A 56,049-nucleotide genomic window follows, 5' to 3' on the forward strand; every position below is an offset into this window, starting at 1 on the left:
TACAATCGGATCAGGCTGCACAGCCACAACGGATATCGGACTCCGGTAGCAATGGAAGCCTTGGCAGTATGAGAAATGACCTAAACCCTATAACCGTGTCCAGTATCGTTTGACCAGATCAACCGAGGTGTCTTGCGTCTTACATCGACCTGAAATACCGAGTCGATTATGGATTCAGCAAAGTACGTTCAGGTCGGCGTACTTCTACAGCATCCCCAATCAGTCCCCTCTCCCTCCGGGAGAGGGTTAGGGTGAGGGGCTTTTGATCTTGATCAGGCTCAACGAAAAAACGGCACATCCCCCAACACCGTCGCCCGCTGCATCACCCGCCGCGCCGGTCGGTAATCGTCCACCGCGTAATGCTGGGTCACGCGGTTATCCCAGAAGGCGATGTCGTCCTTCTGCCAACGCCAACGAATGGTAAATTCCGGTCGCGTCGCATGGGCGAACAGAAACTTCAGGAGCGCTTCGCTTTCGGTTTCCGACAGTTCGTTGATCTTCGCGGTAAACCCTTCATTGACGAACAGCGAGCGCCGTCCGCTCACCGGGTGCGTACGGATCACCGGGTGCGACAGCGGTGGATTCTTGCGCCGTGCTTCTTCCCACTGCGCCAGCGCTTCAGGCGTGTTGCCGTAGCGCTCGAGCGGAAACGATCGGGTGAAATCGTGGGTCGCTGTCAGCCCTTCAAGCAGGTTTTTCATCGGCGCCGACAACGCTTCATACGCCGCGATGCCGCTGGCCCACAGCGTGTCGCCACCAAACTCCGGTAGCAACTTGGCGCTGAGCACCGCGCCCATCGCCGGCGTCGGCAGAAAGGTTACGTCGGTGTGCCAGATCGCGTTGTCGCGCACGTCGGTGACGGCGGTATCGAGGATCAGCACTTCCGGTTGTTCCGGCACGTTCGGGTAGATCGGGTGAATGTGCAGGTCGCCGAAATAATGCGCGAAGCGTGCCTGCTGCGCCGGCTCGATCGGCTGGTTGCGGAAGAACAGCACTTGGTATTTAAGCAGCGACTGCTCGATCGCGTCGCGGTGTTCCAGGCTCAGCGGCTGGCTGATGTCGACGCCGCTGATCTGCGCGCCGAGGGCGGAGCTTAACGGGGTGATGTTGAGGGTGCTCATGGTCGTTCTCGTCGAATTCGGAGTGTCATGCTTTTGTGGGAGCGAGCCTGCTCGCGAATGCAGAGTGTCAGGCGACAGTGCAGTGACTGATCTGACGCTTTCGCGAGCAGGCTCGCTCCCACAGGGGAATTTTCACAAGGCGATTTAGTGCGCCTGGCCGTGCCACGGCACCAGTCTGCGCTGCAATGCGCGCAGGCCCATTTCCATGGCGAAGGCGATCAGGGCGATGACCAGAATCCCCAGCACCACCACATCGGTGACCAGAAACTGCGCGGCCGACTGCACCATGAAACCCAGGCCACTGGTGGCCGCGATCAGTTCAGCGGCGACCAGGGTCGACCAGCCGACGCCCAGACCAATGCGCACGCCGGTGAGAATGTCCGGCAGAGCGCTCGGCAAAACCACATGGCGAATCAACTGCGCGCGCGTCGCGCCCAATGACTGAGCGGCGCGCAGTTTTGCTGGATCAACCGTGCGCACGCCCGTCGCGGTGGCAATTGCAATCGGCGCGAAAATCGCCAGATAGATCAGTAGCACTTTCGACAACTCGCCGATCCCGCACCAGATCACGATCAGCGGCAGATACGCCAGCGGCGGGATCGGGCGGTAGAACTCGATCAGCGGATCGAGCACACCGCGGGCGATGCGGTTGGCACCGATGGCAATGCCCACCGGCACGGCGGTCAGGATGGCAAAAGCGAGACCCAGACCGATGCGGCCGAGACTGGCACCGAGGTGCTGCCACAAAGTCGAATCCATGTATCCGGAAGTCGCCAGCAACCAGCCCTTTTGCAGCACGGCGGAGGGGGGCGGCAGGAACAGCGGTTCGATCAGGCCGGTCGCGGTCACCGCCCACCAGATCGTCAACAGGCCGAACAGGGTCAGCAGGCTGATCCAGCGAGTGCTGAGGCTGCGGCGCACCGGGATTTTCACCGAAGGCGTTTTCACCGCCGCAGCGGAAACGTCGTAACTGCTCATGCGCGCTCCTGCCGGGGTACGGCGCTGCGTTGCGAGAAGACTTTGCTCAGCACGTGTTCGCGGGTTTCGATAAAGCGCGGATCGGATTTGATCGCGCGGGCCGATTCACCTGCGGCGTAACGCTGACCGAAATCCAATTGCAGGCGCTCAACGATCTGCCCTGGATTCGGCGCCAGCAGAATCAGGTCCGTGGCGAGGAACACCGCTTCTTCAATGTCGTGGGTAATCAGGAAAACCGGCTTGGCCGTGCGTTGCCAGACTTGCAGCAACAGCTCCTGCATCTGCTCGCGAGTGAATGCATCAAGCGCACCGAACGGCTCGTCCATCAGCAACACGCGCGGATCAGCGGCGAGGGCGCGAGCGAGGCCGACGCGTTGTTTCTGGCCACCGGACAATTGCCAGATGCGCCGGTCTTCGAAGCCGGCGAGATCGACCAGCGCGAGCATTTCACGGGCGATTTTTTCCCGCTGGTCCTTGCCGACACCGGCCAGTTCAAGGCCGAAGGCGACGTTGGCCAATACGTCCTGCCAAGGCAGCAAGGCGTCGTCCTGAAACACCACGCCACGTTCGGCGCTCGGGCCTTTGACCGGCACGCCGTCGAGGGTGATGCGCCCGGCACTCGGTTCGACGAAACCGGCAATCAGGTTCAACAGCGAAGTCTTGCCACTGCCGGACGGGCCGAGGGCGACCAGCAACTGCTGCGGCCCGAGGGTCAGAGAAATATCCGCCAGCACCGGCTCCGGGCTGCCCGGGTACTGTGCGCTGATGCGCTCCAGCTGTAGCAAGGCCATCGCTGTATCTCCCGATCAGTTAGTGATGTATTTGGCACTGACGTAAGGCGCGTAGTCCGGCAGCACGGCTTCGACCTTGCCTTGCTCCTTGAGGAACGCGGCGGTGTCGGTGATGGCTTTGGTGGTCGGCGCGCCGAGGTCACTGACCTGATCCGCCGCCAGCGGGTAGACGTTGCCCTGCAGCAGCAGCGGAATGTCGCTGGCCTTGGCACCGGAGAGCTTCACCAGTTTGTCGACGTTGGCTTGATCGGCGAGCCAGGCTTTCGGGTCTTTGCGGTAATCGGCGTAGGCGTCGAGGGTGACCTTGGCGAACGCGGTGACGATTTCCGGGTGCTTCTCGGCGAAGTCTTTGCGCACGATCCACGCATCGAAGGTCGGCGCGCCGAACTTGGCCAGTTCGCCGGAGGTGATCAGCACTTTGCCGTTTTCCTTGGCCACGCCCAGCGCCGGGTCCCACACGTAAGTGGCGTCGATGTCACCGCGTTTCCACGCGGCAATGATCGCTGGCGGCGCGAGGTTGAGCACGGTGACTTTCGACGGATCAATGTTCCAGTGCTTGAGCGCGGCGAGCAGGCTGTAGTGCCCGGTGGACACAAACGGCACGGCGATTTTCTTGCCGATCAGATCCTGCGGGGTCTTGATGCCGGAGCCGTCACGGGCGACCAGTGCTTCGGCGGCGCCGATCTGAGTGGCGATGAGGAAAGTTTCGACCGGGACTTTGCGGGTGATCGCGGCGGTCAGCGGACTTGAACCGAGGTAGCCGATCTGCACATCGCCGGAAGCGATAGCGGCAATGATGTCGGCACCGTTATCGAATTTGCGCCAGCTGATGTCGGCCTTGGTGGCTTTCTCGTAGGCGCCGTCGGCCTGAGCGACTTTGGCCGGGTCGACGGTGGTCTGGTAGGCGACGGTGAGATCGGCCGCCTGGGCCAGAAAGCTTGCAGCGGCCAGTGAGGCGGCGGCGAGCAGGCGAAGCGGGAAATTCAGTTTCAATTGAAAGCTCCAGATCAGGCGACCGAATGTCGGCATGAGTGGAGACTAAATGATCTAAGAATCCCGAAATAAATAACTTTTTCGAATGAGCTTATGAGCGGAAAAATCTAAGGATAGGAGAGGGTGTGGGGATTTCGGATGATTCGGTCGACGTCAGAACTTTGCCCGCTCACCCCAGCCCTCTCCCCCAAGGGGGCGAGGGGGAAAGGGAGCTGATCTTCATGCTTTTCAAGGCCTGAGTTCGGCCCGGTATTTCAGGTCGGTGTAGCTCGCAAGAACAACGCGGTCAGTCCCCTCTCCCTTTGGGAGAGGGTTAGGGTGAGGGGCTTTTAATTGCTGATGGCGAGAATACTCGCCTGATACGCGCCGACAAACACATCGAAATCGCCGACTTCGTTCTGCTCAAGCTCGGTCTGCTGCGCCAGCGATGCGCGCGCCAGTTGTTCAAACTTCGCTTGCTCGTCAGCCGCCAACGGCTCGCTGCGGAAGAACTCGGCGTGGGTCTGACTCTGGCGCAGGGAGAACTGCGCAAAGCTTTCCTTGTGCTCGGCCATGGCGGCCAGCACCTGCGCCGATGGCGTCAGCGACGGGTCGTTGACCTTGGCCAGTTGCGCATCCAGCGCCTTGCTGTGGGCATCGCCGCCAACGCTCTGATCGAGCATCGCCGCCAGCGGAGCAATCTGCTCGAGCAGTTCGGCCGCCCACTGCTTCATCTCGACCGGCTCACCGTCACGCTGCAATTGCAGGCCCGGACGGCGACCTTCCTTGACCACGCTGAGGAAGTTCGAGGTGGCGTTGCCGCACGAAGTGTTGGTGAGCAGCGGGCTGTCGTTCAGCGCGCAGTACAGCAGGAAGGCGTCGATGAAGCGCGATTCGGTGAGGTCGATGCCCATTGGCAGGAACGGGTTGATGTCCAGGCAGCGCACTTCGACGTACTGGATGCCGCGCGCCATCAGCGCCTGGATCGGCCGCTCGCCGGTGTAGGTCACGCGTTTCGGGCGGATGTTGGAGTAGTACTCGTTTTCGATCTGCAGGATGTTGGTGTTGAGCTGCACCCACTCACCATCCTTGTGCGTACCGACTTCAACATACGGCGCATAGGGCGTGGCCACGGCTTCGCGCAGGCTGTCGGTGTAGCTCGCCAGATCGTTGTAGCACGGTGTCAGGCCGGCCTGGGCGTTGCTCTGATAACCGAGATCGCTCATGCGCAGGCTGGTCGCGTATGGCAGATACAGCGTGTCCGGGTCGAGCTGCTCGAGCTGATGCGAACGCCCGCGCAGGAAGCCGGCGTCCAGCGCTGGCGAGGCACCGAACAGGTACATCAGCAGCCAGCTGTAGCGACGGAAGTTGCGGATCAGCGCGATGTAGGACACCGACTGGAAATCGCGATCGGTGCCGACGAAACCTTCGACCTCGCGCAGCAATGGCCAGAGCTGTTCCGGCAGGGAAAAGTTGTAGTGAATACCGGCAATGCACTGCATGGTCTTGCCGTAACGCAGGGCCAGGCCCTTGCGATAGACGTATTTGAGCTGACCGATGTTGGAGGTGCCGTAATAGGCAATCGGGATGTCTTCCTCGGCCGGCAACGGGCACGGCATCGATGGACTCCACAGGTACTCGTTGCCGAGTTTGCTGTAGGCAAAACGATGAATCTTGTCCAGGCTTGCCAGCGTGTCGGCAGGATCCGGCAGGGCGGGGGTGATGAATTCCAGCAGCGACTCGGAGTAGTCGGTGGTGATCTGTTCGTTGGTCAGCGCGGAACCCAGGGCTTCGGGGTGCGGCGTTTGCGCCAGACGACCTTCACTGGTCACGCGCAGGCATTCACGTTCGATACCGTGCAGGCACTGCTTGAGCAGAGAGAGGTTAGCGCGCTCGCCAAGCAGAGCCAGGCGGCGGTTGAGAAGTTCGCTCAATTTGGATTCCTTCACGCGTCAGTCGCCCCAATATGGGGGTGGGCAGGACGGTCTACAAGGGTGAAGTTGAAACTGGCGTTATCGCCTGGTTTTTCGGGCCTGTCAGCCCCCGTTGAATCGCCAACTTCATTCCCTGAATCTGGCGGATGCACGCGAACTGTGGGAGCGAGCTTGCTCGCGAAGGCGGAGTGTCAGGCGACTTGAGGCTGACTGAAATGCCCTCTTCGCGAGCAAGCTCGCTCCCACAGAAAAGCTCGACGCTGCGGTCACAGCGCCGAAATTAACTCAAAATGATGAGCAACATCTACAGGACAGCGAAGGTGCCTTGCGCTTTTGCGACCAGTTTGTCGCCCTGCATCACCTCGGCTTCGACCACCAGCGTGCGCCGGCCCGGGTGGATCACCCGCGCCGTGCACAGCACCTCGCCGTCGGAAACGGCGCGGATGTAGTTGATCTTGCATTCGATGGTCGCACTCTGCTGATCGAAGCCATGGCTGCTGGAGCAGGCCAGGCCCATGGCAATGTCGACCAGACTGAACAGCGCGCCGCCGTGCAGTTTGCCGCCGCGGTTGCGCAGCTCGGGCTCAAGCGCCAGGGCGACTTGCGCCACCCCGGTTTCGAGGCTGTGCAGGCGGCAGCCCAACAGCTTGAAAAACGCGCTCTCGACGAGCCCGGCCGGCATGTCCATCAGCGTTTCTTCAACTGTTTGGCGTTGGCGAACAGCGAGGCCATCGCGTTGTTCACCGGCGCGGCGGTAGCGGTTTCCTTGCGCGGCGCGTTGCCCGAAGACTGGCGCGGTGCCGAGCCCGGACGCGAGCCACGGGCGCCGTCGATTTTCTCGCCCGGGGTGTCGCCCATGCGCATCGACAGGCCGACGCGTTTGCGCGGAATGTCGACTTCCATGACCTTCACTTTCACCACGTCACCGGCCTTGACCGCTTCGCGTGGGTCCTTGATGAACTTCTCCGACAGCGCCGAAATGTGCACCAGACCGTCCTGATGCACGCCGATGTCGACGAACGCACCGAACGCCGTAACGTTGGTGACGACGCCTTCAAGGATCATCCCCAGTTGCAGGTCCTTGAGGTCCTCGACGCCTTCCTGGAATTCGGCAGTCTTGAACTCCGGACGTGGATCGCGACCGGGTTTTTCCAGTTCTTGCAGGATGTCGGTGACGGTCGGCAGACCGAAGGTTTCGTCGGTGAACTTCTTCGGATCCAAGCGCTTGAGGAACGCGGCATCGCCGATCAGCGAGCGGATGTCGCGGTCGGTTTCAGCGGCAATGCGCTGCACCAGCGGATAGGCTTCCGGGTGCACCGCCGAGGAATCCAGCGGGTTGTCGCCGTTCATCACGCGCAAGAAGCCGGCGGCCTGTTCGAAGGTTTTCTCGCCCAGTCGCGCAACTTTCTTCAGTGCTGCACGAGTCTTGAACGCGCCGTGTTCGTCACGGTGAGCGACGATGTTTTGCGCCAGCGTTGCGTTGAGGCCGGAGATCCGCGCCAGCAAGGCCACGGAGGCAGTGTTCACATCCACGCCCACGGCGTTCACGCAGTCCTCGACCACGGCATCCAGACCGCGCGCCAGTTTCAGCTGCGAGACGTCGTGCTGGTACTGGCCGACGCCGATGGATTTCGGATCGATCTTCACCAGCTCGGCCAGCGGATCCTGCAGGCGACGGGCGATCGATACGGCGCCACGGATCGACACGTCCAGATCCGGGAATTCCTTGGCCGCCAGTTCCGAGGCCGAGTACACCGAGGCGCCGGCTTCGGACACCATGACCTTGGTCATTTTCATCGCTGGATATTTTTTGATCAGTTCGATCGCCAGCTTGTCGGTCTCACGGCTGGCAGTACCGTTGCCGATGGCGATCAGGTCCACCGAATGCTTGGCGCATAGAGCGGCGAGGATGGCGATGGTCTGATCCCATTTGTTGTGCGGCACGTGCGGGTAAACCGTGGCGTGGTCGAGCAGCTTGCCGGTGGAGTCGACCACGGCCACCTTGCAGCCAGTACGCAGGCCCGGGTCGAGGCCCAGGGTCGCGCGCGGGCCGGCCGGAGCGGCCAGCAGCAGGTCGTGCAGGTTGTGCGCGAACACGTTGATTGCTTCGGTTTCGGCGCCATCGCGCAACTCGCCGAGCAGGTCGGTTTCCAGGTGGGTGTAGAGCTTGACCTTCCAGGTCCAGCGCACCACTTCACCGAGCCATTTGTCCGCCGGGCGGTTCTGGTTCTGGATGCCGAACTGCTGAGCGATCATGCCTTCGCACGGGTGCATGGTGCCGGGCAGCTCATCGCCGACTTTCAGCGCGGAGCTGAGAATGCCTTCGTTGCGGCCACGGAAAATGGCGAGGGCGCGGTGCGACGGCATGCTTTTCAGCGGCTCATCGTGTTCGAAGTAATCGCGGAACTTGGCGCCTTCCTCTTCCTTGCCAGCGATGACGCGGGCACTGAGGATCGCTTCCTGTTTGAGGAAATTACGCAGCTTTTCCAGCAGGCTGGCGTCTTCGGCGAAGCGCTCCATGAGGATGTACTTGGAGCCTTCCAACGCAGCCTTCACATCGGCCACGCCTTTTTCGGCGTCGACGAAGCGCGCGGCTTCGGTCTCCGGCGACAGGTTCGGGTCGTTGAACAAGCCGTCGGCCAGTTCGCCAAGGCCGGCTTCGAGGGCGATCTGGCCCTTGGTCCGGCGCTTCTGCTTGTACGGCAGGTACAAGTCTTCGAGACGGGTTTTGGTGTCGGCGAGCTTGATGTCGCGCTCGAGGGCAGGGGTGAGTTTGCCTTGCTCCTCGATGCTGGCGAGGATGCTGATGCGCCGTTCGTCGAGTTCTCGCAGGTAGCGCAGGCGCTCTTCCAGATGACGCAACTGGGTGTCATCGAGGCTGCCGGTGACTTCTTTCCGGTAACGGGCGATGAAGGGGACGGTAGAACCTTCATCGAGTAGCGCGACGGCCGCTTCGACCTGTTGTGGGCGTACGCCGAGTTCCTCGGCAATGCGGCTGTTGATGCTGTCCATAAAACCACCTGACATAGTTTGAAAGCAGGCTCACAGGCGCGCAGATAAAGGCCTGGAGGCTGATTGAGCGGCTGGAAAATTGCCGCTGCCTGGATCAAGAGGCTGCCCATTGACCCGTGAAATCGAACAGTTGCTGCACAGGGCCGGAAAAAATACCGGCCACTTACGGTAACGATTCAGACGTTGCCTGGCGCAAAACGCCGCGCATTATAACCAGCGTTCTGTCATTCGGGGGCGTCGCAGCCTGTAGGCATAAACCCCGGTTTTCTGGCAGTGAAGGAAAAATCTGCTAACAATGCACACGGTGCGTATAACGGCAGCTACGCCATAATGCGCGCCGAGCTAAAAGGAGCATCCAATGAGCAGCACTGCACAAACGGCTGAAGGCGAAAAAATTCTAATCGTTGATGACGATCCGGGGCTGAGCAGCCTGCTGGAGCGTTTCTTCGTCAGCAAGGGCTACCGTGCCCGTACCGTTCCGAACACCGAGCAGATGGACCGTCTGCTGGCGCGTGAAGTGTTCAATCTGGTCGTCCTCGACCTGATGCTGCCGGGCGAAGACGGCCTGACCGCTTGCCGCCGCCTGCGTGGCGCGAACAACCAGATTCCGATCATCATGCTCACCGCCAAGGGCGATGAGCTGAGCCGTATCAAGGGCCTTGAACTGGGCGCCGACGATTACCTGGCCAAGCCGTTCAACCCGGACGAGCTGATGGCGCGGGTCAAAGCGGTATTGCGCCGTCAGGCCGCACCGGTACCGGGCGCACCGGGCAGCGAAGACGAAAACGTCACGTTCGGAGATTACGTGTTGTCGCTGGCGACCCGCGAGCTCAAGCGCGGCGACGAAGTGCACATGCTCACCACCGGTGAGTTCGCGGTACTCAAGGCGTTGGTGATGAACGCGCGTCAGCCACTGACCCGCGACAAACTGATGAACCTGGCCCGTGGTCGCGAATGGGATGCGCTGGAGCGCTCCATCGACGTGCAGATCTCGCGTCTGCGCCGGATGATCGAACCCGATCCGTCGAAACCGCGCTACATCCAGACCGTCTGGGGCGTGGGTTACGTGTTCGTACCGGATGGCACCGCCACCAAGTGATCGGTGATTTGTAGGAGCGGGTCTGCAAGGCTCTGGTCGCACGGCCATTGCCACAGACTCGCAATCCGCAATATGCGAGCATTGCTCGCTCCTGCAAGTGTGTAGCGGTTAAAGATGAAAACCCCCGTCTGGTTCCCCCAAAGTTTTTTCTCCCGCACCCTCTGGCTGGTGCTGATCGTCGTGCTGTTTTCCAAGGCGCTGACCCTGGTTTATCTGTTGATGAACGAGGACGTGCTGGTGGATCGCCAATACAGCCATGGTGTCGCTCTGACGCTACGTGCCTATTGGGCCGCCGATGAAGAAAACCGCGCAAAAATTGCCGATGCTGCGACCCTGATTCGTGTGGTCGGCGCCGGTGTGCCGGAAGGCGAGCAGCACTGGCCGTACAGCGAAATCTACCAACGTCAGATGCAGGCGGAACTGGGTGCCGACACCGAGGTGCGTTTGCGCATGCATTCGCCGCCGGCACTGTGGGTGAGGGCACCGAGCCTGGGCGATGGCTGGCTCAAAGTGCCGTTGTATCCACATCCGTTGCGCGGGCAGAAGATCTGGAACGTGCTCGGCTGGTTCCTCGCCATCGGCCTGTTGTCCACAGCGTCGGCATGGATTTTCGTCAGCCAGCTCAACCAGCCGTTGAAGCGCCTGGTCTATGCCGCGCGGCAACTTGGCCAAGGCCGCAGCGTGCGCCTGCCGATCAGCGACACACCCAGCGAAATGACCGAGGTTTATCGCGCCTTCAACCAGATGGCCGAGGACGTTGAACAGGCCGGACGCGAGCGCGAGCTGATGCTGGCCGGGGTTTCCCACGACTTGCGCACACCGCTGACGCGCTTGCGCCTGTCGCTGGAACTGATGGGCGATCACACCGACCTTACCGACGACATGGTCCGCGACATCGAGGACATGGACGCGATTCTCGACCAGTTCCTCGCGTTCATCCGTGACGGTCGCGACGAGTCGGTGGAAGAAGTCGACCTCAGCGATCTGGTGCGCGAAGTCGCCGCGCCGTACAACCAGAACGAAGAGAAAGTGCGCCTGCGCCTGGAACCGATCCAGCCGTTTCCGCTGCGTCGAGTGTCGATGAAACGCCTGCTCAACAACCTGATCGGCAACGCCTTGAACCATGCCGGCACCGGTGTTGAAGTGGCGGCTTATGTGTCCGGCGATACCAGCGCGCCGTATGTGGTCCTGAGCGTGATGGACCGTGGCGCGGGGATTGATCCGTCCGAGCTTGAGGCAATCTTCAACCCGTTTACCCGAGGTGATCGGGCACGGGGCGGCAAAGGCACCGGGCTGGGGCTGGCGATCGTCAAACGGATTGCGGCGATGCATGGCGGCAATGTCGAATTGCGTAACCGGTCCGGGGGTGGACTTGAGGCCCGCGTGAGATTGCCGCTGGGGTTGATGTTGCCCCGAGATGCGGTTTAGAAGCAGCTGCAAGCTGCAAGCTGCAAGCTGCAAGCTGCAAGCTGCAAGCTACAAGCAAGAGCGCTTTTCACTTGCCGCTTGAAGCTTGCCGCTAGCAGCTGCTTCTCTACCCCTTGCCCTTGGTGCGGGTCATATTTGGCCCGCCATTCTTTTCAAGATGCTCGATGATGATCCCGGCGACATTCTTGCCAGTGGTGGTCTCGATGCCTTCCAGTCCCGGCGACGAGTTCACTTCCATCACCAGCGGCCCGTGATTGGAACGCAGGATATCCACACCCGCCACTGCCAGCCCCATGACCTTGGCAGCGCGTAACGCGGTCATGCGTTCTTCCGGGGTGATCTTGATCAGGCTGGCGCTGCCGCCGCGATGCAGGTTGGAACGAAATTCTCCCGGTTTGGCCTGGCGCTTCATTGCCGCGATCACCTTGTCGCCGACCACGAAGCAGCGGATATCCGCGCCGCCGGCTTCCTTGATGTATTCCTGGACCATGATGTTCTGCTTCAAGCCCATGAACGCTTCGATCACCGACTCTGCCGCCGTCGCGGTTTCGCACAGCACCACGCCAATGCCCTGGGTGCCTTCGAGCACTTTGATCACCAGCGGTGCGCCGTTGACCATGGCGATCAGGTCGGGAATGTCGTCCGGCGAGTGGGCAAAACCGGTGACCGGCAGACCGATTCCGCGTCGCGACAGCAGCTGCAGCGAACGCAATTTGTCCCGCGAGCGGGCAATGGCCACCGACTCGTTGAGCGGGAACACGCCCATCATTTCGAACTGACGCAACACCGCGCAGCCGTAGAACGTCACCGACGCGCCGATCCGCGGGATCACCGCGTCGAAACCTTCCAGCGGTTTGCCGCGGTAGTGGATCTGCGGCTTGTGGCTGGCGATGTTCATGTAGGCGCGCAAGGTGTCGATCACTACCATTTCATGCCCGCGCTCGATTCCGGCTTCGACCAGACGGCGGGTGGAATACAGACGCGGATTACGCGACAGCACAGCGATCTTCATGCAACACCTGTGGAGGAGGTAGATACCGGGAACACCGGCTTGTCTTGTACATACTTGATGCCCGGATTGACCACCAACTGGCCATCGATCAGGGCTTTGGAACCGAGCAACAGGCGATAGCGCATGGACTTGCGGCAGGCCAGGGTGAACTCCACCGGCCAGACCCGATCACCCAGGGCCAGCGTGGTGCTGATCACGTAGCGCACCTGCGCATGGCCGTTGGAGCTTTTGATGGTTTTGCGTGTGACCAGCGGGGCTTCGCAGCGCCGGTGACGCAACTGCACCACCGTGCCGAGATGCGCAGTAAAGCGCACCCATTTCTCGCCGTCGCGTTCGAACGGTTCGATATCTGTGGCGTGCAAACTGGAGGTGCTGGCGCCGGTGTCGATTTTGGCGCGCAGGCCCGCGACTCCCAGGCCCGGGAGCGCCACCCACTCGCGCAGACCGACAACGGTCAAATGATCAAATGTCTTCAAGGAAAAAAACCAAGGGTTAACGCTTCCAGGCCTCGTCCGGCACCTGGGCCAACGCTTTGAATGCAGGTCTGGCGAACCAGTAGCCCTGCATCAGAAATATTCCACAGTCCGCGAGGAAATCCCGTTCCCCGGCGCTTTCTATGCCTTCGGCAATGACTGTAACGTCCAACTCCGCACACATTGTGACAATCCCCCGCACGATCACCTGACGGACACGGTCCTGGTCAACATCGCGGATCAGCGCCATGTCGAGTTTGATCAGGTCCGGTTGGAAATCAGCCAGCAGATTGAGCCCCGAATAGCCGGCACCGAAATCGTCGATGGCGGTCTTGAAGCCGAATTCGCGGTATTCACGCAGAATATTGGTCAAATGGCGATAATTATCTACGTGCTCGATTTCCAGGGTTTCGAAAATCAGTCGGTCGATCGGAAAGTTGTGTTTTCGTGCGGCCTCCAGTGTGCTGCGGATGCATAGCTCTGGACGGTAGACGGCGTTGGGCAAAAAGTTGATCGACAAGTGTGTCTGCATATTAAGACTGGCCGCACCTTCGATGGCGCGAGTCCGGCAGAGCTGGTCGAAGCGGTAGCGGTTGTCTTCTGTAACCTGATTTAACACGGACAGCGCACCCTCACCGGCCACGCCGCGCACCAGCGCTTCGTGGGCGAATACCGATTGGTCGCGCAGGTCGACAATTGGCTGATAGGCGAAGGCAAAATCGAAGTCCAGCGGCTCGCTCTGCTGACAGCCCTGGCAACCGCCCTTGGGTGAGGTCAATGAAGTCGGAAATTTTGTCACTCGGTCACTCCAGGCCGGTCAGGCGGCGAAGATCACAGTCTATCTGGTGGGCCGGGTTCTTGCGCCCGACAGAAACGGTAGTACAGTTCCGACTACTGGCTGAGCGAGGAATTCATATGGGACAGAAGCAGGAGGAGGACGACAAGGTCCGTCTCGATAAGTGGTTATGGGCGGCGCGTTTCTATAAGACCCGGGCCTTGGCCAAAGCGGCGATTGAAAGTGGCAAGGTGCACTGTCGCGGCGAACGCTGCAAACCGGGCAAGGAGCCGCGCATTGGCGATGAGTTCGAGATTCGCACCGGCTTCGAAGTGCGTACGGTGAGGGTGGAAGCTTTGTCGATCGTGCGTCGTGGCGCGCCCGAGGCGCAGACCTTGTATGCGGAGACCGAAGCGAGTATCGCCAAGCGTGAAGCGGCTGCGGCAATGCGCAAGGCGGGGTCGTTGGGCGTGAGCACCGATGGCAAGCCGAGCAAGAAGCAGCGGCGCGATTTGTTCAAATTTCGCGGTAGCAACGACGAGTAAAAAGATCGCAGCCTGCGGCAGGTCCTACAGTTGGAATGCGATCCCTGTAGGAGCTGCCGAAGGCTGCGATCTTTTCGAGGCTCCACCATTTACCGGGCGGAAATTACACTCATCCGCGACACCATCGGCAGCTTGCCCAGCAACGCGAAAATCGGCGCGGTCAGCTTCAACCAGAGGTTCGACGCGTGATAGGCAAACGGCGTGTAGTAACCCCAGCCCAACGCCCACACCGCCAGCAGCAAGCCGCCGATGTAGTCGTCCTGACCCCAATGCGCGCCAGCCACCAGGCGCGGCATCATGAACAGCACTGCCAGACCCCAGACCGTCAAGAACTGCCCGATCGTGCGACTGAAGACGCCCATGAACAGAGCCCAGATCAACAGCACCGAAGCATGATCACCGGGGAAGCTCTGGCCCGAACGGTCCTTCAGCTCCCAGGTTTTTTCCAGGTGCGGAAAGTAATCGCTGATGTGCACGGCGCCCTCAAGCACCATTGACGGGCTGCTGTGCTGCCAGCCCATGTGATCGGCAAATTTGGAAAACAGCGCGCGGATCAACACCATCAGTAACAGTATCGAGAAAAAACCGAAGAACGCGCGACGCACGTCGATCGCCCTGAAGACCCAGTCGCCCTTGATCAGCAGCGTCAACAGAATCAGTCCGACGACGATGTCGAACGGGCGCAGACTTGCAATTGCCCAGATGTGGAGCCATATCGGGTTGCTGGCCAGCGGTGCATTCAGCGAGCGGAACAGCCACTCGTCGAAAATCACACACAGCATCTGACCCGTAGGCCATAACCAGAAAGCCAGTAGCGCCAACGGCATTACGTTACACAGAACCAGCCGGCCGAGGTTCCACCTTGATTGGAACAAACCCGGATTGTTCATAAAATGCCTCCCATGGCGAAAAAGCGCCGGCCACAAAAAAAGTGCCAGCAAGCGCAAATTTTCACGTTTTGTAACCATTTTGTCATCACATTCAGATACCCAGACCTATGACCGACTTAGCGGATACCGATTTCACTCAACGCTTCATCTTCGATGACAGCGACACTCGCGGCGAACTGGTAGCGCTGGAGCGCAGCTACGCCGAAGTCCTCGCCAAACACCCGTACCCGGAGCCGGTCGCGCAGTTGCTCGGCGAGTTGATGGCGGCTGCCTCGTTGCTGGTTGGCACCCTGAAGTTCGATGGCTTGCTGATCTTGCAGGCACGCTCGGAAGGGCCGATCCCATTGCTGATGATCGAATGCTCCAGCGAGCGTGAGATCCGTGGCTTGGCGCGTTACGACGCCGAGCAGATCGCCGCAGACGCCACCCTCAGCGATCTGATGCCGAACGGCGTTCTGGCCCTCACCGTCGATCCGACCGTTGGCCAGCGCTATCAGGGCATTGTCGATCTCGACGGCGAAACACTGTCCGATTGCTTCACCAACTATTTCGTCATGTCGCAGCAAGTCGGCACGCGCTTCAAGCTGTTCGCCGACGGCCGTCGCGCACGTGGCATGTTGCTGCAACAACTCCCCGCCGATCGCCTGAAAGATGAAGAAGATCGCGCCGCCAGCTGGCAGCACATCACCGCGCTGGCCGGCACTCTGGGCGCCGATGAGCTGCTGAGCCTGGACAACGAAACCGTGCTGCACCGCCTCTATCACGAGGAGCAGGTGCGCCTGTTCGATGTGCAGCATCTGCGCTTCAGTTGCAGCTGCTCTCGGGAACGCTCCGGCAATGCGCTGGTCAGTCTTGGGCTGGAAGATGCGCTGGCGCTGGCAGCCGAGCAGGGCGGAAAAGTCGAGATTGATTGCCAGTTCTGCAATCAGCAGTACCTGTTCGACGCGGCTGATATCGCTCAACTGTTCGCTGGCGCGGGCGTCGATACGCCGTCAGATACCCGTCACTAAAACGGTTCAGCGCAGGTAAATTCACTGCGCAATGACGGAATATCGCCGTTACGACGGGAGGACCCTACTCTTTTTGGGCTTTTCTGGCATAATCCGGCCCACTTTTTTCGCGGTAGTAGTGCACGACTTTCTACTACAAAACGTTTGGAGCACACTCGGCCACTGGCCGACGGGGAACCTCATGACGCAAGCCAATAACGCCGTGTACACCGATCTGAGTGTTGATGATCTGGTAAAAGAAGCCCTGAATCGCGGTGAAGGCGAGCTTGCCGATACCGGCGCTCTGGTTGTTCGCACCGGTCACCGCACCGGCCGTTCGCCAGTCGACCGTTTCATCGTTGAAGAGCCTTCCACCCAGGCCGCTATTGCCTGGGGCCCGATCAACCGCAAGTTCCCGGCCGACAAGTTCGATGCCCTATGGGCTCGCGTCGAGGCCTTCAACAACGCGCAAGAGCACTTCGTTTCCCACGTGCATGTAGGTGCGGCGGAAGATCACTACCTGGCCGTGAAAATGACCACGCAGACTGCCTGGCAGAACCTGTTCGGTCGTTGCCTGTTCATCAACCCGGCCCAGTACAACCCGGCTGGCCGTGAAGAATGGCAAGTGCTCAACGTCGCCAACTTCGAGTGCGTGCCTGAGCGTGACGGCACCAACTCCGACGGTTGCGTGATCATCAACTTCGCGCAGAAGAAAGTGCTGATCGCCGGCATGCGTTACGCCGGTGAGATGAAGAAAGCCATGTTCTCGGTGCAGAACTTCCTGCTGCCAGCCGCTGACGTGCTGCCAATGCACTGCGCTGCCAACATCGGCGAAGACGGCGACGTGACCCTGTTCTTCGGTCTGTCGGGCACCGGTAAAACCACCCTGTCGGCCGACGAAAGCCGTTACCTGATCGGTGACGACGAACACGGCTGGGGCGAGGGTGTGGTGTTCAACATCGAAGGCGGTTGCTACGCCAAGTGCATCGACCTCTCCGAGAAGAACGAGCCGGTCATCTGGAAAGCCATCAAGCACGGCGCGGTGCTGGAAAACGTGGTTATCGACGACGCCAAGCACGCCGACTACGCCGATGTCAGCCTGACCCAGAACAGCCGCGCCGCCTACCCGCTGGAGCACGTTGCCAAGCGTTCCGAGAAGAACCTGGGTGGCGAGCCAAACGCAGTGATCTTCCTGACCTGCGACCTGACCGGCGTACTGCCGCCAGTGTCGATCCTCAACGAAGAACAAGCGGCCTACCACTTCCTGTCCGGCTACACCGCGCTGGTGGGCTCGACTGAAATGGGTTCGGGCAGCGGCATCAAGTCGACCTTCTCCACCTGCTTCGGCGCACCGTTCTTCCCGCGTCCGGCTGGCGAATACGCCGAACTGCTGATCAAGCGCATCCGCGGCTTCGGCTCCAAGGTCTATCTGGTCAACACCGGCTGGACCGGCGGCGGCTACGGCGTCGGCCAACGCTTCAACATCCCGACCACCCGCGCAGTGATCGCCGCGATCCAGAGCGGCGCACTGATCGGTGCCGCCACCGAGCACCTCGACACCATCAACCTCGACGTGCCACTGGCCGTTCCGGGCGTCGACACCAACCTGCTCAACCCACGCAACACCTGGGCTGACAAGGCAGCGTACGACGAGGCAGCGAAAGCACTGGCCGGTCTTTTCATCGAGAACTTCAAGAAGTTCGAAGTGAGCGACGCGATCAAGGCGGCTGGGCCGAAGTTGTAAGTAGCGGTTTTGCAGTGAATAAAAAACCGCCCTTTGGGGCGGTTTTTTATTTCCGATCTGAAATGCAGCTTGGTTGGACTCAAAGACGTGGCTTGCCCTGGCTATGTGTCAATCAGCCAGTGCACTCAGCACATGGACAGGATCGTTATGAATGGCCTTGAGTAGTGCTTTGGCCGGGCCAGTCGGCTGACGACGACCTTGCTCCCAATTGCGTAACGTTCCCAATTGGACATCGATCAAGGCTGCGAACTTTGCCTGCGTCATTCCCGTCGCTTTGCGAATCTGTTTAACCTGTAATGCATCCACATGGAATTCGCGGGACGGCTTTTTTTCACCCCGAAGAATCTCATCCATTTCCTGCACGCTTTCCATCAGCTCATCAAAAAACTTGCTCATGGTTACCTCCAGTTTCCAATCATGGCCTTCAGTGCTTTCCGTTCGTCATGGGTAAGTTTCTGCTGCTCGTTTTTTGGATAAATCATCAACAACGCGATCTGTGATGCTGAAACGAAGTGGTAGTAGATAACCCGTGCGCCACCCCGTTTTCCATGGCCTTTGGAGGCGACTCGTGCTTTACGCACCCCGCCGGTTCCTTCGATTACATCGCCAATAGACGGGTTTGCGACCAACTGCTTTTGAAAGGTGGCGTAGGCATCGTCGTCCAGTACCTCTCTTACTCGGCGGGTGAAGACTGAAGTCTCAATAAAAATCATGGTCAATGTACGCCAGTGACTTACTTTCAGGCAATGCTGAAGTGTTGATAACGATGACTGGTGCCTGGTCGCCGACAGATGATGGCGGCGATCAGGCTGCTCGCCTTAGGCAGGGGCTTTCCAGTTGAGCATCTGTGTCTGCGCGACTTGCAGCAGCTCGCAGCCGTCCTGTCAGCAGGTACAGAGCGTGGGTGATGTGGGTGTCGCTGATCAAAGCAGCGACACCCACGACTATAGGTTCGCACCACCACCTCGCGATAGCCGACAAGGCATCGCGTGAAGTAGGAACGGGACGAACAAAGCGCCAGACGTTGCTACCGATTGTTCAACGCCTTTCAACGCAGATGCTGGTAACCGGAAATATCCAGCAGGCTTGTGGTCAGTCCGGTTGCCGGGCGGTAGATCGTGCCTTTGACTGCTGAAAACGGCACGCCTTTGCTGCCCAGCGAGACAGAGCGCTCGCCTTTGTCCAGCTCGGTGAAATAGGTGTAGGACTGGCTGTGCATCTTCTTGTAGCGGGCCTCGTCGCTGACGATGGCGCCAGTGAGGGGCAGCAGATCGGCATCGGTCAGATTGAGGGTTTTGCTCAGTGGCACGCCCCAGCGCTTGAGGCAGGTCTCGGCGAGATGGCGAACGATGCGGCCGGGTTCGATCAGCGCGTTGAGGTCGCTGCTGTTGATGGGCTCGCCGCCGAGCGCCGTGGCGTTGCCAGCGAGGGTGGCGTGGCGGCCGGCCATTGGATAGATCGAGGTTTTGGTGCCAGTGGCGGTTTGCGGGATCACGCAGCTGAAGCCTTTTGAGCGCTCGTCGCGGGCATAGAACGCGATGTATTCCTTGACGTTGGATTGGAGTTTGACGCGGTTTTCCTGAAAGTTGCCGATGCCCGGAACTGGATCAATGGCAAAGATGTTCACCGGAATATGTTTGAGTGCAGGATCCTTGTACATTGCATTGGCGAGCATATGGCAACTGATGCCGCCCCGGCTCCAGCCGACAAGATTGACTGTGGTTGGAATAATACCGTCCTTGCGGAAAGTCTTGATGATCTGTTCCTGTAACTTTTGTTGGGTGATACTGCGGTCGCCATAGTTGTATTTGCGCCAGAGCCACGAGCCCTCGACTTTTACATCGTCAATGGGAATGCCGGCGCTTTTGAGTCGGTTATATTCCTTCTCGGTCAGTTGTTGCCGTTGCCAGTCGCACTTGCCTTTGATGATATTCACAGCGTGCTGGACGTTTTCCTCCCAGCCTTTACCAAACAGCGTTCCGGATAGCCCGTATTCCTTGGTTTTGGTGAACAGATCATCGGCCTGCAGGTTGCCGCTGCCAGGCCCGTCGACCACGATCCATTCAGCGAACTCACGGCCGGTGTGGTGTGCAGCGAGTGTGGATACAACTTCGCCGTCCCAAAAACTTTTATGATTGATATCGAATTTGTTTGAGCCGGTACCGCAAAAGAAAATGGTTAAAGTTGTCATGCTTTTGCTCTTTCGAGTGAATAAGAGCAGTCACGTTAGTTCCAGTTGGTTGTATTGATAAACGGTTTGGTTGTTTCTGCGTTTGTAAGTTCTCAGAATTGCCTTGATTGTATGGGGCGGTGTTTTTGCAGAGCGCCTGTAGTGCAATTAATATCTGCAACGCGTCAAGTCGCTGATCCGATGTATCATTTCGAATTGATTGGATCCCGACCTTTTCTCGACTCGCTGAAATCGCCCGCTAGGCTTTGGGCATGGCAGCAGTCAAAGGAGTGACAGTAAATGCACCATACCCTGGAACAGGTTTTTGGTTATCCACAGTTTCGCCCCGGTCAGGAGGCCGCTGTCAGCGCGGTGCTGGCGGGGCGATCCGCGGCGGCGATCTTTCCCACCGGCTCCGGCAAATCGCTTTGCTATCAGCTGCCGGCGCTTTTACTGCCACACCTGACATTGGTGGTTTCGCCGTTGCTGGCGTTGATGCAGGATCAACTGGCGTTTCTCAAGCGCCACGGTATCTCCGCGGGCAGCATCGATTCGGCACAAAGCCGTGAGGATGCCAACGACGTCATGGCCCGTGCGCGTTCGGGTGAATTGAAGATTCTGATGATTTCCGTCGAGCGTCTGAAAAACGAGCGATTCCGCAACTTCTTGCAGCAGGTGCCGATCTCGTTGCTGGTAGTCGACGAAGCTCACTGTATCTCGGAATGGGGCCACAACTTTCGGCCGGACTACCTGAAATTGCCGAACTACCAGCGCCAGTTCAACATCCCGCAGGCCTTGCTGCTGACCGCCACGGCGACACCAAAAGTCATCGCCGACATGCAGGCCAAATTCGCCATTGCTCCGGACGATGTAGTGACCACCGGTTTCTATCGGCCCAACCTCAACCTGCTGGTCGAGCCTGTACGCGGTCAGGACAAACGTCGGCGTCTGGTCGAATGGATGAGCGAACGCCCAGGGCAACCGAGCATTGTCTATGTCACGTTGCAGAAGACCGCCGAACACATTGCCGAGCATCTCGAGCGCAACGGTATCCCGGCCGAGGCTTACCACGCAGGTTTACCCCACGATCAGCGTGAAGACATTCAACGCCGCTTCATGGCCGGGCAGTCCAATTGCATTGTCGCCACCATTGCCTTCGGCATGGGCATCGACAAGAGCGACATCCGCAACGTGGTGCATTTCGATCTGCCCAAATCCATCGAAAACTACAGCCAGGAAATCGGCCGCGCCGGGCGTGACGGGCAGCCTTCGGATTGCCTGGTACTGGCGAATCGCGACAGTCTCAATGTGCTGGAAAACTTCGTCTACGGCGATACGCCCGAGCGTGATGGAATTCGTTATGTGCTCGAAGAGCTCAATGCCTCAGTTCCGGAAGGACAATGGGAGTTTCTGCTTGGGCCACTCTCGGATCAGAGCAATATTCGCTCGTTGCCGTTGAAGACTTTGCTGGTGCAGTTGGAGCTGCGAGGTCTGATTGCGCCGCGTTACGCCTATTACGCCGAGTATCGCTTCAAATATCTGCTTGAGCCTGAAGCATTGCTCCAGCGCTTCGAAGGCGAGCGCAGCGATTTCGTCGCGGCGCTCATCCGGACGTCTACGCGAGCACGCACCTGGGCCACGGTAGATTTCGAGGCGATGTACTCGCAGTATTCCGCCGAGCGCAATCGCGTGGTGACAGCGCTGGATTACTTCCAGGAAAAGGGCTGGGTCGAGCTTGAGAGCAAGCAGATGACCGAGGTCTACAATCTGCTGCAAAGTGATTTTGACAGCGACGCCCTCAGCGCTGAGCTCCACGAGTATTTCACTCGCCATGAACGGACTGAGGTGGCGCGAATTCACGCCATGCTTGACGTGTTCGCCACCGAACGCTGTCTGGGTTATCGCTTGGCCGAGTATTTCGGAGATCACAATGCCCCTCAGCGATGCGGACATTGTTCGGTATGTCATGGCCGGGTTGCGCGGTTGCCTGAGCCGCCAGTGTTGCCGCCGCTTGTGGATCAAAATTTCGCGCAATTGTGCGGTGAACTTATCCACAGGCATGAGCAGCACACAGGCATGCTTCCGACGGCCGAGCGCCTGACGCGGTTCCTCTGCGGAATCAGCGTGCCGTTGTTCACCAAACTCAAGGCGCGGGCGATACCGGGTTTTGCTGCGTTGGAAGAGTACCCTTACGCGCAGGTACGCGATTGGGCGCAAGAGCACCTCTGACCCCTGTAGGAGCTGCCGAAGGCTGCGATCTTTTGATGTTGATTTTTCATGATCAAAAGATCGCAGCCTTCGTCAGCTCCTACGTCAAGTGTCATCAAGCGGGGACTCTATCCATCCGCTGAATGTCGATCATCACGCTAATAAACTTCAAAAAGCGCTGCTGCCTGACTAAGGTTGGATTCTGTCTTCGGGCCACCCACAAGAGAACAACATGAGCCAGACATCCTTCGATATTCAGCAGGCGGCGGTAATCGGTGCGGGCACCATGGGCCGCGGCATCGTCATGTGTCTGGCCAGTGCCGGCGTGAGCGTGCAGTGGGTGGACAACAATCCACAGATGCTCGAGCAAGCGCTGACAACGGTCGCCGAGACTTATGCCCACAACGTGCGTCAGGGTCGCATCGATCAGGCCGAGGCGGATGCGCGAATTGCTCGTGTGTCTGCGGCGGCGGATTACGCGGCGATCCGCAACGTCGATCTGGTGATCGAAGCGGTGTACGAAAACCTCGAGCTGAAGCAGAAGATCTTTCGCGAACTCGATGGCCTGCTCAAACGTGAGGCTCTGCTGGCGAGCAATACCTCGGCGCTGGATATCGACGCGATTGCCGCCGCAACCCGGCGCCCGGCACAGATACTGGGCCTGCATTTCTTCAGCCCGGCGCACATCATGAAACTGCTGGAGATCGTGCGAGGTGCGCAAACGTCACCAGCGGCGCTGGAAGCAGCGCTGGCGCTCGGCAAACGCATGGGCAAGGTAAGCGTAGTGTCGGGCAACTGCCATGGTTTCATCGGCAATCGCATGCTGCATCCGTATGTACTTGAAGCGCGCAAGATGCTCCTCGAGGGCGCTTATCCACACCAGATTGACGCCGCGCTGCAAGGCTTCGGCTTCGCCATGGGGCCGTTTCGCATGTACGACGTGGTCGGCATCGATCTGGAGTGGCGTGCTCGGGAGCTCGCTGGTAAAGGGCAGGATGCACCGCAGGTTCAGATCGATAACCGTCTGTGCGAAATGGGCCGGTTCGGGCAGAAGTCTGGTAACGGCTACTACCACTATGAGCCGGGCAGTCGCCAGGCCGAGCATGATCCCGAGGTCGATGCATTGGTGCTGCGGGTCAGCGAAGAGCTGGGTTTCCAGCGTCGCGACATCGGCGCCGAAGAAATTCTTGAGCGCTGTTTGCTGGCACTGGTCAACGAAGGCGCGAAGATCCTGCAGGAAGGCATCGCCGGCTCGGCCCATGACATTGATCTGGTGTATTTGAACGGTTATGGTTTTCCAGCAGAGAAGGGCGGGCCAATGGCCTGGGCAGATCAGCAAGGGCTGGCGGATATTCATCAGCGCTTGCTGGCGCTGGAGACGCGCCAGGGCGACCAGTGGAAGCCGGCGCGGTTGATTGGCGAGCTGGCGGCACAGGGGAAGGGGTTTGCTGATCGCTGACACTTGTCGGCCGTGCTGACGTCTTCGCGAGCAGGCTCGCTCCCACAGACTATCGCGTTTCAATGTGGGAGCGAGCCTGCTCGCGAAAGCTGTGCCGATATTTTGAATTAGCAAATAGCCTTGGGAATCCCTGATCAATGTCCAACCCGACACCACAGCGCACCGACTACCCCCACTTCCAGCCCATCACCACACGCTGGCACGACAACGACGCCTACGGTCATGTCAACAACGTCACCTACTACAGCTTCTTCGACACGGCGGTGAACACCTACCTGATTCAGGTCGGTGGCCTGGATATTCATGACGGCGAAGTGGTGGGATTCGTGGTCAGTTCGGCCTGCGATTACTTTGCCTCGATCGCTTTTCCGGATTTGATCGAGATCGGGCTGCGGGTCGGCAAGCTGGGCAACAGTTCGGTGCAATACGAACTGGCTGTGTTCAAGGTTGGCGAAAGCGAGGCGTGTGCGGCGGGACGGTTCGTGCATGTGTTTGTCGATCGGGCTACCAATCAGCCGGTGCCGATTCCGGCAGGTTTGCGTGGGACGCTGGAGCGGCTGGTGATCTAGACGCGCAAAAAAAATCGCAGCCACAAGGGCTGCGATTTTCGTTCAAGCCTTCGCCTTAACGGTGGCGATAGTACTTGTGATGCTTGCGGTGGCCGTAGGCGTGACCGCGACCCGGATGACCACGGTCACGGTAGTAGCGACGGTCATCGTAACGGCGATCGTAGTGACGACCATCGTCGTCATCGCGGCCCATGTAGTTACCCAGCGCACCACCAGCACCGCCACCTGCGGCGGAGCCGATCAGGCTGCCGGTGGTGCCGCCGAGACTGCGGCCAACCACGTTACCGCCAGCAGCACCCAGTGCGCCGCCGATGGCCGCTTCGCCACGGCTGTGACGGTCAGCGCCGACCGCACTACCACCCGCGCCGCCCAGGGCCGCGCCGATGGTTGAACCTGTATTGCCGCCTATAGACTGACCGACGACCGAGCCAAGAACCCCGCCCAATGCGCCGCCCACGCCGGCTTCGGCGGTGCCTCCGGCAGAAGCGAAGCCACTGACCAGGCCAAGGGACAACAAGAGAATCGAGGAGAACTTCATAGAGGATGAGCCTCAAAGGGATGACGGCGCCGATCCTGAGGCTCTGCATTGGGCGTGACAATCAAAATCCGACGAATAACACGACTTGTATACAAGATTGCAAGTTACTGTTTTTTCACCGGAACTTAACCGATTTTCGCCGGTCTTTAGCTACTTCGGACAGGCCGTTTTTATGCAAAAACGGCCTTTTTTGTGGGCGGTCGAAAATCTTCGCCACGGCAGATCTGTTGCTAGGTCGATCGCTTTCGCGAGCAGGCTCGCTCCCACATTTGAAACGTATTCCAATTGTGGGAGCGAGCCTGCTCGCGAAGGGGCCGGATCTGGCTCCGCGGTTAAGCGGATTTAGCCATGATCAACCCGCTCTCACCCGCCGCTTCCAGCCGGATCGCAATGAACTTCGACGTCGGCGTGTGGCTGCCATCCCCCGTACTTTCCAGCGGCACCAGCGGGTTGACTTCCGGATAGTACGCCGCCGCCTGCCCCGCAGGAATATCGAACGCCAACAATGTAAAACCTTTCACCCGGCGCTCGCGACCGTCGTCCCAGATCGACACGATGTCGGCCTTCTGTCCCGGACGGAAGCCCAGACGAATGATGTCGGCCTCGTTGGCGAACAACACGTCACGCTGGCCCTTCACACCACGATAGCGGTCATCGAGACCATAGATCGTCGTGTTGTACTGATCGTGGGAACGCATCGATTGCAGGATCAGATCCGGCACCTGGCCGGTGGCGCGGGTGCGCTCGTGGACCAGATCTTTCGGCAACTGATTGGCGCGGAAGTTGGCGCGGCCTGACGGCGTGTTCCACTTGCGGGCGCCCGCCGAGTTACCCAGATAAAAACCGCCCGGGTTCTTGATCTTGTCGTTGAAGTCCTTGAAGTTCGGGATGGTGTCAGCGATCAGTTCGCGAATGCGCCCGTAATCGGCTACCAGCCAGTTCCAGTCCACCGGTTGGCTGCCCAGCGTCGCAGCAGCAATGCCGGCGATGATCGACGGCTCCGAGCGCATCTGGTTCGACAGCGGCTGCAACTGGCCGTTGGAGGCGTGGACCATGCTGAACGAGTCTTCCACGGTCACCGCTTGCGGGCCTTCGGTCTGGATATCGATGTCGGTGCGGCCCAGGCACGGCAGGATCAGCGCGTCTTTGCCGTGGGCGAGGTGGCTGCGGTTGAGCTTGGTGCTGATCTGCACGGTCAGGTCGCAGTTGCGCAGCGCTTCGAAGGTGCGCGAGCTGTCCGGCGTGGCCTGGGCAAAGTTGCCGCCCAGCCCGATGAACACCTTGGCGCGACCTTCGGCCATCGCATGGATTGCCTCGACCACGTTGTGACCGTTATGCCGCGGCACCTTGAACTGGAAGCGACGTTCCAGGGAATCGAGGAACGCCACCGGTGGACGCTCGTTGATGCCCATGGTGCGGTCGCCCTGTACGTTGCTGTGGCCGCGCACCGGGCACAGACCGGCGCCCGGTTTGCCGATATTGCCGCGCAGCAGCATCAGGTTGGCGATTTCCTGAATGGTCGGCACCGAATGACGGTGCTGGGTGATGCCCATGGCCCAGCACATGATTACGTTCTTGCCTTTGGCGTACATGCGCGCGGCTTGCTCGATCTCGACCAGGGTCAGGCCGGACTGCTCGACGATCTGCTCCCACGAGGTGTCATCGACGATGGCCAGATACTCCAGCACGTTAGCGCTGTGGGCATTGAGGAAATCATGGTCGAACACCGCCGGCTCGCCAGCCTTCTGTGCTTCACGTTCCCATTGCAGAAGGAACTTGGCCATGCCGCGCAGCACCGCCATGTCGCCGCCGAGTGCCGGGCGGAAATACGCGGTGTTGGTCGGCTTGTCGCCGTTGGTGAGCATTTCGATCGGGTGCTGTGGATGCTGGAAACGCTCCAGACCGCGCTCTTTCAGCGGATTGATGCACACCACCTGGGCGCCGCGTTTCACCGCTTCACGCAACGGTTCGAGCATGCGCGGATGGTTGGTGCCGGGGTTCTGGCCCCAGACGAAAATCGCGTCGGCGTGTTCGAAGTCGTCGAAGGTTACCGTGCCTTTGCCGACCCCGACACTCTGCGCCAACGCCACGCCGCTGGCCTCGTGGCACATGTTCGAGCAGTCAGGGAAATTGTTGGTGCCGTAAGCCCGCACGAACAGCTGATACAGATAAGCTGCTTCGTTGCTGGCGCGGCCCGAGGTGTAGAACTCGGCCTGATCCGGGCTTGGCAGATTGCGCAGGTGCTTGCCGATCAGGGCGAAGGCATCTTCCCAAGAGATCGGCTTGTAGCGATCGGATTCGGCGTCGTAGACCATCGGCTCAGTCAGGCGACCCTGATATTCCAGCCAGTAATCGCTTTGTTCCAGCAGGGAAGTGACGCTGTGCTTGGCGAAGAATTTCGCATCGACGCGACGCTTGGTCGCTTCCCAGTTCACCGCTTTGGCGCCGTTCTCGCAGAACTTGACCATGCCGCTCTCCGGCGAATCACCCCAGGCGCAACCCGGGCAGTCGAAGCCGCCGTTCTGGTTGGTCTTGAGCATCATGCGCAGGTTTTTCAGGGCGTTGTCGCTGGTCAGCCACGCCTGGGCAACACTGATCAGGGCGCCCCAGCCGCCAGCGGCACCTTTGTAAGGCTTGTAGCGCGGGACAGGTTTCTGGTCGGCTTGATGATGTTGGCTCACGCTTGATTCTCCATCGCGGGGCTGTACACCCGCGGCGCACTTTTCTGCGGCAGGTGGATGAGATTGAGGTTGTGGCGCCGGGCCCATTGCACGGCCAGGCCGGTGGGTGCCGACAGGCTGACCAGGGTCTGGATGCCGGCACGCAAGACTTTCTGGATCAATTCGAGGCTGCAACGGCTGGTGACAATCGCCAGGCCGCCTTCGGTGGAAATCTTCTGGCGGATCAACCCGCCGATCAGCTTGTCGAGGGCGTTATGGCGGCCGATGTCTTCGCGGCCGAGCAGCAATTCACCGCTGGCATTCATGAACACCGCCGCATGCACCGCGCCGCAGTGCTGACCGAGCGGCTGGTACGCGCCGATGCGCTGGCGCAAACCGTCGAGCCATTCGATCGGTGGCAAGGCAGCGCCCGGCAATACCTTGAGATCGGGCAACGCCTGTTCAACCGCTTCGACGCCGCACAATCCGCAACCGCTGGTGCCGGCCAACTGCCGACGCTGTTGCTTGAGGTTCCAGAACGCACGGTTAGCGATGGTCACCTGCGCGTATTGCGCCGAGCCTGAGCCTGTCAGTTGCAGATCGTAGATATCGCTGGCGTCCTCGATGATGCCGCTGCCGAGGCTGAAACCGACGATGAAGTCTTCAAGGTCGGTGGGCGTCACCAGCATCACTGCCTGACTGATGCCGTTGTAGGCGATCGCCAACGCGACTTCCTCGGCCAGCGCGGTGCTGGCCGATGCCTCAAGGGGTAAATCGCTGTAGCTGTAGGTCTGGCTGGCGGCAGGCGCGGGCGTTTCAATTGCTGGCGCCGCGCAGGCTGGGCGCTTGGCGTTCATGGCATCACCGACGGTTTGATCTAGGTCAAGACTAGGCGCGGCAAGTTGTCGCGTCTAATCGCTATTACCGATCTACCGATAGATGCCGTCGATCAAGCGTCTTTTGGCGATTTCTGATAAAGCGCGAAACAAGCTTCCGCCAGCGCTGAACGCGGCGCGCCCCGGCGCATGATCAGCCCCAGCGGCGCGAGGGTGTGGGCGTTCTCGATCGGTTGCAGGCGCAGGTGATCGGCGAGGGTTTCCGCGCCGCCGTCGAGGGGCATGATTGCGCAGCAAAAACCGCCGTGGACTGCTTGCAGCAGTTGATGCACGGCGTCGGTTTGCAGCAGCGGTTGCGGGGTCAGGCCACGGCTGTGGAAGTTGTGGTCGATGGACTGGCGAAAGTGCATGCCGCTGGTGAGCATGCACAGCGGCAATTCGATCAGCGATTCCCAGCTCAGGGGTTCTTCGCCGAAGTTGAACGAGCGCTCGTCATAGAGCAGGCCCATGCGCGTCTCGTTAAAGGCCAGCGAATCGAAGCGCTCGCTGTCCAGGCGCTCCAGATACGACACGCCAATGTCGATGCGGTTGTTCGCCAAGTGTTCGAGCACCTGCTCGGAGCTCAGCGACGACAGTTCGAAGCGCAGGTCCGGGTGCGCCGCATGCAGACGTTGCATCAGCGGCAAGGGATCGAAGCTCGACAGCGGCACCACGCCCAGGCGCAGCGTACCGATCAGGTTGCCGCGACAGGCCGCCGCTTCCGCCTGCAAGCCGTCGTAAGCCGCCAGCACCGTACGCGCCCACGCCAGCACGCGTTCGCCCGGTGCGGTGAAGCCTTCAAAGCGCTGGCCGCGATTGACCAATGGCAGGTCGAGTTCTTCTTCGAGGCTGCGCAAGCGCATCGACAGGGTCGGCTGGGTGATGTGGCAGCGCGCGGCGGCCTGGCCGAAATGGCGGGTTTCGTCGAGGGCGATGAGGAATTTCAGTTGCTTGATGTCCATCTTCGCTCCGGGCGGTTGGCGGGGTGTGGCGATTCTACCGTCTGCGGCGCGGCAGCGTCATTGGTCGGACTGGAACCGGGTTTGGCCAGGGTGGTCTAGGCTTGGACGACTGACCCTTTATTACATGGAGTGAATGCAATGAGCCTTTTGAGTTTTGTCAAAGAAGCCGGTGAGAAACTGCTTGATCTGTTGACTCCCGGAAACGCCAATGCCAGCGAGCAGTTGAAGGAACATATCAGCAAGGTCGGACTGGGCAATCCCAATGTGCAGGCGACCGTGGATGGGGACAAAGTGACAATCACCGGTGAGGTGGCGAGTCAGGAAGAGAAGGAAAAGATTGTGCTCGCGGTGGGCAACATTGCTGGCGTGGGCAGTGTGGATGATCAGATCACCGTGACCGGGCCGGTGGTGGTTGCGGCAGAGTTTGTCGAGGTCAAAGCAGGTGACACGCTCAGTGCGATTTCCCTGCGTGTCTATGGCAATGCCAACCAGTACGAGAAGATTTTCGAAGCCAACAAACCGATGCTCAAGGATGTGAACAAGATTTATCCGGGGCAAAAGCTGCGCATTCCAAAATAACGCGCTGCCCATGTAGGAGCTGCCGCAGGCTGCGATCTTTTGACTTTGACTTAAAAAAACGCAAATCAAAAGATCGCAGCCTTCGGCAGCTCCTGCAGGGATCAGAGTCCGGCAATGAGATCGCGGTAGTCTTCGACTGCGGCAAATTCTGCCGTGTCCTTCGGCCCTTTGCGGCTGTCCGGTTCCTTAACCGCGAGCAGATGCGCCACGCCAAAATCCCGTGCACTGCGCAGGATCGGCAAGGTGTCGTCGATAAACAGGCTGCGCCCCGGATCAAAACCGATGTCCGCCTGCAAGGCATCCCAGAACTGGGGGTTCTCCTTGGGATAACCATAGTCGTGCGAGCTGATCAGCCGCTCGAAGTATGGTGCCAGTTCGATCCGTTCCAGTTTCAACGACAGCGAATCGCGGTGCGCGTTGGTGATCATGATCACCCGTTTGCCGGCGCGTTTGATTGCGTCGAGAAAGGTATCGGCATCCGCGCGCAGGGCGATCAAGTGGGCGGTTTCCTGTTTCAGTTCACGCACCGACAATTTCAGTTCCGCGCTCCAGAAATCCAGGCAGTACCACTGCAACTGGCCGGCATGGCGCTCGAACAATGGCTGCAATTCCAGCTCGGCCATGGCCCGGCTGATGCCGTGCAGTTCGGCGTAGCGCTGGGGCAGGTGCTCGAGCCAGAAATGGTTGTCGAAGTGCAGATCCAGCAGCGTGCCGTCCATGTCGAGCAGAACGGTATCGATGTCGGACCACGGTAAAGAAGGCATGGCAACGTCTCGAACGGTGAAAAGATATCCGACGCAAACAATCGGGAAAGCCGCGTTATAGTAGCGCGTTCACGCCAAGGAGCTTTGCATGCGCCAGAAACCCACCGTACTCGCCCGCGAGATTGTCGCCACCAGTCGCCTGTTTCGCGTCGAAGAACTCAAGCTGCGATTTTCCAATGGCGTGGAGCGCACTTACGAGCGTCTGGTTGGCAAGGGCGCTGGCTACGGCGCGGTGATGATCGTCGCGATGCTTGATGCCGAACACGCGGTGTTGATCGAGGAATACTGCGGTGGCACCGACGAATACGAACTGTCTCTGCCCAAAGGCCTGATCGAGCCGGGCGAGGACGTGCTGGCGGCGGCCGAGCGGGAACTCAAGGAAGAGGCCGGTTATGGCGCGCGTCAACTGGAACATCTGACCGAGCTGTCGCTGTCGCCCGGTTACATGAGCCAGAAGATCCAAGTGGTACTGGCCACCGATCTCTACGAAGAACGGCTGGAAGGCGATGAGCCGGAGCCGATGCGGGTCGACAAGGTCAACCTGCGCGAACTGTCGGCGCTGGCGCTCAATCCGCAATTCACCGAAGGCCGCGCATTGGCGGCACTATATTTGACCCGTGATCTGCTGAGCCAGCGCGGGGTGTTCAGCTATGAGTGAGACGTCGATGAGTTTTCCCCATCCGCTGATGGCGCCAGTGGTTGAGCTGGCATTGCAGGCTGGCGAGACGATTTTGCCATTCTGGCGTGCAGGCGTTGAAGTCACGGCCAAGTCCGATGATTCGCCGGTGACAGCCGCCGACCTGGCTGCGCATCACCTTATCGTTGCGGGGCTGACGGCCCTTGATCCGAGCATTCCAGTGCTGTCCGAAGAGGACGCCGATATCCCGCAGAGCGTGCGCGCCGGTTGGCAGCGCTGGTGGCTGGTTGATCCGCTGGACGGTACCAAGGAGTTCATCAGCGGTAGCGAGGAATTCACCGTCAACATCGCGCTGATCGAAAATGGCCGGGTGGTATTTGGTGTGGTGACGATGCCGACCAACGGTCGTTTTTACGTCGGCGGTGCCGGATTTGGAGCCTGGCGTGGCGACGAAGGTGGTACGCCGACGGCGATTCAGGTGCGTGATGTGCCTGCACCGGGCGAGGCGTTTACTGTGGTGGCCAGCCGTCGCCATTCAAGTCCCGAGCAAGAGCGTTTGCTGGCCGGGTTGAGCGCCAGTCTTGGTGAGTTGCAACTGGCCAATATCGGCAGTTCCTTGAAGTTCTGTCTGTTGGCCGAAGGTGCTGCCGACTGCTATCCGCGCCTGGCGCCGACTTCGCAGTGGGACACGGCGGCAGCTCAGGGCGTGCTGGAAGGTGCGGGGGGCGAGGTACTGGATTTAAAGGGTGAAACGTTCAGTTACCCTGCGCGGGAATCGCTGTTGAATGAGTTCTTTCTGGCACTGCCGGCGAAGGCTGCATGGCGAGCTCGGTTGTTGGAGCTGGCCCGAGGTTAACTGCTGATCCGGAATTCCCCCTCACCCCAGCCCTCTCCCCCAGGAGAGGGAGCCGACCGAGTTGTCTGGCGCTATGCATGGACCTGGAGAATCGAGTCGATTGTGTATTCCGCGAAGCAGTTTCAGGTCGACGTAAATCTGTAGCATCCCCGTATCGGTTCCCTCTCCCCCAGGAGAGGGAGCCGACCGAGTTGTCTGGCGCTATGCATGGACCTGGAGAATCGAGTCGATTGTGGATTCGGCGAAGCAGTTTCAGGTCGACTTAAATCTGTAGCATCCCCGTATCGGTTCCCTCTCCCTCGGGAGAGGGCTAGGGTGAGGGGCTGTTGATCTTCAACGGTGCAAAACGTACTGCCCGGTAAATCTAACCGCCTCGTCCTCACTTCCCGCATTCAGTATCCGCGTATCCAGCGTCAGCCGCGCCCGCCCATATCGCCGATACATCGTCACAAAGCGCTTCCACACCGCCGCCTCCGGCGCCGGGCAGATGGCCACGGCGTCACCGGTTACCGGCAGCGGATAGCTGATCTGTCCTTCCTGAATGACGATATGTCCGTCGGCAATCCCTTCTTCCTTCAAACGTAAATGCAACCAGCCCCAACCGGCCAGCACCGCGCCGCAGTAGAGGCTGCCGCCAAACATGGTGCTCTTGTGATTGACGTTGGGCGCAAGCGGCAGGTGCAGGCTCAATTGCTGCTCACGCCACTCAAGCACTTCGAGGCCCATCTCGGCGGTCAGCGGAATGTCGTGATGCAGCACCGTTTGCAGGTATTCGCTTTCGCTGCTCATTCGTTGTCTTCCCCGTGGCTGCTGTCGCCGAAATTCAGGCCATGTTTGCGCAACTTGTCATGCAGAGTTTTGCGCGGAATACCCAAGGCTTCGGCGAGGCTGCGCACCGAGCTGTGCGAGCGCGCCAGTTCGGCGGCGATCAGCGATTTCTCGAAGTTTTCCACTTGCTCGCTGAGGCCGCCGCTGACCACTTCCACAGGCGTGCCGCCGCTGCCATCGGCGCTGTTGTCCAGAGCCAGCTCCAGACCCAGCGCGAAGCGTTCGGCGGCATTTTGCAGTTCACGCACGTTGCCCGGCCAGGTGTGGCGCAGCAGCAGGGCGCGGTGTGCCGGTTGCAGCTCATGGGGCGGCAAGCCGTGGCGGACGCTGGCTTCGTCGGCGTAATGCTGGAACAGCACCAATGCGTCTTCGCCCCTTTCGCGCAGCGGCGGGATGCGCAGCGGTGCGACGTTGAGGCGGTAATACAAGTCGGCGCGGAAGCGACCCTGATCCGCCGCTTGGCGCAGATCTTCCTTGGTCGCGGCGATGACGCGGATGTCCAGCGGGATCAACTGATTGCCGCCCAGGCGTTCAACAACGCGCTCCTGCAGCATGCGCAGCAGTTTCACTTGCACGTCCATGCTCATGCTTTCGATTTCGTCGAGAAACAGCGTGCCGCCGTTGGCGAATTCGAATTTGCCGATGCGGCGTTTTTGCGCCCCGGTGAAGGCGCCGGGTTCGTGACCGAACAGCTCGCTTTCCACCACCGATTCGGCCAGGGCGCCGGCGTTGATCGCCACGAACGGACCGTTGCGGCGGCTCGACAAGTCGTGCAGCGCGCGGGCAACCACCTCTTTGCCAGCGCCGGTTTCGCCGAGGATCAGCACGTCAGCCTTGGTCGCCGCCAGCGCACCGATCTGCTCACGCAGACGCAGCATCGGCGTCGAATGGCCGACCAGTCGCGCGCTCAATTCGTTGCGGTCGCTCAAGGCCAGACGCAGGCTGCGGTTGTCCAGCACCAGCCGCCGTAGCGCGAGGGCGCGACGGACGCTGTCGAGCAGCGCATCGCTGGCAAAGGGTTTTTCCAGAAAATCGTAAGCGCCGGCGCGCATCGCCTGCACTGCCAGCGGTACGTCGCCATGGCCGGTGATCAGCAGCACCGGCAGCTCCGGATCCTGTGCATGCAACTCGCTCAACAGTTCGAGGCCGTCCATGCCCGGCATGCGGATGTCGCTGACCACCACCCCCGGCCAGTCACGCTCAAGTTGCGCGGCCAGGCCCTTGGCTTCGGACAGCGGCAGGATTTTCAGGCCGGCCAGGTCCAGGGTCTGACCGAGGGCCTGGCGCAGGTGCGGATCGTCGTCGATCAACACTACCTGGATGCGATTGTCGATGGTCATGCACTTCGGTCCTCGGACGGTTGCAGGCTGACTCCGGGTGCGCCGGCGCGCAGGCGCAGGGTGATCAGGGCGCCGCCTTGCTTGTGGTTGGCGAACGACAGCTCGCCACCGAAGGCGCGCATCAGCGTTTCACAAATGGCCAGCCCCAGACCCAGACCCTGGGTGCGGGTCTTGGTGGTGTAGAAGGGCTCGCTGGCGCGGCCAAGGGCTTCCATGCAGAACCCGGGGCCGTTGTCGCGAATGTACAGATTGACGCCGTCGGCGGTGGCTTCGGCACTCAGCCACAATTTGCGCGGCGGGCCTTTTTCGGTCAGCGCATCGAGGGCGTTGGCCAGCAAATTGCCGAGCACCTGGCGTAATCGGGTTTCGCCGGCCTCGACCCACAGCGTCGCGGCGGGCAAGTCGCGAATCAGTTCGACTTCCATGCTGCGCCGACGTTTGGCCAGCAATGCCAGCGCATCGTCCAGCGCCGGTTGCAGGGCGACGCTTTCCGGTGCGTGACGATCGCGGCGGGCGAAGGCGCGCAGGTGGGCGATAATCGAGGCCATGCGCCCGGTCAGTTCGCTGATCAGCTTGAGGTTGCCCCGGGCGTCCTCGGTGCGCTGATGATCGAGCAGCACTTCGGCGTTTTCCGCATAGCTGCGAATTGCCGCCAGCGGCTGATTGAGTTCGTGGCTGATGCTCGCCGACATGGTCCCCAGCGCCGACAGTTTGCCGGCCTGGACCAGATCGTCCTGGGCGCGCACCAGCTCCTGCTGCGCGTGCTCGCGCTCAAGCACTTCCTGTTTCAAACGGCGGTTGAGGCCTTCCAGATCGCTGGTGCGCTCGGCAACCCGGCCTTCCAGTTCGCGGCGCGCCTTGGCCTCAAAGGCGATGCGCTCCAGATAATGGCGGCGGCGCTGCATCATCAAACCCACCAGCAGCATGACCACCAACAGCGTGGCGCCGCCGATCGCGACCACCGTGCGCACCGGACGATCAATCAGCGTGCGCGGGGCGAGGATGCTCACGCTCCAGCCGGTTTCGGCGATGTCGTGGGTCTGCGTCAGCCAGGCGTCCGGGCTTAGATTCAGCGGTCGGGGTTCGCGGGTCGGGTAGGGCTGGATCGCAGTGATCGCGGCGCGCTCGGTTTCGCTCAACTCGCGGGTGGAGCGGAAGCGCCATTCCGGGCGCGAGGTGAGAATGACTACGCCGTTGTGGTCGGTTACCAACAGTTGTTCCGGGGTTTTGCCCCACAGGCTTTCGGTGTGGTCGAGGTCGACCTTGATCACCAGCACGCCGATGATCTTTTCGCCGTTGCGCACGGCGGCGGCGAAGAAGTAGCCGCGTTTGGCCGAAGTGGTGCCCAGCCCGAAGAAGCGCCCGAGGCGCCCGGCCATGGCTTCGCTGAAATACGGGCGGAAGGCGAAATTGCGGCCGACGAAGCTGTCGCGTTTGTCCCAGTTCGATGCCGCCAGGGTCTGGCCGGACGTGTCCATCAGGTACATGACTTCGGCGCCGGTCTGCGCGGCGATGTTTTTCAGCAGGCGATTGGCGTTGCCTTGGGTCACGCCGTCGTCCGGCGCACCAAGCACCGCGCGCAGGGCCGGCAGATCGCCGAGAATCTGCGGCAACACTTCGTAGCGATGCAGGGTGCCGAGCAGGTTGGCCACGTAAAGATCGAGGGTCTGGCGATTCTGCCCGGCAAGCTCGCTGCGGTAATAGCGTTCGGCGAGATGCTCCAGTGGCCACAGCAGCGGCGCCAGGCACAGGGCCAACAGCGCTAGGCTGCGCCAGCGAGGTCTGCGGGGAAGCGGTGGTTTCATGAGCCGATGCGCCTGAGGTAACTGGCGCATTATGCCCGGCCTCAGGCGAAGACGTCAGCGTCCTTGAGCAGCGCGGCCGTCTGGTCCTTGGCCGATAGCTTCGGTGCTTCGTCCAGTTGCCAGTCGATGCCCAGCGCCGGGTCGTCCCAGCGAATACTGCGCTCGGAAGACGGGTCGTAATAATTGGTGGTCTTGTAGAGGAATTCAGCGAACTCGCTCAGCACGGCGAAACCGTGGGCGAAACCCTCCGGTATCCAAAGTTGGCGATGGTTTTCCGCCGACAGACGCACCGCCACCCATTTGCCGAAATACGGCGAGCTGCGACGGATATCCACCGCCACGTCGAGCACTTCACCTGCGGTCACCCGAACCAGTTTGCCCTGGGTGTTCTGCAACTGGTAATGCAGGCCGCGCAACACGCCTTTCTGCGAGCGTGAATGGTTGTCCTGCACAAACTGCGTTTCCAGACCGGTAGCGTCCTGAAACGCCTTGGCATTGAAACTCTCGTAGAAAAAACCGCGCTCGTCGCCGAACACCTTGGGTTCGATGATCAGAACACCGGGCAGATCGCTGGTGATGACATTCATGAGGATTTCCATAGACAGGTGTGAATGGCCGACATTCTTGCGCAAAGCGCTGCGGGGCGCGAGTGCGGACTACGCCGGAGCGTCAATCGACCTCGCCAAAATACCAGCGTTCCTCTTCATAAGTCTGCCCATCCCAGCCTTCAACCTCGTAGCGCAAACCTCGTTCGCGCATGCCCTGTGGCAACACAAGACCCCATTCTTGAGCCAGGCTTTTGCCGGTTTCGACATATTCGCTGTCGGAGGCAGGGATATGACCGCGGTGGTATTCCAGATCCGTATAGATACAGATTTCGCTGGAAAACATGCCGGGAACACAAATGGCTGCGACCACTCGGCAGTCAAGCGCATGCACCGGGCGAGCCAGGCGTAAATGCTGCGCCGCGTCGATCAAGTGCTGGGCACATTGCTTTTTCAGCTCGGTTGTTGCCTGCCTTCCTTCCACCATTGCCATGTGGATCGGAATTTTCCAGTTCCAGTATTTGTCCTCAAGAGTAAGGTCAGCAGGAAAATACCCTTCGAAATCGGCGGCCCAAGCGGCGAGAGCTCGCAAGCGGCGAGGGATATTGCGGACTTTTTTGTTCGTAAGGGCGAGGCGACGATGGGACATGACGTGGGCTTGCATCCGTGCTGTGAATTTGTGGCGCAGATTGCACAGAGCTGCGCTGAAAAACAATCTGAAAGTCTTGCAGGAAAGTTTGCCTGGAAGGCTTTCATGATCGCATTTCCGTTTTCGGTTGACCGGGCAACGTCTTAAGGGGTTGCGTAACCGCCAAGGCAATGGCGATATAAGCGCCTAATAAAATTTCAGGGGTCGTTTCATGCCGCTCGCCACGTTGATTCATCGCGCCAGTTTGCCCGGTCCGCAGGTTTCAGAGGCGCAGGCGCTGCAATGGCTGGCCGAATATTACGGGTTCAGCGGCACGTTGCAGGCGCTGGGCAGCCAGCAGGATCTGAATTATCGCGTCGACAGTGCGCGCGGGCGCTTCGTCTTGAAAGTCTGCCGTGGCGACTACGCCCTTGTGGAGCTGCAAGCCCAGCACGCCGGCCTCAAGTATCTGACCGAGCACTCGGCGATCAAGGTACCTCGCGTGATTGCTGCCAATAACGGTGAAGACCTGTTGTCCTTGCAAGCCAATGGCGAAGCGGTGCATGTGCGGTTGCTGGAGTACATCGACGGCCAGCCGTTGACCGATTTCGATCACCTTGGCCAGGACGTGGTCGCCGGGTTTGGCCGGCTCTGTGGCGAGATGGATCTGGCCCTGGCAGGTTTCGATCACCCGGGTCTTGAACGCACCTTGCAGTGGGACGCGCGTCACGCCAACGCTTTGATCAGTCATCTGTTGCCGGTGGTCACTGACGCGCAGCAGCGTGCGGCGATCGGCGTTGCCGCCGAGCAGGCCGAGCGCCGTTTGCAGCCGTTGCTGGACAAACTGCCGGTGCAGGCGATTCACATGGACATCACCGATGACAACGCCGTATGGGCGCGCGATGCACAGCGGCATTGGCAGTTGCAGGGCGTGATCGATTTCGGTGATCTGGTGCGCACCTGGCGCATCACCGATCTGTCGGTGACCTGTGCGGCTTTGCTGCATCACGCCGATGGCGATCCGTTTGTCATCCTGCCGGCGGTCAAGGCTTATCACGCGGTCAATCCGTTGCAGTACGCTGAGCTGCAAGCGCTGTGGCCATTGATCGTGGCGCGGGCGGCGGTGCTGGTGCTCAGTGGCGAGCAACAGGTGAGCATCGACCCCACCAATACGTATAGCCGCGACAATCTCAGTCACGAGTGGGAAATCTTTCGCGTCGCGACCTCGGTGCCACTGGCGCTGATGGAAGCGGCGATTCTCACAGCCGTGGGCCAGACCGTGCCGAAGGTCGAAAAACCGGAATTTGCGCCATTGCTGCCCGGATTGGTCGGGCGCGAATTCGCCCTGATCGATCTGGGCGTGTTGAGCCCGCACTTCGAGGCGGGCAATTGGGAGCAGCAGGGCATTGATCAGCGTTTGCTGACAGAAGCCGCAGCGGTGCACGGGCTGGCGGCGACGCGTTATGGCCAGTATCGCTTGTCACGTACTCGGCCAGACTGCGCGACTGAGCCGGACACGTTCCCGTTGCATGTCGAATTGCGTGTGCCGACTGGAACCGAAGTGCAAGCGCCATTCGCCGGCGTGCTGAATCAAGCGGCAAACGGTGCGCTGCAACTCGATGGCCCACAGTTCAGCGTTCGCCTGTGGGGCGTGACGCCAGTTCTTGGCCATGGCGCGGCATTGGATCAAGGCCAGAAGCTCGGCACGGTCACGGGCCCGCTGCTTGTGCAGATGTGCCGGGGAGCAGAACTCGACGCGCCGCTCTTCTGCACGCCGTCCCGTGCATCTGCGTGGCAGGCGTTGTGCCCGTCGCCGGCGACTCTGCTAGGGCTGGCCTGCGACGCCGAGCCTGAGCTGGACGCGAAAACCCTGCTCGAACGCCGCGATGCCAGTTTTGCCCGCACGCAAAAACACTATTACGTTGACCCGCCGCGCATTGAACGCGGCTGGCGCAATCACCTGATTGATATGCACGGCCGATCCTATCTGGACATGCTCAACAACGTCGCCGTGCTCGGCCACGGTCACCCTCGGATGGCGGCGGTCGCGGCGCGGCAGTGGTCGTTGCTCAATACCAATTCGCGCTTCAACTACGCGGCGGTCGCCGAGTTTTCCGAGCGCCTGCTGAAGCTTGCACCGCAGGGCATGGATCGCGTGTTCCTGGTCAACAGCGGCAGCGAAGCCAATGACCTGGCGATTCGTCTGGCCTGGGCCTACAGCGGCGGGCGCGACATGATCAGTGTGCTTGAGGCGTATCACGGCTGGACGATCGGCGCCGATGCGGTATCGACGTCGATTGCCGACAACCCGAAGGCCCTGGAAAGTCGCCCGGACTGGGTGCACCCAGTGCCGGCGCCGAACACTTATCGCGGCGAATTCCGTGGCGCCGATTCGGCGCCGGATTACGTGCGCAGCGTCGAACATCACCTGCAAAAACTGGCCGAGCAGAAGCGGCAACTGGCCGGTTTCATCTGCGAGCCGGTCTACGGCAATGCCGGAGGTATTTCTTTACCGCCGGGCTATTTGCCGCAGGTGTATGAAAAGGTCCGCGCGCAGGGCGGGGTGTGCATCGCTGACGAAGTGCAGGTCGGTTATGGGCGCATGGGCCATTTTTTCTGGGGCTTCGAACAGCAGGGCGTAGTGCCGGACATCATCACCATGGCCAAAGGCATGGGTAACGGCCAGCCACTTGGCGCGGTGATCACTCGCCGGGAAATCGCCGAGGCGCTGGAGGCCGAAGGCTATTTCTTCTCGTCGGCGGGCGGCAGTCCGGTCAGTTGCCAGATTGGTATGGCGGTGCTCGATGTGATGGAGGAAGAAAAGCTCTGGGAAAACGCCCAGGTCGTCGGCGGCTATTTCAAGGCGCGCCTGGAAGCGTTGATCGATAAACATCCGCTGGTCGGCGCGGTGCACGGCTCCGGGTTTTATCTCGGGCTGGAACTGATCCGCAATCGGCAGACACTGGAACCGGCAACCGCCGAGACTGCGTTGCTGTGTGATCGTCTGCGTGAGCTGGGGATTTTCATGCAGCCGACCGGCGACGATTTGAACATTCTCAAGATCAAGCCACCGATGGTGACGTCGCGCCAGAGCGTGGATTTCTTCGTCGATATGCTGGATCGGGTGCTTACCGAGGGCCTGTAAACAAGGCACATCCCCTGTGGGAGCGAGCCTGCTCGCGAAAGCTGTGTATCAGTCGCCACATGCGGTGACTGACACAGCGCATTCGCGAGCAGGCTCGCTCCGACATTTGTTTTTGGTCTTAAGTTCGATTTGTATCGAGTTAATTGGCGTTCAGACAGAGAGATTCTTTCTTTACAGCTTTTAAAACCGATATTTATCGGCTATAAAGTTGCCATTGCTCCGGCATGGCGATCTCTTGTCCGGTGCGCGCGTTTTCGTTTCGGTCGAATTCTTCGCCCGTCAAAGCACTAGCCCGGAGATGATTCATGAGCCGTATCGTTACCGTCGCCGCCACGCAGATGGCCTGTTCGTGGGACCTGGAAGCCAACCTCGAAACCGCTGAAAGACTGGTCCGCGAAGCCGCCGCCGAAGGCGCACAGATCATCCTCATCCAGGAACTGTTCGAGGCACCGTACTTCTGCCAGAAGCCGAATCCGGATTACCTGCAACTGGCTACAACCGTTGAAGAAAACGTCGCCATCAAGCATTTCCAGAAAATCGCCAAAGAGCTGCAAGTGGTGCTGCCGATCAGCTTCTACGAACTGGCCGGGCGTGCACGCTTCAACAGCATCGCGATCATCGACGCTGACGGCAGCAACCTCGGGATTTATCGTAAAAGCCACATCCCCGACGGCCCCGGCTATCACGAGAAGTATTACTTCAACCCGGGCGACACCGGCTTCAAGGTATGGAACACCCGATACGCAAAAATCGGCGTCGGCATCTGCTGGGACCAGTGGTTTCCGGAAGCGGCGCGCAGCATGGCCCTGCAAGGCGCGGAAATTCTTTTTTATCCGACCGCGATCGGCAGCGAGCCGCATGACAAGACCATCTCTTCACGCGATCACTGGCAGCGGGTGCAGCAGGGCCATGCCGGCGCCAACCTGATGCCGCTGATTGCCAGCAACCGGATTGGCAATGAAGAGCAGGACGGCTACGACATCACCTTCTACGGCTCTTCTTTCATCGCCAACCAATTCGGCGAAAAAGTGCAGGAGCTGAATAAAACCGAAGAAGGTATTCTTGTGCACACGTTCAACCTCGACGAGCTGGAACATATTCGCAGCGCGTGGGGTTCATTCCGCGACCGCCGGCCGAATCTGTACGGCGCGTTGAAAACCCTCGACGGTTCCCTGGAGTCCTGATGACCACATTGAAAAGTACCCCACGCGCCGATGGCTTCTACATGCCGGCCGAGTGGGCGCCGCAAACCCAGACCTGGATGATCTGGCCTGAGCGCCCGGACAACTGGCGTCTGGGCGGCAAACCGGCGCAGGCTGCGCACGCCGCGGTGGCCAAGGCCATCGCCCGTTTCGAACCGGTGACCGTTGCGGTCTCCGCCGGCCAATACGAAAACGCCCGCGCGCGCCTCGATGTGCCGAATATCCGCGTGGTGGAAATGTCCAGTGACGACGCCTGGGTTCGCGACAGCGGCCCGACCTTCGTCATCAACAACCGTGGCGAAGTGCGCGGCGTGAACTGGGATTTCAACGCTTGGGGCGGTTTCGATGGCGGTCTGTATGCGCCGTGGAACCGTGATTCGCAGGTCGGCGGCAAGATCCTCGAGATCGAACGCAGCCCGCGCTACCGCACCGAAGGTTTTGTGCTCGAAGGCGGTTCGATTCATGTCGATGGCGAAGGCACGCTGATCACCACCGAAGAATGCCTGCTCAACCGCAATCGCAACCCGCACCTGAGCCGCGAAGAAATCGAAGCGGTGCTCAGCGACAACCTGTCCGTGGACAAGATCATCTGGCTGCCGGATGGCTTGTTCAACGATGAAACCGACGGCCATGTGGATAACTTCTGTTGCTACGTGCGCCCGGGCGAAGTGCTGCTGGCATGGACCGACGATCCGCAGGATCCGAACTACCCACGCTGTCAGGCCGCGATGCAAGTGCTGCAAAGCAGCACCGATGCCAAGGGCCGCCCGTTCACGGTGCATAAAATGCCGATTCCGGGGCCGCTGTACGCGACCGAAGAAGAGTGTGCCGGCGTCGATGCGGTGGACGGTTCGCAAGAGCGCAATCCGTCCGTGCGCCTGGCCGGTTCCTACGTGAACTTCCTGATCGTCAACGGCGGCATCATCGCGCCGAGCTTCGACGACCCGATGGATGCCCCGGCCAGGGAAATCCTGCAGAAGTTGTTTCCGCATCATGAAGTAGTGATGGTGCCGGGCCGCGAACTGTTACTGGGTGGCGGCAATATTCACTGCCTTACCCAACAGCAGCCAGCGCCGCACAAAGAGTGAGTTGAGTCGTAACAGCTTGAGTTGTTTAGCAAAACAGCGAGGCAATGATTAGCTCGCTACGCATGAAAGCAAGCCCGCAGCCCGTCAGGACCGCGGGCTTGTTTGTATCCGCCGGTCGACATTCGGGTCGCCTTGGCATAGCTCTTGTATTGCTCCTGGTGCACTAGGGAGGGCGGGGAACTTCAACAGTTCTGTCACAAACCTTGGATAACGTAGCCGCTCACGAACGGGGAGAGAGCGCTGAAATGAACGCCGAAGTGAACGTAATCAGCGAGCGGACTGTGCATCCCATGGCCGTCAACGGCGAATCGCTCCAGCTTGTCGCGCACTGGTTGAAGTCCAATGGAACGCGTCAGATCAGACAACCTGATCCGCGCCGGATGATGATCGAGCGTTACCCCGCTGGCCTGTTCAGCGAGGCCGAGCTGGAAGCCTTGTGGGATGTGATGGAAGGATAAGAACAATAGGGATTGGTAAAAGCGCTGCCGGGATGGTGGCGCTTTTTTTGCCTGATTTTTATCCTCAGGTATTCAAAGGTGGGAGCGAGCCTGCTCGCGAAGACGTCAGCCCTGCCAATGACTTCATCGAATGATCCACCGATTTCGCGAGCAGGCTCGCTCCTAAAATTCAGAACTCCCTGCTTAACCTCATTTTTCTGCAATAGCCCAGCAAGAAAATTACGTTTCTTAGACGTTTTTCGCCTATTTAAAGACGATTCTTGAAATTGACACACTGTTCAGGGCGCAGCTACGATTCGGCCCAACGCCTGTGGCTAACCGCCATGACTCAAAACAAGGAGCAGGCCCGCCATGACGTTCTCGTTGGCGGGTCTTTTTGTTTCGGGGTGAATACAAGAGTGCAAAAGCGCCGTTTCAGCCGTTCGACACAGCGCGTTTCAACCCGTAATAAGGAAAACAAAATGTTGAACAAGCGAATCAGTCTGATCGCACTGGGGATGTTGAGTGCTACACAGGCCATGGCTAACGACCAGGCCGAATCCAAGGGTTTCGTTGAAGACAGCAGCCTGAAAGTGCTGCTGCGCAACGCCTACATCAATCGTGATTACAAAGACGGTAACAAGGACAAGGCCGAATGGGGCCAAGCGGCCATCGGTACCTTCTCGTCGGGCTTCACCCAAGGCACCGTCGGTGTCGGCGTGGACGCTTTCGGTCTGTACGCATTGCGCCTGGACGGCGGCAAGGGCCGTAGCGGCGCCGGCGGCATCGATTTTTTCAGACAGGAAAATGATGGTCGCGCGAACCACGACATCGCCAAGGGCGGTGCTGCGGTCAAGTTCCGAGTGTCCAATACCGTACTGACCTATGGCGACCAGATGCCGGCCCTGCCGGTGCTGAGCTACGACAACGTGCGTCTGCTGCCGGAAAGCTATACCGGTACCTTGATCACTTCCCGTGAAATCCAAGGCCTGGAATTGAACGCCGGTCGTTTCACCGCCGAGTCGCGCAAGAGCGATGAGGGCCGTGACAGCGGCGGTCTGAAGTCGATCAACGTGTTGGGCGGCAGCTATCAGTTCACCGAACATTTCAAAGGCGCGCTGTACGCCTCCGACGTTGAAGACGTCTTGAAGAAACAGTACGTGAACGCCAACTACGTGATTCCGTTCAACAAGGATCAGTCCCTGACCCTGGATTTCAACGGCTATCGCACCAAGCTGGACAGCTCGTACGTGCGCGAAAACACCGTGCCGGGCGAAAGCATCGTCACCGGTCGCGACAACAAGATCTGGAGCCTGGCAGCCACCTTCGCCACCGGCCCGCACTCGTTCACCGTGGCGCACCAGCGTTCCACTGGCGACAGCAACCTGGGTTATGCCTACGGCGGCTATCAGAAAGACCAGGGTCGTGTCGGCGACGGTGGTAACTCTATCTACCTGGCCAACTCCTACTGGTCTGACTTCAACGCCGAAGACGAACGCAGCTGGCAGCTGGGCTATGGCCTGGACTTTGGTTCGTTCGGCGTTCCAGGTCTGAGCTACAACTTCGCTTACGTGCGCGGCGACAACATCACCACGTCCACCAGCGAAGGCGGCACCGAGCGCGAAATCTTCAACCAGTTCAAGTACGTCGTGCAAAGTGGCCCGGCCAAAGACCTGAGCGTGAAGTTGCGCAGTTCGATCCTGCGCGTGTCGCAGAAATCCAGCGAGTACAACGTCAGCGGTAACGAGTTGCGCGTATTCGTGGACTACCCGATCAACATCTTCTGATGATCGATCCGCTGTAAGAGAAATGAGAAAACCCCGATTCGGTCGGGGTTTTTTTTCGACGGTTTTTCAGTGAAAACCGGAAATAACCGGTGTTCTTGTCATGTAAAAGTCGTTTTTCAAGGGCTGCAGATTCCGTTTCAAGCAGAGCTTCAAATGCCTGAAATTCTTTCTCATGGACGCAAATTCTCCACCCCATAGATTAGGGCGTTCAACGCAGCGGAGAATTTGGTAATGATCGTTTTGAACAGAGAAGTGGGCGAATCGCTACGGCGCGACAAGTTTGTCAACGTCCAGGGTGGTGACTTCAATCTCTACGGTCATTTTGCCGACTTCGTCAGACTGACCAAAAGTTGGGAAAACATGGAGCCTGACAGCTACTACGGTCAGGCCGAAGCCGGCATGCGTTACCGTCGTTACAGCGACTTTGAATACAACCCGAAAACCCGCGAGCTCAAGCAACTGGAGCATCGCCCCTATGTGCAATCGAAAGAGAACAACGCTTACGTCGGTGGCGTGGTGCGGCACTTTCAAGACTTTTCCGAGGAAGTGATCTCTTCACCGGTGATGCGCAGCCTGATCGACACTGATTTCGAAGTGTACAAAAGTGTGCTGCCGGAAGAGTTGCACGATGAAATCTGGCAGTGCCAGATCCATCAGATCCGCATCGAGATCAAACCCGGCAAACAGCTGGAAATCACCCCTGAAGGTATTCACTGCGACGGCTATCCGTTCAGCGGCGTGCACTTCTGGGGGCGCAATAACGTCGAGGGTGCGGAGAGCCGTTTGTACGACACCCACAAGCAACAACTGGCGGCGACCACCTACGAGGAAATTCTCGACACCACCTACTTCCTCGATCGCGACATGCGCCACTACGTGACCCCGGCGCGCAATACCCACACCCATGCCATGGCGTACCGGCAGATTCTGGCGATTTCCTTCTCGCGGCCCGGGACCGCTTTCGACATTGTTCGCTAATCAGATCACCCCAATCGACGGCGTCGAATGCTCGACGCCGGTGGTACTGCGCCGCGCCACCGCCAAGGATGCGCAACGCATGGAGCGCTTCTTCCGCCAGTTCGACGAAGTGTCGTTCTGCGAATGGCAGGACGCCAAGTGCCTGCGCGGCGTGTTGATCCAGAAAACCACCACGGCGTATCTGGCTTTCGATGTGGATGGCGAGATCGTCGGCGCGGTGCTCGGCGGCATGCTCGGCAGTCGCGGCACGATCAACCATCTGGCCGTAAGCCCGCGTTACCGCAGCCAGGGCGTTGGCCAGCGTTTGGTCGAAGCAGCGTCGTCCGACATGAAACGGGTCGGGGTGTTGCGGATGTTTCTGTTCGTCGACGATGCTAACCTCGCGGGCAAGCGATTCTGGACCGCCCAGGGTTTTTGCGAGCCTCACGGCGAACGAACATTTGAGAGGGATCTATGAATGAAAGGTCCGGCAGCGCGCCGCTGATGGCGACTCATCAGCCGTCGCGCACGTTTGCCGAAGCCAGCCCGGTGGTCGCCGGGTACTTCACCGTGTCGTTTGTCTTCGGGCTGATGGCGGTCAACGCCGGCCTGCCGATGTGGCTGCCGGTGGCGATGTGCTTGTTCGTCTATGCCGGCGCCTCGCAGTTCGCCGCGCTGGCGCTGATCTCCAGCGGCGCGTCGCTGACCACCATTGTGCTGACTACTTTCCTGATCAATGCGCGGCACATGCTGATGTCGGTGTACATGGCCAAGGCCCTGCGCGCCCTGGGCTTGAGCCGCATGGAGCGTTGGGCTTACGCCGGTGGCCTGACCGATGAGTCCTTCGCCTTTCATAGCGTCAAGCTCGGCACGGGCGCCCCGGTCAACGTGCGTTACCTGATCGGCTTCAACCTGTTCTGCCACACCTCTTGGGTGCTCGGCGGTTTGCTTGGCGCGGTCTGCGCGCAGTACGCGGCGCACTTGATCAAATATCAGCTCGATTATGCGCTGACGGCGATGATGCTTTACGTGCTGGTCTCGCTGTGCAACACGCGCAACAAACTGATTGCCGCCGCTGCCGCCGTGGTCTGCATGGGTGCGCTGAGCCTGATCGGCAGTTCGCCCTTCAACGTATTTATCGCCACGTTTGTGGGCTGCGGAGTGGGTGTATGCCTGACCAAACGTTCCTGATTCTGGTGGTGGTGCTGATGATGGCGGTGACCTTCCTGCCGCGCGCCTTGCCGCTGCAGATCAACACCGAACACTGGCCGCCGTTCGTGGCGCGCGCACTGGAATATCTGCCGGTGGCGATCGTCGCTGCGATCAGCCTCACGCCCCTGTTGATCAAGGACCGGCAGATTCAGCTCGATCGCCCGGAATTCTATGCCGCGATTCCGACGTTGCTATGTGCGTATTTCAGCAAAAACCTCTTTCTCAGTGTGGCGGTGGGGACGGCTGCGTACATTGCGCTCGGCTCGTTCATGTAGCGCCAGATCAACGACATCGTTCAGCGCCTGGTGGGACAACTCCGGATTGTTCACCGCCAGGCGCACTTCGAGGAAATCCTCGAAACCGGGGAAAATCGTCAGACCGTTCTTCTGAGCCGCTTCACGCGAGACCATACCCACCGCGTCCATCTGCGTGATCAACGACAGCGTCAGGGTTTCGCTGCACGAATAAACCATGCGTTGGCCGTTCTCGTGATTGCCCAGCCCGGCGTCGAGAAAACGCAGGAAGCTGTGGGAATACGGACAATCTTCCGCAGGACGCACCTGAAACTTGTTGCCCAGCAACGTCAGCGGATCGTTCTCCTGACCGCAATGCGCACCGACCACCTGCACCTGCACCTCCGGCAGGACGATGCTCGGCAGCCCCGGCCGCTGCGGGCCGATCAGCACGGCAAGGTCGAAATCTTCGTTCCTCAGCTTGCTGAGGTTTTCCATCGACTCGGCGTAGCTGAATTCCATCTGGTAGTCGGGAAACACCTCGATCAGCCGTCCGATCATCCGCCGGTTGAAGTCAGGTGACAGGGTGTTGTTCAACGCCACCTTCAACGTCCGCTGCCCGGGTACCTTCAGCGCCTCGACCTTTTCTTCCATCTGTCGAGTGGCGATCAGCACTTTGTCGATGTAGGGCGTGAGCTCCGTGCCTTGTGGCGTCAGCGTCAGGCCCTTGTTGGAACGGCGAAACAAGCGGAAACCGAACTGCTCTTCGACCTTGTTCAACTGTGCGGCCAACGCCTGCACGGTCAGGCACGAATGCTCGGCTGCGGCCGACAACGAGCCGGTCTGCACGATGCGCATGAGGTTGCGTAAGGTTCTGCTATCCATGGGTAATGCCCTCTGAAGTGGGCTGGGTATTGTTGTTTACGAAACGACCGAAACGGCGCCATATGCCGGCTATATTCCTGCACCTGAGCATAGTTGTCGCGGATTTAGTAGCGAATTGATTTCCCCGCCGATGGCTGGAGGCTGACAGAGGATCGGGGTTTTTGGTGAAGTGGGGGTGATGAAGGTCAAAAAATTGCGTGGTTTTGGTGCGCGGGGAGATTCTTTTCGAAGAGAAACAGCTTACATCTCCCTAGCTTTTTGCCCGCGTCATACGCAGATAGGTCTCGGGTAAAGTAACGATTTAGCTGATAGCGCCCAACAGTCAAAGGAGTTGAAATGGATGTCTGGCATGCGAGCCATGGTGGTAGATAACCACCTATCAACTTCGCGTTGACCGACGAAAATCACTCCGAACACAATGCAGAGGTAGCGCTGATGTAGCTACAAAACCACGATGAGGTAATTGAAATGGCTGCACTACTGAAAACTACCGATGTGCGCTGCCGCATTGATGAGGATTTGAAAGCGCGTGCCACTGAAGTCTTGAACGCTTGCGGGCTGAGCATTAGTGACGCCATGCGACTTTTTCTGCGACAGGTTGTTGCTACTCAGGGGCTTCCCTTCGAGGTGCGAGTTCCATCGGAAAAGACGGCCCGCGCAATGATGGAAGCACGAGAAATCCGTCAGCGTTTCGACTCGATAGACGACATGCTGAGGAATGCTGATGGCGAAACAGGAGAAAACACAAAAACGCGCTGATCGACCTAAACAGTGTGCACAGACTTCTGAATTCAAGAAGTCTTGGGATCGTTATAACCGTGCCGGAAAGCGAGATATGAACGACGTTCGGAAGGTGATGGCAATGTTGTTCCTGGGGCAGCAGTTACCGGCAGAATATCTGGATCATGCGCTGACTGGAGTTGGTCTGGATTCCGCGAGTGTCATATTGGTGGCGATTTTCTGATGGTTTACTAGAACACACGTCCAGACCTGATCACGTTCGTGGATTTAGGGAGTCATTCAGAACTGTTTCAATAGCGCAGAAATACATAAGCCGGCTTAACTCGGGCTTCTTTGCGTTTGATTGTTACGATTCGTTCGTTTGTGTATCAAAACACTAAAAAATTACAGTTATGTACTAGTCTTCAGCTAAGACAAAAAATCAGGAGGCGTCTATGCCTACCTCATCCCCAGTTCTCACCCCACACGAACAACTCGACGCCCCCGAAGCCGGCCGCGTTGCGTTGAAGTTCTTCTTCAGCCTCATGGAGCATTGGGGCTGTAGCGCTGAGCAACAACGCACCCTGCTCGGTGGAGTCGGCAACACCACATTCTATAAATACAAACACCTGCCAAACATACGCCTGCCCCACGACACCCTTGAGCGCATCTCTTATCTGATGGGCATCCACAAGGCGTTGAGCATCATCTTCAGCAATAGCCGCGAGCGCACCTACCAGTGGGTCAGCAGCCCGAACACCGCGGCACCGTTCAATGGCAAAACCGCGCTGGATTACATGCTGGCGGGCCGGGTGGTCGATATCGCGGATGTGCGCCGCTACCTCGACGGAGTCCGCGGTTGAAAACTCCGCAGCTGGTCGATGTGCCATGGCCACGCGCCTATCGCATCGTCAACAGCAGCTTCCCGCCGATCGCGCTGTTTGAAGACGTCCTCGACCCCGAGGACCTCGAAGTTGCCTACGCCATCGAAGCGCTGACCAATGATCGCCTGATCGAACAGGCCGGCGTCCTTGCCCGCGTACGTCCCGAAGATCGCCTGTCCGGCCCCGGTTCCAGCCCAGTGATGGCCGCGTTCACTCACGTCGGCAAACGCAGCCGTTTCAGTGACGGCACCTTCGGCGTCTATTACGCCGCCAGCAGCCAGAGTGCGGCCATCGCTGAAACCTGTTTTCATCAGGAACGCTTCCTGGCGGCAACACAGGAAGCTGATCTCGAACTGACCATGCGCACTTACGTCAATCAGGTGGTCAAACCGCTGCACGATGTTCGCCATGGCTTTGATCATCTGCATCAGCCTGATCCTGAGGCCTATGGCCCATCACAGCTGTTCGCGCGGCAACTGCGCGACGCCGAGTCGTGGGGCTTGCTCTATAGCAGCGTGCGGTTGCCTGGGCATGAATGCGTTGCGGCGTTTCGTCCGCCGGCGGTATCGATTCCGAAGCAGGGCAAGCACTTGCGCTATGTCTGGAGCGCAAGTGAGGGCAGAATTTCGTTTGTGTTCGAGGTCAGTCAGGTCTGAATTATCGCTTTGACTTCGTCGAGTGTTTTGCCCGGAATGACGCTGGAAGGAATTCGCGAAGAGGGCGACAAGTTGTAAACGGCAAACTCTTTGCCGACGACTTTGTCGGACATGAGTTTCAGAGATGGAAGAATTCTGGAATGAAAATGCTGATCCAGGCCGCACGGCGAGATAGAGCTTCCATCAGTCTCGTAAAAGCGCCCGGCGGACTGGTTCATGTCCGCTCCCACCAAAATCACCCTTGAAAAACCTGCGTGATAAGCAATTTGGAGCGCGAGATACAGCACTGTGCGGGCATCAAAAAAACCATGGGCCAGGTTTTTGCTGAATCCGATACTGCGGTTTCGACTACCCCAAACAGCTCGATTACGTACCAGATCCTTGTTGTTGCGCAGTAGCCATTCAGTCAAGGTTGGTTTGGGCGCTTTCTTGAGCAAATAGAGATCACCTGTCGGCTCAACAATCAGTTCCTGAGCCTGGTTAGCCCACACCGCTACACGCTGACTAGTGCGCATCGCATAGGCAAACAGTTCAGGTTGTTGTAGCGAAAAACTGGTATCGGTGCATGCGTAGAAAAACGGCTTTATGCCTGTTCCCATGAACATGGATATCGCACCGTTCACCGTAATCATCGGGATGTCGGCAAACTGTTCGATGGGAAAATCTTTCGCGGAGCTGCCCGAAACGATGATGAATGCAGCGCCGTGAGCGATATTTCGGCAGTCAGCAAAGTCGCTGACGTGGAGGGGACGTGGGGAGGCATTTGGCGTTCTTGATGTCGAGTTCATCGATGGTCTCTAGGTCCATGTCATGCATTCAGTCCGTTGTGCTGACGTGATGAAGCGAGATGACTCTTCCACAGCGCCGCGCTTTGTAAGTGAGTGTTGCGCTCGGCGTTAGTTCCAGTTGGCTGCTGGGCAGCCGATGCGTTGGCCAAGAACGCTCCAGTGGCTGGCGGGTTATCTGGATAGATGCAGGAGGGAAGACGGGCATGTTTTCGGCAGGCCTGAAACGCAAAAAGCCCTCGCATCAACGAGGGCTTCATATGAAGGTTTACATCAATGGTTTGTCTGGCGGCGCATCCATTACTTTCACCACATCATCGATCAGTGCCTTGCTTGGCTCGTGCAGATACTGCGAGGCATAAGCATGAAGATGAGGATCGCGCGCGACTGAAACAACAAATTTCCCAAGGCTTGCTCCATGCATTTCGTCTGTCCCTACTAACGTTTATGGTGTGGCTGGTGATGTCGTGCCTGGTAGTGGAGGTATGCGCAAGGTGCGCTGCACTTGCAGCGGCATGGTAAGCGAGGCGGTATACGCATCATTTATTACAACACGCTTGCTGAAGACCCGATTTGGTTGCTCATTGCCTACACCAAGGCAAAGCTCGACAACTTGCCCGTAGCCTTCCTCAAGCAACTGAAGGAGGAAATCAGCGATGGTCGCTGAACTGGAGCAATTCCAGCAGGACTTGCTGGAATCTGTACGTCAGATGAAGGCCGGAAAGGCCGCGCGCGTAACACAGGTGCCGCTCTCTGCGGCAGCAGAAGCACGCGCCAAGGTGGGGGTTTCACAAACTGCGTTCGCCAAACTGATCGGTGTCAGTCTGCGGACCTTGCAGGATTGGGAGCAGGGGCGCAGGCAGCCGATGGGTGCAGAGCAGACTCTCTTGCGGGTGGCAAGTCAGCATCCTGAGGCGTTGCGGGATTTGCATATTGCTTGATACCACTAAGGCCTTTGGCCTGACCTCTGCAATACGAAACGAAGCCCCTGCATTTTTGCAGGGCTTCGTTTTGTATGGCGTCAGCACTAAAATCGTAAAAAATGAATTCAGGTTGCGACTCTGTCATTTTTTGAAAAACGTGGTCTGTCCTCAATTCTGTTTCTCCGCGCAATGGCAAAAGAACAAGACCTCTGGCTTCCTCTACCCCAAACACCATTGCGACTGCCGTTTCCAGTTATCTGGAAATCCCATAAGTTTCAAATCACCCGGTTCCCTCTGGTCCATTATTTCGGCCAAGTGAAATTTCCACTGGCTGTCTGGACTGATCAAATCGGTTAAATACGCCAGCATCGTTAGCACTATAAATAGCCGCTGCTTGGGTTGAGGCCGATCGCCAGGCGCATTTTGGATGACCCATTCTTTTGGTAAGGATGGTCGAATCGAGAGCTCTCTGTTCCATAGCCGTGAGTGGTGGGCGCAGCAGTTTCGAATGAAGGTCAGAGTGTGGAGCCAGGAGGCCAGTACTTCGAAGGGGAGATTGAATCTGCTCGCGATCGCTTTCTTGTCGACGCTTTTGCCTATGGCATTGAACATCGTGGATACCGTCCCAAGGCTAAGCTCTTCCAGAACAGCCCAGGCGGGCGGCAACTCGGGATGGGATTAGGTTGATCCGTAGAATCGAAAATAGTTATCGCGCATGCGATTTTCATTTCGCTGCTGCTGGACCTGATCAGCTCGGCTGCTCTTTTTTATACGATCAATCTCACGTCCCAGTTTGTTGCGCTCCTTGCCCAGTTGATCGCGCAGGGGCCGTAATAAATCGCCGTGTGAATATGAAGAAGAGAAGATTGACGCGTCAGCTATCCAGTCAGGCCCGTACTTAGGGCACATGTGATTGCTGATAGCCGCTCGTATGGCGACTTCGACACGTTCGATAGCAACCATGGTTATGCGTCGCAACGAGCCATCGAAGCGGTAGATGTCGACGACTGCTTTCAGAGTGCTACCAGGTTTGAAGGTGTGTTCAGGGTTTGTTTCCTGAAAAGGGCGCATGTAGGGGCTCAAGCGAAACAGCGTGACCACTTCCAGGAAACGCATGGCACGCTCGTCATTTGCGACTTGCAGGCCTCGTTGCTTTAGCAGTTCCAATTGCTGTTCTACGCTGAGGGCCGGCTTGTCGAAGGGCCTCATGTAGTTTTCTCCAGGCCAAAAAAAAACCGCACGATTTGAGCTTGCTGACTGGGTCAACCTAGGCTTGGCGGGTGTGTTGGGGTGCATTATAGGTAGGTGCAAGAGCCCTTCAATGTTGGGCTGATGTGAAATTGTAACGGGTCCAGGCGCGCGGGCAGAGTAGGGGGCTGCTGGTTGAGATAAGGCGTCGTTGGTTTTGTCGCAGCGATGCGGACCTCCTAGTGGGCTCCAAACGCCAGAAACAACAAAGCCCCTGCATTTCTGCAGGGGCTTTATTTTGTATGGTGCCGGCACCAGGAGTCGAACCCGGGACCTACTGATTACAAGTCAGTTGCTCTACCAACTGAGCTATACCGGCGTGTGGGCGACGATTATAGCGATTGGGTAGATCCTGTAAACCCCTGAATTCAGACTATTTTTGCATTCCGGAAAAATCAGGCCGTGCGCAGATTTATACGCAGCTTTTGTACCTCAAGCGCAGTGAGGCATTTATGCAGGGCGGACAGTTGAGTTTGGGCTTTCGGGACCCTGAAGTTACTCACTCGGCTAGCCCAATATTCGTCGGTTATGTCGTTTTGATTGGCACCTTATGCACAACTGAGGGGCGCTAAGACTGCTTGGGCGAGGTTTTGTGAAGCCATTCTCATCTTGTTCGCAAATCCCTGTTTTACCGGTTTTTATTTATGTGAACAAAAAATGACCAGTGTTGTTAAGGCGACGAAACAGGCGCAGATATTGGATCCACGGAAAATCCATCAACAGAGTTATCCACAGGCTGTGATGTTTTCAGCGCGTTCGGCGAGCAGCAGTAAGTTACGCGGTGTAAGTGAGGTATCGCAGAAGGTCCCGAGGCGTACGAAGTATCCCTGTTCTGCGAGGAAAAGCGCTCGATCCAGATTCAGCCAGAGCTCAAGCGGTCGTCGGAACAATCCGCGAAGCAATTCCAGGTTGCGCACTTCGGCCAACCGCTGCCAACCGGCGGCTTCGAGTGTCGACCAATCTGGCGAGCCGACTGTGGATAACTCCTTCAGCGCTGCTAGATCGAGACAATAGTCCGCAAACGGTTTATCCAGCCAGGCGCTGGGCAGGGAGGGCGTTGGAAGGTAGTCATCGACGCCGCGCACTTGCCGTTGCAGCAGGTCGAAAGCCAGGCGACGAGCCATCGAGGTGTCGCGCTGACGTCGGACGCGAGCACCGGCGGTGACGGTTTCGCTCATCGGCAACGCCAGATCTTCCAGCGACAGCTTTAGGAGCGATGCCGATCCTGCGCAGGACAAGGGCTGATATTCGTTGCGACTGATGCGGTTGTAGCAGCAGGGCGCAATCGCCATTTGCTGGCAACCTGCGGCACTGGCCAGTTGCATCAAGCGCACATGCAGATCACCGCACGCGTGGAGGGCGATGGGTGTGTGCGCGGCGTTCAATACGGCTGGGGCATCCGCCGCGAGTACATCCTGTTCGACATGCAGGGCGTTCAAGTGATGACGCTGACTCAAGGCCTGACCGCTGGCGACCAATAAAGGATCGTATTCAATGCAAGTCAATTGTTGCCCGGCACCCAACAGGCGGCGTCCCAGATGCCCTTTGCCGGAGCACCAGTCCAGCCAATGCGTCGGCTGCGAGGCGAAAGACAAGCGACTGGCAAACGCTTCAATCTGCTGCCACTTACGACCTGGCACATCGACATTCAAGCGATGCCCGGCAGCCTCAAGCGCATGCCCCGACAACTCACCGACCGCACTCAGCTCAGCCGACAACTTCGCCAATGAAGCGAACGGCTCCGGCGCTTCAACAAGATCAGCAGGATGGTTGTGCGTGCGTTCTGCATCTTCCAGCGACCGCCCGCGTAGCCACGCAGACACCTCGGGATAAGACGCTTCCCAGGCAAGCGAAAGGTGGGTGAACGGCCGAGGTTTCCACAGCGCCTGATGCTTAATCAAAAAAGCATCCAGCGCGGTGAAGCGGGCGAGTAGGGCCTCGCCCGTCAGCACGTGGGACGTTTCAGCGGCCTTGGCAGGCATCGACGCGCAGCCAGCGTTCCAGCAGCTTGAAGCCGCGAACCAGCACGTAAGCCATGACCAGATAGAACACGCCGGCGGCAAAGAAAATTTCCACCGGCAGATAGGTGCGCGCAATGATCGTGCGCGCCATGCCGGTCAGTTCCAGCAGGGTCACGGTGCTGGCCAGGGCGCTGGCTTTGAGCATCAGGATCACTTCGTTGCTGTAGGCCGGCAGGCCGATGCGCGCGGCGCGGGGCAGGATGATGTAGAACATCGCTTTCGGCCTGGACATGCCCAAGGCCCGCGCGGCTTCGATTTCTCCCGGCGGAATTGCCTGAATGGCTCCACGCAGGATTTCGGCAATGTACGCCGCCGTGTGCAGGGTCATGGTCACGGTCGCACACCAGAACGGATCGCGCAGGTATGGCCACAACGCGCTTTCACGCACTGCGTCGAACTGCGCCAGGCCGTAATAGACCAGAAACAGCTGCACCAGCAACGGCGTGCCGCGGAAAAAGAAGATGTAGGCGTAAGGCAGCGAGCGCACGTACCAGCGCTTCGAAGAGCGGGCGATGCCCAGCGGAATGGCGAGCAGCAGACCGGCAATGACAGCGATGGCAACCAGTTCCAGCGTCAGGGTCGCGCCCTGTGCCAGTTTCGGCAGCCACTTGATGATGACTTCCCAGTTCATTGCGCGCTCCTCGCAAAGCCGCGAGCGGCGCGTTTTTCCAGCAAGTGCA

At 59.2% G+C, this 56,049-nt stretch carries 54 protein-coding genes, 1 tRNA gene and 3 pseudogenes (1 of these 58 only partly in view); 26 read left to right on the forward strand and 32 right to left on the reverse strand.

The window, feature by feature from the left end; translation table 11 throughout:
* Positions 1–278: 278 nt before the first annotated feature.
* The 7 genes from tauD to ND528_RS17450 all read right to left on the reverse strand — a co-directional run bounded on the left by tauD (position 279) and on the right by ND528_RS17450 (position 8,808).
* Positions 279–1,121: a taurine dioxygenase gene (tauD, locus tag ND528_RS17420; RefSeq protein ID WP_263470796.1), complete on the reverse strand. Its 843-nt coding sequence runs from the start codon at positions 1,119–1,121 to the stop codon at positions 279–281.
* A 144-nt stretch (positions 1,122–1,265) separates the two neighbouring features.
* Positions 1,266–2,099 (reverse strand): taurine ABC transporter permease TauC, encoded by an 834-nt coding sequence (gene tauC, locus ND528_RS17425; protein ID WP_263470797.1) that lies wholly within the window; start codon positions 2,097–2,099, stop codon positions 1,266–1,268.
* Positions 2,096–2,890 carry a taurine ABC transporter ATP-binding subunit gene (gene tauB, locus ND528_RS17430; RefSeq protein ID WP_130910261.1) on the reverse strand — a complete coding sequence of 265 codons (795 nt, stop codon included), beginning with the start codon at positions 2,888–2,890 and terminating at the stop codon, positions 2,096–2,098. The genes tauC and tauB overlap by 4 nt, the downstream gene beginning before the upstream one ends.
* A gap of 15 nt (positions 2,891–2,905) precedes the next feature.
* Entirely contained in the window at positions 2,906–3,883 is a 978-nt protein-coding gene (gene tauA, locus ND528_RS17435) for a taurine ABC transporter substrate-binding protein (RefSeq protein ID WP_130910262.1), read from the reverse strand.
* A gap of 329 nt (positions 3,884–4,212) precedes the next feature.
* Positions 4,213–5,796 carry a glutamate--cysteine ligase gene (gene gshA / locus ND528_RS17440; protein ID WP_212615048.1) on the reverse strand — a complete coding sequence of 528 codons (1,584 nt, stop codon included), beginning with the start codon at positions 5,794–5,796 and terminating at the stop codon, positions 4,213–4,215.
* Positions 5,797–6,100: 304 nt separating this feature from the next.
* Entirely contained in the window at positions 6,101–6,484 is a 384-nt protein-coding gene (locus ND528_RS17445) for a PaaI family thioesterase (protein ID WP_024011182.1), read from the reverse strand.
* Positions 6,484–8,808 (reverse strand): Tex family protein, encoded by a 2,325-nt coding sequence (locus tag ND528_RS17450; protein ID WP_263470798.1) that lies wholly within the window; start codon positions 8,806–8,808, stop codon positions 6,484–6,486. The genes ND528_RS17445 and ND528_RS17450 overlap by 1 nt, the downstream gene beginning before the upstream one ends.
* 358 nt (positions 8,809–9,166) lie before the next feature.
* On the opposite strand from ND528_RS17450, the gene ompR reads away from it, so the two are divergent.
* Both ompR and ND528_RS17460 read left to right on the forward strand, forming a co-directional pair.
* Positions 9,167–9,907 carry an osmolarity response regulator transcription factor OmpR gene (gene ompR / locus ND528_RS17455; RefSeq protein WP_039756430.1) on the forward strand — a complete coding sequence of 247 codons (741 nt, stop codon included), beginning with the start codon at positions 9,167–9,169 and terminating at the stop codon, positions 9,905–9,907.
* Positions 9,908–10,021: 114 nt separating this feature from the next.
* Positions 10,022–11,335 (forward strand): ATP-binding protein, encoded by a 1,314-nt coding sequence (locus ND528_RS17460; RefSeq protein WP_016770645.1) that lies wholly within the window; start codon positions 10,022–10,024, stop codon positions 11,333–11,335.
* Between the two features lie 106 nt (positions 11,336–11,441).
* Here ND528_RS17460 and rimK read toward each other — a convergent pair whose 3' ends face one another.
* From rimK to rimA, 3 genes are read right to left on the reverse strand one after another with little or no spacing between them, the layout of a single operon-like run.
* A complete protein-coding gene (rimK, locus tag ND528_RS17465; protein WP_024011184.1) occupies positions 11,442–12,347 on the reverse strand; it encodes a 30S ribosomal protein S6--L-glutamate ligase in 906 nt (301 codons plus the stop codon).
* Positions 12,344–12,823, reverse strand: coding sequence for a retropepsin-like aspartic endopeptidase RimB (rimB, locus tag ND528_RS17470; RefSeq protein WP_016772184.1), 480 nt, complete (start codon positions 12,821–12,823; stop codon positions 12,344–12,346). The genes rimK and rimB overlap by 4 nt, the downstream gene beginning before the upstream one ends.
* Positions 12,824–12,839: 16 nt before the next feature.
* Positions 12,840–13,619 (reverse strand): S6 modification regulatory phosphodiesterase RimA, encoded by a 780-nt coding sequence (rimA, locus tag ND528_RS17475; RefSeq protein ID WP_122881279.1) that lies wholly within the window; start codon positions 13,617–13,619, stop codon positions 12,840–12,842.
* Positions 13,620–13,735: 116 nt separating this feature from the next.
* On the opposite strand from rimA, the gene ND528_RS17480 reads away from it, so the two are divergent.
* A complete protein-coding gene (locus tag ND528_RS17480; RefSeq protein WP_122698817.1) occupies positions 13,736–14,140 on the forward strand; it encodes an RNA-binding S4 domain-containing protein in 405 nt (134 codons plus the stop codon).
* Positions 14,141–14,229: 89 nt separating this feature from the next.
* Here ND528_RS17480 and ND528_RS17485 read toward each other — a convergent pair whose 3' ends face one another.
* On the reverse strand, positions 14,230–15,030 hold the full coding sequence (locus ND528_RS17485; RefSeq protein WP_263470799.1) for a phosphatase PAP2 family protein: 801 nt from the start codon (positions 15,028–15,030) through the stop codon (positions 14,230–14,232).
* A 107-nt stretch (positions 15,031–15,137) separates the two neighbouring features.
* Here ND528_RS17485 and hslO point away from each other — a divergent pair, with 107 nt between their 5' ends.
* On the forward strand, positions 15,138–16,040 hold the full coding sequence (gene hslO, locus ND528_RS17490) for an Hsp33 family molecular chaperone HslO (protein ID WP_212615050.1): 903 nt from the start codon (positions 15,138–15,140) through the stop codon (positions 16,038–16,040).
* A 181-nt stretch (positions 16,041–16,221) separates the two neighbouring features.
* The gene (locus ND528_RS17495) at positions 16,222–17,763 is read left to right on the forward strand and encodes a phosphoenolpyruvate carboxykinase (RefSeq protein WP_016772179.1); all 1,542 of its coding nucleotides are present in this window, start codon (positions 16,222–16,224) and stop codon (positions 17,761–17,763) included.
* A 108-nt stretch (positions 17,764–17,871) separates the two neighbouring features.
* Here the strand turns inward: ND528_RS17495 and nadS are convergent, their stop codons facing one another.
* The 3 genes from nadS to ND528_RS17510 all read right to left on the reverse strand — a co-directional run bounded on the left by nadS (position 17,872) and on the right by ND528_RS17510 (position 19,954).
* Entirely contained in the window at positions 17,872–18,159 is a 288-nt protein-coding gene (nadS, locus tag ND528_RS17500) for a NadS family protein (protein ID WP_064363398.1), read from the reverse strand.
* A 2-nt stretch (positions 18,160–18,161) separates the two neighbouring features.
* Positions 18,162–18,476: a type II toxin-antitoxin system RelE/ParE family toxin gene (locus ND528_RS17505; RefSeq protein ID WP_263470800.1), complete on the reverse strand. Its 315-nt coding sequence runs from the start codon at positions 18,474–18,476 to the stop codon at positions 18,162–18,164.
* Between the two features lie 335 nt (positions 18,477–18,811).
* Complete coding sequence (locus tag ND528_RS17510) at positions 18,812–19,954, reverse strand: hypothetical protein (RefSeq protein ID WP_130910163.1); 1,143 nt, start codon at positions 19,952–19,954, stop codon at positions 18,812–18,814.
* A 279-nt stretch (positions 19,955–20,233) separates the two neighbouring features.
* Here ND528_RS17510 and ND528_RS17515 point away from each other — a divergent pair, with 279 nt between their 5' ends.
* The 3 genes from ND528_RS17515 (at position 20,234) to ND528_RS17525 (ending at position 24,169) form a co-directional block, all read left to right on the forward strand.
* On the forward strand, positions 20,234–22,162 hold the full coding sequence (locus tag ND528_RS17515; RefSeq protein ID WP_263470801.1) for a RecQ family ATP-dependent DNA helicase: 1,929 nt from the start codon (positions 20,234–20,236) through the stop codon (positions 22,160–22,162).
* Positions 22,163–22,373: 211 nt separating this feature from the next.
* Positions 22,374–23,600, forward strand: a complete 1,227-nt coding sequence (locus ND528_RS17520) for a 3-hydroxyacyl-CoA dehydrogenase (RefSeq protein ID WP_263470802.1) — start codon at positions 22,374–22,376, stop codon at positions 23,598–23,600.
* A 137-nt stretch (positions 23,601–23,737) separates the two neighbouring features.
* Positions 23,738–24,169, forward strand: a complete 432-nt coding sequence (locus tag ND528_RS17525) for an acyl-CoA thioesterase (protein ID WP_130910166.1) — start codon at positions 23,738–23,740, stop codon at positions 24,167–24,169.
* 55 nt (positions 24,170–24,224) lie between these two features.
* Here the strand turns inward: ND528_RS17525 and ND528_RS17530 are convergent, their stop codons facing one another.
* The 4 genes from ND528_RS17530 to ND528_RS17545 form a co-directional block, all read right to left on the reverse strand.
* Positions 24,225–24,707 carry a glycine zipper domain-containing protein gene (locus ND528_RS17530; protein ID WP_137215070.1) on the reverse strand — a complete coding sequence of 161 codons (483 nt, stop codon included), beginning with the start codon at positions 24,705–24,707 and terminating at the stop codon, positions 24,225–24,227.
* Positions 24,708–25,039: 332 nt separating this feature from the next.
* Positions 25,040–27,388: an FdhF/YdeP family oxidoreductase gene (locus ND528_RS17535; protein ID WP_263470803.1), complete on the reverse strand. Its 2,349-nt coding sequence runs from the start codon at positions 27,386–27,388 to the stop codon at positions 25,040–25,042.
* Entirely contained in the window at positions 27,385–28,224 is an 840-nt protein-coding gene (gene fdhD, locus ND528_RS17540) for a formate dehydrogenase accessory sulfurtransferase FdhD (RefSeq protein WP_130910856.1), read from the reverse strand. Before fdhD ends, ND528_RS17535 begins: the two co-directional genes overlap by 4 nt.
* Positions 28,225–28,316: 92 nt before the next feature.
* Positions 28,317–29,204 carry a LysR family transcriptional regulator gene (locus tag ND528_RS17545; RefSeq protein WP_016772169.1) on the reverse strand — a complete coding sequence of 296 codons (888 nt, stop codon included), beginning with the start codon at positions 29,202–29,204 and terminating at the stop codon, positions 28,317–28,319.
* A 138-nt stretch (positions 29,205–29,342) separates the two neighbouring features.
* On the opposite strand from ND528_RS17545, the gene lysM reads away from it, so the two are divergent.
* Positions 29,343–29,783, forward strand: coding sequence for a peptidoglycan-binding protein LysM (lysM, locus tag ND528_RS17550; RefSeq protein WP_122601389.1), 441 nt, complete (start codon positions 29,343–29,345; stop codon positions 29,781–29,783).
* A gap of 101 nt (positions 29,784–29,884) precedes the next feature.
* Here lysM and yrfG read toward each other — a convergent pair whose 3' ends face one another.
* Positions 29,885–30,547: a GMP/IMP nucleotidase gene (gene yrfG, locus ND528_RS17555; RefSeq protein WP_130910857.1), complete on the reverse strand. Its 663-nt coding sequence runs from the start codon at positions 30,545–30,547 to the stop codon at positions 29,885–29,887.
* Between the two features lie 88 nt (positions 30,548–30,635).
* Here yrfG and nudE point away from each other — a divergent pair, with 88 nt between their 5' ends.
* Both nudE and cysQ read left to right on the forward strand, forming a co-directional pair.
* Positions 30,636–31,205, forward strand: a complete 570-nt coding sequence (nudE, locus tag ND528_RS17560; RefSeq protein ID WP_130910858.1) for an ADP compounds hydrolase NudE — start codon at positions 30,636–30,638, stop codon at positions 31,203–31,205.
* 7 nt (positions 31,206–31,212) lie between these two features.
* The gene (gene cysQ / locus ND528_RS17565) at positions 31,213–32,040 is read left to right on the forward strand and encodes a 3'(2'),5'-bisphosphate nucleotidase CysQ (protein ID WP_263470977.1); all 828 of its coding nucleotides are present in this window, start codon (positions 31,213–31,215) and stop codon (positions 32,038–32,040) included.
* A gap of 333 nt (positions 32,041–32,373) precedes the next feature.
* Here the strand turns inward: cysQ and ND528_RS17570 are convergent, their stop codons facing one another.
* The 5 genes from ND528_RS17570 to ND528_RS17590 all read right to left on the reverse strand — a co-directional run bounded on the left by ND528_RS17570 (position 32,374) and on the right by ND528_RS17590 (position 37,207).
* Positions 32,374–32,829 carry a thioesterase domain-containing protein gene (locus tag ND528_RS17570; RefSeq protein WP_263470804.1) on the reverse strand — a complete coding sequence of 152 codons (456 nt, stop codon included), beginning with the start codon at positions 32,827–32,829 and terminating at the stop codon, positions 32,374–32,376.
* The gene (locus ND528_RS17575) at positions 32,826–34,208 is read right to left on the reverse strand and encodes a sigma-54-dependent transcriptional regulator (RefSeq protein WP_263470805.1); all 1,383 of its coding nucleotides are present in this window, start codon (positions 34,206–34,208) and stop codon (positions 32,826–32,828) included. Before ND528_RS17575 ends, ND528_RS17570 begins: the two co-directional genes overlap by 4 nt.
* A complete protein-coding gene (locus ND528_RS17580; RefSeq protein WP_130910038.1) occupies positions 34,205–36,013 on the reverse strand; it encodes a sensor histidine kinase in 1,809 nt (602 codons plus the stop codon). The genes ND528_RS17575 and ND528_RS17580 overlap by 4 nt, the downstream gene beginning before the upstream one ends.
* Before the next feature lie 41 nt (positions 36,014–36,054).
* On the reverse strand, positions 36,055–36,600 hold the full coding sequence (gene rfbC, locus ND528_RS17585) for a dTDP-4-dehydrorhamnose 3,5-epimerase (RefSeq protein ID WP_263470806.1): 546 nt from the start codon (positions 36,598–36,600) through the stop codon (positions 36,055–36,057).
* Positions 36,601–36,682: 82 nt separating this feature from the next.
* On the reverse strand, positions 36,683–37,207 hold the full coding sequence (locus ND528_RS17590) for a DUF3916 domain-containing protein (protein ID WP_122508428.1): 525 nt from the start codon (positions 37,205–37,207) through the stop codon (positions 36,683–36,685).
* Positions 37,208–37,418: 211 nt separating this feature from the next.
* Here ND528_RS17590 and ND528_RS17595 point away from each other — a divergent pair, with 211 nt between their 5' ends.
* From ND528_RS17595 to ND528_RS17635, 9 genes are all read left to right on the forward strand, one after another.
* Complete coding sequence (locus tag ND528_RS17595) at positions 37,419–40,331, forward strand: aminotransferase (RefSeq protein ID WP_263470807.1); 2,913 nt, start codon at positions 37,419–37,421, stop codon at positions 40,329–40,331.
* A 305-nt stretch (positions 40,332–40,636) separates the two neighbouring features.
* The gene (gene aguB, locus ND528_RS17600) at positions 40,637–41,515 is read left to right on the forward strand and encodes an N-carbamoylputrescine amidase (protein ID WP_263470808.1); all 879 of its coding nucleotides are present in this window, start codon (positions 40,637–40,639) and stop codon (positions 41,513–41,515) included.
* Positions 41,515–42,621 carry an agmatine deiminase gene (aguA, locus tag ND528_RS17605; protein ID WP_212615059.1) on the forward strand — a complete coding sequence of 369 codons (1,107 nt, stop codon included), beginning with the start codon at positions 41,515–41,517 and terminating at the stop codon, positions 42,619–42,621. Before aguB ends, aguA begins: the two co-directional genes overlap by 1 nt.
* 245 nt (positions 42,622–42,866) lie before the next feature.
* Complete coding sequence (locus tag ND528_RS17610; protein WP_016772156.1) at positions 42,867–43,079, forward strand: hypothetical protein; 213 nt, start codon at positions 42,867–42,869, stop codon at positions 43,077–43,079.
* Between the two features lie 461 nt (positions 43,080–43,540).
* Entirely contained in the window at positions 43,541–44,845 is a 1,305-nt protein-coding gene (locus ND528_RS17615) for an OprD family porin (protein ID WP_122751817.1), read from the forward strand.
* A gap of 231 nt (positions 44,846–45,076) precedes the next feature.
* Positions 45,077–45,823 (forward strand): 2OG-Fe dioxygenase family protein, encoded by a 747-nt coding sequence (locus ND528_RS17620; protein ID WP_130912516.1) that lies wholly within the window; start codon positions 45,077–45,079, stop codon positions 45,821–45,823.
* Positions 45,824–45,902: 79 nt separating this feature from the next.
* The gene (locus ND528_RS17625) at positions 45,903–46,280 is read left to right on the forward strand and encodes a GNAT family N-acetyltransferase (RefSeq protein WP_042608609.1); all 378 of its coding nucleotides are present in this window, start codon (positions 45,903–45,905) and stop codon (positions 46,278–46,280) included.
* Positions 46,277–46,993 (forward strand): AzlC family ABC transporter permease, encoded by a 717-nt coding sequence (locus ND528_RS17630; RefSeq protein ID WP_016772152.1) that lies wholly within the window; start codon positions 46,277–46,279, stop codon positions 46,991–46,993. The genes ND528_RS17625 and ND528_RS17630 overlap by 4 nt, the downstream gene beginning before the upstream one ends.
* Positions 46,972–47,289 (forward strand): AzlD domain-containing protein, encoded by a 318-nt coding sequence (locus tag ND528_RS17635; RefSeq protein ID WP_024011198.1) that lies wholly within the window; start codon positions 46,972–46,974, stop codon positions 47,287–47,289. Before ND528_RS17630 ends, ND528_RS17635 begins: the two co-directional genes overlap by 22 nt.
* Here the strand turns inward: ND528_RS17635 and ND528_RS17640 are convergent.
* Complete coding sequence (locus ND528_RS17640) at positions 47,206–48,132, reverse strand: LysR family transcriptional regulator (RefSeq protein WP_263470809.1); 927 nt, start codon at positions 48,130–48,132, stop codon at positions 47,206–47,208. The genes ND528_RS17635 and ND528_RS17640 overlap by 84 nt on opposite strands.
* A 468-nt stretch (positions 48,133–48,600) precedes the next feature.
* Here ND528_RS17640 and ND528_RS17645 point away from each other — a divergent pair, with 468 nt between their 5' ends.
* From ND528_RS17645 to ND528_RS17660, 4 genes and pseudogenes are all read left to right on the forward strand, one after another.
* Positions 48,601–48,891 (forward strand): type II toxin-antitoxin system RelB/DinJ family antitoxin, encoded by a 291-nt coding sequence (locus tag ND528_RS17645; protein WP_125917396.1) that lies wholly within the window; start codon positions 48,601–48,603, stop codon positions 48,889–48,891.
* Positions 48,857–49,170: pseudogene (locus ND528_RS17650) on the forward strand (type II toxin-antitoxin system YafQ family toxin). The gene ND528_RS17645 and the pseudogene ND528_RS17650 overlap by 35 nt, the downstream one beginning before the upstream one ends.
* Positions 49,171–49,307: 137 nt before the next feature.
* Positions 49,308–49,715, forward strand: coding sequence for an MbcA/ParS/Xre antitoxin family protein (locus tag ND528_RS17655; protein ID WP_137215079.1), 408 nt, complete (start codon positions 49,308–49,310; stop codon positions 49,713–49,715).
* Positions 49,712–50,392, forward strand: coding sequence for an RES family NAD+ phosphorylase (locus ND528_RS17660; RefSeq protein ID WP_263470810.1), 681 nt, complete (start codon positions 49,712–49,714; stop codon positions 50,390–50,392). Before ND528_RS17655 ends, ND528_RS17660 begins: the two co-directional genes overlap by 4 nt.
* On the opposite strand, the gene ND528_RS17665 is transcribed toward ND528_RS17660, so the two are convergent.
* Both ND528_RS17665 and ND528_RS17670 read right to left on the reverse strand, forming a co-directional pair.
* Positions 50,383–51,180 (reverse strand): lipopolysaccharide biosynthesis protein, encoded by a 798-nt coding sequence (locus ND528_RS17665; protein WP_263470811.1) that lies wholly within the window; start codon positions 51,178–51,180, stop codon positions 50,383–50,385. The two genes, ND528_RS17660 and ND528_RS17665, sit on opposite strands and share 10 nt — an antisense overlap.
* A 265-nt stretch (positions 51,181–51,445) precedes the next feature.
* Positions 51,446–51,601: a DUF3077 domain-containing protein gene (locus ND528_RS17670; protein ID WP_263470812.1), complete on the reverse strand. Its 156-nt coding sequence runs from the start codon at positions 51,599–51,601 to the stop codon at positions 51,446–51,448.
* Positions 51,602–51,629: 28 nt separating this feature from the next.
* Here ND528_RS17670 and ND528_RS17675 point away from each other — a divergent pair.
* Positions 51,630–51,844 (forward strand): annotated as a pseudogene (locus ND528_RS17675) (transcriptional regulator); the annotation flags it as partial.
* The gene (locus tag ND528_RS17680) at positions 51,834–52,118 is read left to right on the forward strand and encodes a helix-turn-helix domain-containing protein (protein WP_263470814.1); all 285 of its coding nucleotides are present in this window, start codon (positions 51,834–51,836) and stop codon (positions 52,116–52,118) included. The pseudogene ND528_RS17675 and the gene ND528_RS17680, both read left to right, overlap by 11 nt.
* 201 nt (positions 52,119–52,319) lie before the next feature.
* Here the strand turns inward: ND528_RS17680 and ND528_RS17685 are convergent.
* From ND528_RS17685 to ND528_RS17705, 5 genes and pseudogenes are all read right to left on the reverse strand, one after another.
* Positions 52,320–53,396 (reverse strand): annotated as a pseudogene (locus tag ND528_RS17685) (Abi family protein).
* A gap of 195 nt (positions 53,397–53,591) precedes the next feature.
* Positions 53,592–53,667: transfer RNA gene (locus ND528_RS17690), tRNA-Thr, on the reverse strand.
* A 406-nt stretch (positions 53,668–54,073) separates the two neighbouring features.
* Positions 54,074–55,330, reverse strand: coding sequence for an SAM-dependent methyltransferase (locus ND528_RS17695; protein ID WP_263470815.1), 1,257 nt, complete (start codon positions 55,328–55,330; stop codon positions 54,074–54,076).
* Positions 55,311–56,000 carry an ABC transporter permease gene (locus ND528_RS17700; protein ID WP_016772145.1) on the reverse strand — a complete coding sequence of 230 codons (690 nt, stop codon included), beginning with the start codon at positions 55,998–56,000 and terminating at the stop codon, positions 55,311–55,313. Before ND528_RS17700 ends, ND528_RS17695 begins: the two co-directional genes overlap by 20 nt.
* Positions 55,997–56,049: the 3' portion of an ABC transporter permease gene (locus ND528_RS17705; protein ID WP_016772144.1), read on the reverse strand. Its footprint extends 643 nt past the window's final position; only the last 53 of its 696 coding nucleotides appear in the window; its start codon lies off the right edge, out of view; its stop codon occupies positions 55,997–55,999. The genes ND528_RS17700 and ND528_RS17705 overlap by 4 nt, the downstream gene beginning before the upstream one ends.

Source organism: Pseudomonas mercuritolerans (assembly GCF_025706525.1).
Classification (GTDB): domain Bacteria; phylum Pseudomonadota; class Gammaproteobacteria; order Pseudomonadales; family Pseudomonadaceae; genus Aquipseudomonas; species Aquipseudomonas mercuritolerans.

Coding starts and splice junctions, on each gene's coding strand:
- tauD (WP_263470796.1), bottom strand. CDS start 1,121: ATGAGCACCCTCAACATCACCCCGTTAAGCTCCGCCCTCGGCGCGCAG.
- tauC (WP_263470797.1), bottom strand. CDS start 2,099: ATGAGCAGTTACGACGTTTCCGCTGCGGCGGTGAAAACGCCTTCGGTG.
- tauB (WP_130910261.1), bottom strand. CDS start 2,890: ATGGCCTTGCTACAGCTGGAGCGCATCAGCGCACAGTACCCGGGCAGC.
- ND528_RS17445 (WP_024011182.1), bottom strand. CDS start 6,484: ATGGACATGCCGGCCGGGCTCGTCGAGAGCGCGTTTTTCAAGCTGTTG.
- ND528_RS17450 (WP_263470798.1), bottom strand. CDS start 8,808: ATGGACAGCATCAACAGCCGCATTGCCGAGGAACTCGGCGTACGCCCA.
- ompR (WP_039756430.1), top strand. CDS start 9,167: ATGAGCAGCACTGCACAAACGGCTGAAGGCGAAAAAATTCTAATCGTT.
- ND528_RS17460 (WP_016770645.1), top strand. CDS start 10,022: ATGAAAACCCCCGTCTGGTTCCCCCAAAGTTTTTTCTCCCGCACCCTC.
- rimK (WP_024011184.1), bottom strand. CDS start 12,347: ATGAAGATCGCTGTGCTGTCGCGTAATCCGCGTCTGTATTCCACCCGC.
- ND528_RS17480 (WP_122698817.1), top strand. CDS start 13,736: ATGGGACAGAAGCAGGAGGAGGACGACAAGGTCCGTCTCGATAAGTGG.
- ND528_RS17485 (WP_263470799.1), bottom strand. CDS start 15,030: ATGAACAATCCGGGTTTGTTCCAATCAAGGTGGAACCTCGGCCGGCTG.
- hslO (WP_212615050.1), top strand. CDS start 15,138: ATGACCGACTTAGCGGATACCGATTTCACTCAACGCTTCATCTTCGAT.
- ND528_RS17495 (WP_016772179.1), top strand. CDS start 16,222: ATGACGCAAGCCAATAACGCCGTGTACACCGATCTGAGTGTTGATGAT.
- nadS (WP_064363398.1), bottom strand. CDS start 18,159: ATGAGCAAGTTTTTTGATGAGCTGATGGAAAGCGTGCAGGAAATGGAT.
- ND528_RS17505 (WP_263470800.1), bottom strand. CDS start 18,476: ATGATTTTTATTGAGACTTCAGTCTTCACCCGCCGAGTAAGAGAGGTA.
- ND528_RS17510 (WP_130910163.1), bottom strand. CDS start 19,954: ATGACAACTTTAACCATTTTCTTTTGCGGTACCGGCTCAAACAAATTC.
- ND528_RS17515 (WP_263470801.1), top strand. CDS start 20,234: ATGCACCATACCCTGGAACAGGTTTTTGGTTATCCACAGTTTCGCCCC.
- ND528_RS17520 (WP_263470802.1), top strand. CDS start 22,374: ATGAGCCAGACATCCTTCGATATTCAGCAGGCGGCGGTAATCGGTGCG.
- ND528_RS17525 (WP_130910166.1), top strand. CDS start 23,738: ATGTCCAACCCGACACCACAGCGCACCGACTACCCCCACTTCCAGCCC.
- ND528_RS17530 (WP_137215070.1), bottom strand. CDS start 24,707: ATGAAGTTCTCCTCGATTCTCTTGTTGTCCCTTGGCCTGGTCAGTGGC.
- fdhD (WP_130910856.1), bottom strand. CDS start 28,224: ATGAACGCCAAGCGCCCAGCCTGCGCGGCGCCAGCAATTGAAACGCCC.
- ND528_RS17545 (WP_016772169.1), bottom strand. CDS start 29,204: ATGGACATCAAGCAACTGAAATTCCTCATCGCCCTCGACGAAACCCGC.
- lysM (WP_122601389.1), top strand. CDS start 29,343: ATGAGCCTTTTGAGTTTTGTCAAAGAAGCCGGTGAGAAACTGCTTGAT.
- yrfG (WP_130910857.1), bottom strand. CDS start 30,547: ATGCCTTCTTTACCGTGGTCCGACATCGATACCGTTCTGCTCGACATG.
- nudE (WP_130910858.1), top strand. CDS start 30,636: ATGCGCCAGAAACCCACCGTACTCGCCCGCGAGATTGTCGCCACCAGT.
- cysQ (WP_263470977.1), top strand. CDS start 31,213: ATGAGTTTTCCCCATCCGCTGATGGCGCCAGTGGTTGAGCTGGCATTG.
- ND528_RS17570 (WP_263470804.1), bottom strand. CDS start 32,829: ATGAGCAGCGAAAGCGAATACCTGCAAACGGTGCTGCATCACGACATT.
- ND528_RS17575 (WP_263470805.1), bottom strand. CDS start 34,208: ATGACCATCGACAATCGCATCCAGGTAGTGTTGATCGACGACGATCCG.
- ND528_RS17580 (WP_130910038.1), bottom strand. CDS start 36,013: ATGAAACCACCGCTTCCCCGCAGACCTCGCTGGCGCAGCCTAGCGCTG.
- rfbC (WP_263470806.1), bottom strand. CDS start 36,600: ATGAATGTCATCACCAGCGATCTGCCCGGTGTTCTGATCATCGAACCC.
- ND528_RS17590 (WP_122508428.1), bottom strand. CDS start 37,207: ATGTCCCATCGTCGCCTCGCCCTTACGAACAAAAAAGTCCGCAATATC.
- ND528_RS17595 (WP_263470807.1), top strand. CDS start 37,419: ATGCCGCTCGCCACGTTGATTCATCGCGCCAGTTTGCCCGGTCCGCAG.
- aguB (WP_263470808.1), top strand. CDS start 40,637: ATGAGCCGTATCGTTACCGTCGCCGCCACGCAGATGGCCTGTTCGTGG.
- aguA (WP_212615059.1), top strand. CDS start 41,515: ATGACCACATTGAAAAGTACCCCACGCGCCGATGGCTTCTACATGCCG.
- ND528_RS17610 (WP_016772156.1), top strand. CDS start 42,867: ATGAACGCCGAAGTGAACGTAATCAGCGAGCGGACTGTGCATCCCATG.
- ND528_RS17615 (WP_122751817.1), top strand. CDS start 43,541: ATGTTGAACAAGCGAATCAGTCTGATCGCACTGGGGATGTTGAGTGCT.
- ND528_RS17620 (WP_130912516.1), top strand. CDS start 45,077: ATGATCGTTTTGAACAGAGAAGTGGGCGAATCGCTACGGCGCGACAAG.
- ND528_RS17625 (WP_042608609.1), top strand. CDS start 45,903: ATGGAGCGCTTCTTCCGCCAGTTCGACGAAGTGTCGTTCTGCGAATGG.
- ND528_RS17630 (WP_016772152.1), top strand. CDS start 46,277: ATGAATGAAAGGTCCGGCAGCGCGCCGCTGATGGCGACTCATCAGCCG.
- ND528_RS17635 (WP_024011198.1), top strand. CDS start 46,972: ATGCCTGACCAAACGTTCCTGATTCTGGTGGTGGTGCTGATGATGGCG.
- ND528_RS17640 (WP_263470809.1), bottom strand. CDS start 48,132: ATGGATAGCAGAACCTTACGCAACCTCATGCGCATCGTGCAGACCGGC.
- ND528_RS17645 (WP_125917396.1), top strand. CDS start 48,601: ATGGCTGCACTACTGAAAACTACCGATGTGCGCTGCCGCATTGATGAG.
- ND528_RS17655 (WP_137215079.1), top strand. CDS start 49,308: ATGCCTACCTCATCCCCAGTTCTCACCCCACACGAACAACTCGACGCC.
- ND528_RS17665 (WP_263470811.1), bottom strand. CDS start 51,180: ATGAACTCGACATCAAGAACGCCAAATGCCTCCCCACGTCCCCTCCAC.
- ND528_RS17670 (WP_263470812.1), bottom strand. CDS start 51,601: ATGCATGGAGCAAGCCTTGGGAAATTTGTTGTTTCAGTCGCGCGCGAT.
- ND528_RS17680 (WP_263470814.1), top strand. CDS start 51,834: ATGGTCGCTGAACTGGAGCAATTCCAGCAGGACTTGCTGGAATCTGTA.
- ND528_RS17695 (WP_263470815.1), bottom strand. CDS start 55,330: ATGCCTGCCAAGGCCGCTGAAACGTCCCACGTGCTGACGGGCGAGGCC.
- ND528_RS17700 (WP_016772145.1), bottom strand. CDS start 56,000: ATGAACTGGGAAGTCATCATCAAGTGGCTGCCGAAACTGGCACAGGGC.